At 64.6% G+C, this 49,616-nt stretch carries 44 protein-coding genes, 1 tRNA gene and 2 pseudogenes; 29 read left to right on the forward strand and 18 right to left on the reverse strand.

Annotated elements, in window-relative coordinates; all coding sequences use genetic code 11:
- Nucleotides 1-716: lysophospholipid transporter LplT (gene lplT, locus FUT87_RS07250; protein WP_147240581.1), on the reverse strand; the 716-nt coding region annotated here is incomplete at its 3' end.
- Nucleotides 717-935: 219 nt separating this feature from the next.
- Between lplT and alr the strand changes: the two genes are divergently transcribed.
- The 5 genes from alr to FUT87_RS30445 are packed head-to-tail and all read left to right on the forward strand — an operon-like array spanning nucleotide 936 to nucleotide 5,158.
- A complete protein-coding gene (gene alr / locus FUT87_RS07255; RefSeq protein WP_147240582.1) occupies nucleotides 936-2,039 on the forward strand; it encodes an alanine racemase in 1,104 nt (367 codons plus the stop codon).
- Between the two features lie 31 nt (nucleotides 2,040-2,070).
- Nucleotides 2,071-2,478: an alternative ribosome rescue aminoacyl-tRNA hydrolase ArfB gene (arfB, locus tag FUT87_RS07260; RefSeq protein ID WP_091729111.1), complete on the forward strand. Its 408-nt coding sequence runs from the start codon at nucleotides 2,071-2,073 to the stop codon at nucleotides 2,476-2,478.
- Between the two features lie 22 nt (nucleotides 2,479-2,500).
- A complete protein-coding gene (locus FUT87_RS07265; protein ID WP_147240583.1) occupies nucleotides 2,501-3,268 on the forward strand; it encodes a hypothetical protein in 768 nt (255 codons plus the stop codon).
- Nucleotides 3,265-4,236 (forward strand): PEPxxWA-CTERM sorting domain-containing protein, encoded by a 972-nt coding sequence (locus tag FUT87_RS07270; RefSeq protein WP_147240584.1) that lies wholly within the window; start codon nucleotides 3,265-3,267, stop codon nucleotides 4,234-4,236. Before FUT87_RS07265 ends, FUT87_RS07270 begins: the two co-directional genes overlap by 4 nt.
- A 49-nt stretch (nucleotides 4,237-4,285) precedes the next feature.
- A complete protein-coding gene (locus FUT87_RS30445; protein ID WP_255511717.1) occupies nucleotides 4,286-5,158 on the forward strand; it encodes a PEP-CTERM sorting domain-containing protein in 873 nt (290 codons plus the stop codon).
- 31 nt (nucleotides 5,159-5,189) lie between these two features.
- Here the strand turns inward: FUT87_RS30445 and FUT87_RS07280 are convergent, their stop codons facing one another.
- Nucleotides 5,190-6,074, reverse strand: a complete 885-nt coding sequence (locus tag FUT87_RS07280) for a DMT family transporter (protein ID WP_175538385.1) — start codon at nucleotides 6,072-6,074, stop codon at nucleotides 5,190-5,192.
- Nucleotides 6,075-6,239: 165 nt separating this feature from the next.
- Nucleotides 6,240-6,872, reverse strand: a complete 633-nt coding sequence (locus FUT87_RS07285) for a LysE family transporter (RefSeq protein ID WP_147240585.1) — start codon at nucleotides 6,870-6,872, stop codon at nucleotides 6,240-6,242.
- Between the two features lie 161 nt (nucleotides 6,873-7,033).
- On the opposite strand from FUT87_RS07285, the gene FUT87_RS07290 reads away from it, so the two are divergent.
- From FUT87_RS07290 to FUT87_RS07330, 9 genes are all read left to right on the forward strand, one after another.
- Entirely contained in the window at nucleotides 7,034-8,500 is a 1,467-nt protein-coding gene (locus tag FUT87_RS07290) for a sodium:solute symporter (protein WP_147240586.1), read from the forward strand.
- Between the two features lie 219 nt (nucleotides 8,501-8,719).
- Nucleotides 8,720-10,078: a DNA repair protein RadA gene (radA, locus tag FUT87_RS07295; protein WP_091729126.1), complete on the forward strand. Its 1,359-nt coding sequence runs from the start codon at nucleotides 8,720-8,722 to the stop codon at nucleotides 10,076-10,078.
- A 60-nt stretch (nucleotides 10,079-10,138) separates the two neighbouring features.
- The gene (locus FUT87_RS07300) at nucleotides 10,139-10,531 is read left to right on the forward strand and encodes an antibiotic biosynthesis monooxygenase (RefSeq protein ID WP_186830404.1); all 393 of its coding nucleotides are present in this window, start codon (nucleotides 10,139-10,141) and stop codon (nucleotides 10,529-10,531) included.
- A gap of 81 nt (nucleotides 10,532-10,612) precedes the next feature.
- Complete coding sequence (locus FUT87_RS07305) at nucleotides 10,613-11,026, forward strand: hypothetical protein (RefSeq protein ID WP_147240587.1); 414 nt, start codon at nucleotides 10,613-10,615, stop codon at nucleotides 11,024-11,026.
- Nucleotides 11,027-11,078: 52 nt separating this feature from the next.
- Nucleotides 11,079-12,002 (forward strand): branched-chain amino acid transaminase, encoded by a 924-nt coding sequence (locus tag FUT87_RS07310; protein ID WP_091729133.1) that lies wholly within the window; start codon nucleotides 11,079-11,081, stop codon nucleotides 12,000-12,002.
- Between the two features lie 54 nt (nucleotides 12,003-12,056).
- A complete protein-coding gene (locus FUT87_RS07315) occupies nucleotides 12,057-12,272 on the forward strand; it encodes a zinc-finger domain-containing protein (RefSeq protein WP_147240588.1) in 216 nt (71 codons plus the stop codon).
- 69 nt (nucleotides 12,273-12,341) lie between these two features.
- Complete coding sequence (locus tag FUT87_RS07320) at nucleotides 12,342-12,803, forward strand: nuclear transport factor 2 family protein (protein ID WP_091729141.1); 462 nt, start codon at nucleotides 12,342-12,344, stop codon at nucleotides 12,801-12,803.
- Between the two features lie 13 nt (nucleotides 12,804-12,816).
- On the forward strand, nucleotides 12,817-13,851 hold the full coding sequence (locus FUT87_RS07325; RefSeq protein WP_147240589.1) for a YheT family hydrolase: 1,035 nt from the start codon (nucleotides 12,817-12,819) through the stop codon (nucleotides 13,849-13,851).
- Nucleotides 13,852-13,882: 31 nt separating this feature from the next.
- Nucleotides 13,883-14,422 (forward strand): DUF2946 family protein, encoded by a 540-nt coding sequence (locus tag FUT87_RS07330; RefSeq protein ID WP_147240590.1) that lies wholly within the window; start codon nucleotides 13,883-13,885, stop codon nucleotides 14,420-14,422.
- 63 nt (nucleotides 14,423-14,485) lie between these two features.
- Here FUT87_RS07330 and FUT87_RS07335 read toward each other — a convergent pair whose 3' ends face one another.
- Nucleotides 14,486-15,085 (reverse strand): cytochrome c5 family protein, encoded by a 600-nt coding sequence (locus tag FUT87_RS07335; protein ID WP_147240591.1) that lies wholly within the window; start codon nucleotides 15,083-15,085, stop codon nucleotides 14,486-14,488.
- Nucleotides 15,086-15,371: 286 nt separating this feature from the next.
- On the opposite strand from FUT87_RS07335, the gene FUT87_RS07340 reads away from it, so the two are divergent.
- Nucleotides 15,372-15,446 (forward strand) — tRNA-Arg (locus tag FUT87_RS07340).
- A 191-nt stretch (nucleotides 15,447-15,637) separates the two neighbouring features.
- On the opposite strand, the gene FUT87_RS31625 is transcribed toward FUT87_RS07340, so the two are convergent.
- The 4 genes from FUT87_RS31625 to FUT87_RS07360 form a co-directional block, all read right to left on the reverse strand.
- Nucleotides 15,638-16,927, reverse strand: coding sequence for a TniQ family protein (locus tag FUT87_RS31625; protein ID WP_186830405.1), 1,290 nt, complete (start codon nucleotides 16,925-16,927; stop codon nucleotides 15,638-15,640).
- Nucleotides 16,917-17,993, reverse strand: a complete 1,077-nt coding sequence (locus tag FUT87_RS07350) for an ATP-binding protein (RefSeq protein WP_147240593.1) — start codon at nucleotides 17,991-17,993, stop codon at nucleotides 16,917-16,919. The genes FUT87_RS31625 and FUT87_RS07350 overlap by 11 nt, the downstream gene beginning before the upstream one ends.
- Nucleotides 17,994-18,057: 64 nt before the next feature.
- On the reverse strand, nucleotides 18,058-20,784 hold the full coding sequence (locus FUT87_RS07355) for a DDE-type integrase/transposase/recombinase (RefSeq protein WP_147240594.1): 2,727 nt from the start codon (nucleotides 20,782-20,784) through the stop codon (nucleotides 18,058-18,060).
- An 83-nt stretch (nucleotides 20,785-20,867) separates the two neighbouring features.
- Complete coding sequence (locus FUT87_RS07360) at nucleotides 20,868-21,182, reverse strand: hypothetical protein (protein ID WP_147240595.1); 315 nt, start codon at nucleotides 21,180-21,182, stop codon at nucleotides 20,868-20,870.
- A 586-nt stretch (nucleotides 21,183-21,768) separates the two neighbouring features.
- Here FUT87_RS07360 and FUT87_RS07365 point away from each other — a divergent pair.
- The 5 genes from FUT87_RS07365 (at nucleotide 21,769) to FUT87_RS07385 (ending at nucleotide 26,061) form a co-directional block, all read left to right on the forward strand.
- Nucleotides 21,769-22,548 carry a hypothetical protein gene (locus tag FUT87_RS07365; RefSeq protein ID WP_147240596.1) on the forward strand — a complete coding sequence of 260 codons (780 nt, stop codon included), beginning with the start codon at nucleotides 21,769-21,771 and terminating at the stop codon, nucleotides 22,546-22,548.
- A 252-nt stretch (nucleotides 22,549-22,800) separates the two neighbouring features.
- Complete coding sequence (locus FUT87_RS07370; protein ID WP_147240597.1) at nucleotides 22,801-23,379, forward strand: hypothetical protein; 579 nt, start codon at nucleotides 22,801-22,803, stop codon at nucleotides 23,377-23,379.
- 95 nt (nucleotides 23,380-23,474) lie between these two features.
- On the forward strand, nucleotides 23,475-24,359 hold the full coding sequence (locus tag FUT87_RS07375) for a hypothetical protein (protein WP_147240598.1): 885 nt from the start codon (nucleotides 23,475-23,477) through the stop codon (nucleotides 24,357-24,359).
- A gap of 234 nt (nucleotides 24,360-24,593) precedes the next feature.
- Complete coding sequence (locus tag FUT87_RS07380; RefSeq protein ID WP_147240599.1) at nucleotides 24,594-24,944, forward strand: hypothetical protein; 351 nt, start codon at nucleotides 24,594-24,596, stop codon at nucleotides 24,942-24,944.
- A gap of 67 nt (nucleotides 24,945-25,011) precedes the next feature.
- A complete protein-coding gene (locus FUT87_RS07385; RefSeq protein ID WP_147240600.1) occupies nucleotides 25,012-26,061 on the forward strand; it encodes a hypothetical protein in 1,050 nt (349 codons plus the stop codon).
- 224 nt (nucleotides 26,062-26,285) lie between these two features.
- Here FUT87_RS07385 and FUT87_RS28530 read toward each other — a convergent pair whose 3' ends face one another.
- Complete coding sequence (locus FUT87_RS28530; protein ID WP_186830406.1) at nucleotides 26,286-27,320, reverse strand: hypothetical protein; 1,035 nt, start codon at nucleotides 27,318-27,320, stop codon at nucleotides 26,286-26,288.
- 1,599 nt (nucleotides 27,321-28,919) lie between these two features.
- Here FUT87_RS28530 and FUT87_RS07400 point away from each other — a divergent pair.
- The 5 genes from FUT87_RS07400 (at nucleotide 28,920) to FUT87_RS07420 (ending at nucleotide 35,672) form a co-directional block, all read left to right on the forward strand.
- Nucleotides 28,920-29,630: a hypothetical protein gene (locus tag FUT87_RS07400; protein ID WP_147240603.1), complete on the forward strand. Its 711-nt coding sequence runs from the start codon at nucleotides 28,920-28,922 to the stop codon at nucleotides 29,628-29,630.
- A 308-nt stretch (nucleotides 29,631-29,938) separates the two neighbouring features.
- Nucleotides 29,939-31,294, forward strand: coding sequence for an alpha/beta hydrolase (locus FUT87_RS07405; RefSeq protein ID WP_147240604.1), 1,356 nt, complete (start codon nucleotides 29,939-29,941; stop codon nucleotides 31,292-31,294).
- 1 nt (nucleotide 31,295) lies between these two features.
- The gene (locus FUT87_RS07410) at nucleotides 31,296-32,843 is read left to right on the forward strand and encodes a hypothetical protein (RefSeq protein ID WP_147240605.1); all 1,548 of its coding nucleotides are present in this window, start codon (nucleotides 31,296-31,298) and stop codon (nucleotides 32,841-32,843) included.
- A complete protein-coding gene (locus FUT87_RS07415) occupies nucleotides 32,843-34,204 on the forward strand; it encodes a CHAT domain-containing protein (RefSeq protein ID WP_147240606.1) in 1,362 nt (453 codons plus the stop codon). Before FUT87_RS07410 ends, FUT87_RS07415 begins: the two co-directional genes overlap by 1 nt.
- Before the next feature lie 58 nt (nucleotides 34,205-34,262).
- Nucleotides 34,263-35,672: a hypothetical protein gene (locus FUT87_RS07420; protein ID WP_147240607.1), complete on the forward strand. Its 1,410-nt coding sequence runs from the start codon at nucleotides 34,263-34,265 to the stop codon at nucleotides 35,670-35,672.
- 32 nt (nucleotides 35,673-35,704) lie between these two features.
- On the opposite strand, the gene FUT87_RS07425 is transcribed toward FUT87_RS07420, so the two are convergent.
- Together FUT87_RS07425 and FUT87_RS07430 are read right to left on the reverse strand one after the other, a co-directional pair.
- Nucleotides 35,705-36,112 (reverse strand): hypothetical protein, encoded by a 408-nt coding sequence (locus tag FUT87_RS07425; protein WP_147240608.1) that lies wholly within the window; start codon nucleotides 36,110-36,112, stop codon nucleotides 35,705-35,707.
- A gap of 37 nt (nucleotides 36,113-36,149) precedes the next feature.
- Complete coding sequence (locus FUT87_RS07430; RefSeq protein WP_147240609.1) at nucleotides 36,150-36,668, reverse strand: hypothetical protein; 519 nt, start codon at nucleotides 36,666-36,668, stop codon at nucleotides 36,150-36,152.
- 652 nt (nucleotides 36,669-37,320) lie between these two features.
- Here FUT87_RS07430 and FUT87_RS07435 point away from each other — a divergent pair.
- Nucleotides 37,321-37,848 carry a hypothetical protein gene (locus FUT87_RS07435; RefSeq protein ID WP_147240610.1) on the forward strand — a complete coding sequence of 176 codons (528 nt, stop codon included), beginning with the start codon at nucleotides 37,321-37,323 and terminating at the stop codon, nucleotides 37,846-37,848.
- Nucleotides 37,849-37,915: 67 nt separating this feature from the next.
- Here FUT87_RS07435 and FUT87_RS07440 read toward each other — a convergent pair whose 3' ends face one another.
- The 3 genes from FUT87_RS07440 to FUT87_RS07450 all read right to left on the reverse strand — a co-directional run bounded on the left by FUT87_RS07440 (nucleotide 37,916) and on the right by FUT87_RS07450 (nucleotide 41,299).
- Nucleotides 37,916-39,574 carry a small multi-drug export protein gene (locus tag FUT87_RS07440; RefSeq protein ID WP_147240611.1) on the reverse strand — a complete coding sequence of 553 codons (1,659 nt, stop codon included), beginning with the start codon at nucleotides 39,572-39,574 and terminating at the stop codon, nucleotides 37,916-37,918.
- A complete protein-coding gene (locus FUT87_RS07445; protein WP_147240612.1) occupies nucleotides 39,571-40,347 on the reverse strand; it encodes a hypothetical protein in 777 nt (258 codons plus the stop codon). The genes FUT87_RS07440 and FUT87_RS07445 overlap by 4 nt, the downstream gene beginning before the upstream one ends.
- 415 nt (nucleotides 40,348-40,762) lie before the next feature.
- Nucleotides 40,763-41,299, reverse strand: a complete 537-nt coding sequence (locus tag FUT87_RS07450) for an HAD domain-containing protein (protein WP_147240613.1) — start codon at nucleotides 41,297-41,299, stop codon at nucleotides 40,763-40,765.
- Between the two features lie 737 nt (nucleotides 41,300-42,036).
- Here FUT87_RS07450 and FUT87_RS07455 point away from each other — a divergent pair.
- On the forward strand, nucleotides 42,037-42,351 hold the full coding sequence (locus FUT87_RS07455) for a hypothetical protein (protein WP_147240614.1): 315 nt from the start codon (nucleotides 42,037-42,039) through the stop codon (nucleotides 42,349-42,351).
- A gap of 163 nt (nucleotides 42,352-42,514) precedes the next feature.
- On the forward strand, nucleotides 42,515-42,805 hold the full coding sequence (locus FUT87_RS07460; RefSeq protein WP_147240615.1) for a DUF3892 domain-containing protein: 291 nt from the start codon (nucleotides 42,515-42,517) through the stop codon (nucleotides 42,803-42,805).
- Nucleotides 42,806-42,994: 189 nt separating this feature from the next.
- On the opposite strand, the gene FUT87_RS07465 is transcribed toward FUT87_RS07460, so the two are convergent.
- Both FUT87_RS07465 and FUT87_RS07470 read right to left on the reverse strand, forming a co-directional pair.
- On the reverse strand, nucleotides 42,995-43,681 hold the full coding sequence (locus tag FUT87_RS07465; RefSeq protein WP_147240616.1) for a hypothetical protein: 687 nt from the start codon (nucleotides 43,679-43,681) through the stop codon (nucleotides 42,995-42,997).
- 243 nt (nucleotides 43,682-43,924) lie between these two features.
- The gene (locus FUT87_RS07470; RefSeq protein ID WP_186830408.1) at nucleotides 43,925-45,295 is read right to left on the reverse strand and encodes a hypothetical protein; all 1,371 of its coding nucleotides are present in this window, start codon (nucleotides 45,293-45,295) and stop codon (nucleotides 43,925-43,927) included.
- A 491-nt stretch (nucleotides 45,296-45,786) separates the two neighbouring features.
- Between FUT87_RS07470 and FUT87_RS07475 the strand changes: the two genes are divergently transcribed.
- Nucleotides 45,787-46,773: an NAD-dependent epimerase/dehydratase family protein gene (locus FUT87_RS07475; RefSeq protein ID WP_147240618.1), complete on the forward strand. Its 987-nt coding sequence runs from the start codon at nucleotides 45,787-45,789 to the stop codon at nucleotides 46,771-46,773.
- Here FUT87_RS07475 and FUT87_RS28535 read toward each other — a convergent pair.
- Together FUT87_RS28535 and FUT87_RS07490 are read right to left on the reverse strand one after the other, a co-directional pair.
- A pseudogene (locus tag FUT87_RS28535) lies at nucleotides 46,760-48,311 on the reverse strand (methyl-accepting chemotaxis protein). The gene FUT87_RS07475 and the pseudogene FUT87_RS28535 overlap by 14 nt on opposite strands.
- Nucleotides 48,312-48,448: 137 nt before the next feature.
- Nucleotides 48,449-49,616, reverse strand: a pseudogene (locus FUT87_RS07490) (hypothetical protein); the annotation flags it as partial.

Raw genomic sequence — 49,616 nt, forward strand, 5'->3', positions numbered from 1 at the left:
CCCCAGAACAGCGTCGTCATGCCCAGCGAGATCTGGCCCAGCTTGTCCTGCCACAGCCGCGAGTTGCAGGCGGCGAACTCACGCACCAGGTCGGTCGCGCTGTGGGCGATGGGCTGGAGGGGGGCCTCCGTGCGGGGAATGCGCAGGTTGAAGAGCGCCGCGATGAAATACAGCACCACCATGAAGGCGATGGCGGCCTCCGGCGGGGTGTCGATGCCGGTGTCGATGAAGGGCACGTCGATCGCCAGCAGCACCGCCGAGGCCTTGGCGCCGATCAGCTGCCCGCCAAAGACGGCGCCCAGGATGATGGAGGCGATGGTCAGGCCTTCGATCCAGCCATTGGCCTTGACCAGCTGGGACGGCGGCAGGAGCTCGGTCAGGATGCCGTACTTGGCCGGCGAATAGGCGGCGGCGCCCAGGCCCACGATCGCGTAGGCGATCAGCGGATGGACGCCCACCAGCATGCTCAGACAGCCCAGCACCTTGATGGTGTTGGAGATGAACATGACCTTGCCCTTGGGGACCGCGTCGGCGAAGGCACCGACGAAGGGCGCGAGCACCACGTAGAACAGCGCGAACATCGGCACCAGCGCGGCGCGTTGCCATTCGGCGGCTCCACTGGTGCGGAGCAGTTCCACGGCGGCGACGAACAGCGCGTTATCAGCCAGCGAGCTGAAGAACTGCGCTGACATGATGGTGTAGAAGCCTTTTTTCATCGACCCGGCATACCTGGAACTGCGGTGATCACGCTGGGTCCACGGGGTGGGGAAAGGCAGCGCTGCGGCGGGTTTATAGCACGCGCTCGTTTTCGTAACAGACCTTCCCGGGACAGCGGCTCTGTGCTATTTCGCACCGCTTTTCCGACCCTTCCGACCTCTCCCCCCTCGCACCGCCACGGGGCGTGAAACCGTTCCTGCGCGGCACAATGCCGACCCATGCCGCGTCCGATCGAAGCCATCGTCCACCAGCCCGCGCTGGCCCACAACATCGCCTGTGCCCGCGCCCGCGCGCCGGACGCGCAGGTCTTCGCCGTCGTCAAGGCCAACGCCTACGGCCATGGGATCGAGCGCGTGTTCGACGCGCTGCGCTCCGCCGACGGCTTCGCGCTGCTCGACCTGGACGAGGCGCAGCGCCTGCGCGACCTGGGCTGGCGCGGCCCGATCCTGCTGCTGGAAGGCTGCTTCGAGACGCGCGACCTGGAGCTGTGCTCGCGGCTCAAGCTCTGGCACGCCGTCCATCACGAGCAGCAGGTGGACTGGCTGGCGATGCACAAGACGCACGAGCCGCACCGGGTGTTCCTCAAGCTCAACAGCGGCATGAACCGGCTGGGTTTCACGCCCAGCGCCTTCCGCGGCGCCTGGACGCGGCTGAACGCCCTGCCGCAGGTGGACGAGATCTCGCTGATGACGCATTTCTCGGACGCCGACGGCCCGCGCGGCATCGCGCACCAGACGGCGGTCTTCAAGGAGGCGACGGCCGACCTGCCCGGCGAGCGTTCTCTGAGCAACAGCGCCGCGATCCTGCGCCACAGCCAGGACCCGGCGGTGCGCGCCGACTGGGTGCGCTCGGGGATCATGACCTACGGCAGCGCGCCGGACTTCCCCGAGCACGACATCGCCCACTGGGGCCTGAAACCCACGATGACGCTGCGGGCCAAGGTGCTGGCGGTGCAGCAGCTGCGCGAGGGCGACAGCGTCGGCTACGGCAGCAGCTTCGTGGCGCAGCGCGCGATGCGCATCGGCACGGTGGCCTGCGGTTATGCCGACGGCTACCCGCGCCACGCGCCGCACGGCACGCCGGTGCTGGTCGGCGGCCAGCGCAGCACGACGATCGGGCGGGTATCGATGGACATGCTGGCGGTCGACCTGACCGACCTGCCGGCCGAAAGCATCGGCAGCGAGGTCACGCTGTGGGGCCAGGGCCCGCAGGGCGCGGTGCTGCCGATCGACGAGGTGGCCCGTGCCGCCGGCACCATCGGCTATGAGCTGATGTGCGCCTTGGCCCGGCGCGTGCCGGTGCACGTCGAGACCCTGGGCTGAGGCCCCGCGAGCGCCTGGTCGCGTCGGCGTCATGCACCTGGACTGGACGCCGGCCGACTGGGAGCTGGAGATCTCCGCGATCCGCGCCAGCGGGCCCGGCGGGCAGAACGTCAACAAGGTCAGCAGCGCCGTCCACCTGCGCTTCGACATCCGGCGCTCGACGCTGCCGGCGGTGATCAAGGAACGGCTGCTGGCGCTCAGCGACCAGCGCATCACCGCCGAGGGCATCGTCGTCATCAAGGCGCAGGAGTCGCGCAGCCAGGAGCAGAACCGCGCCGACGCGATCGCGCGGCTGGTCGCCCTGGCACAGAGCGTGGCCCACACGCCCAAGACCCGCCGGCCGACGCGCCCGACGCACGGCTCGCAGAAGCGCCGCCTGGAGGCCAAGTCCCAGCGCGGCGACATCAAGGCCGGGCGCGGCAAGGTGCGCGTCGACTGACGCCATTCACGAGGGAGAAGACATGTTCAAGGCACTCCGCATCCTGGTCCTGCTCGGGATCCTGGTGACGGTGGCGGGCACGACGCTGGTCGGCCGCTGGCAGGCGCAGTCGTGGAAGCGGCCGCAGGTGGTGACGCTCTATCCGATCAGCGCCGGCGGCGACGCCGAGACCGAGGCCTACCTGGGCCGGCTGGACGAGTCGGCCTTCGCGCGGCTGGAACCCTACTTCCAGGACGAGGCGCGGCGCTACGGCGTGCCGCTGGCGCAGCCGGTGCGGGTGGTGCTGGGCAAGCGCGTGCGGGTGGCCCCGCCGCCGGCGCCGGCCAGCGCCAATCCGCTGTCGGCGATCGCCTGGAGCCTGCGGATGCGCTGGTGGGCGTGGCGCCAGACGCCGGCGAGTTCGCCGGTGCCCGATGTGAAGCTGTTCCTGATGTACCACCCGCCGGACTACGCGGGCGCGCTGCCGCACTCGATCGGGCTGGAGAAGGGGCGGCTGGGGCTGGTGCATCTCTTCGCCGCGCGCGGCCAGCAGGCGCAGAACGAGGTGGTGATCGCGCACGAGGCGCTGCACACCTTCGGCGCGACGGACAAGTACGACCGCTCGACGCTGGCGCCGGTGTTTCCGGACGGCTATGCCGCGCCGCGGCAGGAGCCGCGCTACCCGCAATCCGCCGCGGAACTGATGGCCGGCCGCATCCCGGTGCGCGAGGGCGAGGCGCGCATTCCCTCGAATCTGGGCGAGACGGTCATCGGTCCGGCGACGGCGGCGGAGATCGGCTGGGCGAAGTGACGATCCGCGAGCAGCCCCTGCGAACGCGGGGGGTGGTCGGCGGCTTTGCAAAGCTGGCACGAAGAGAATCCCCCCGGTTCGGGAGGGACCTCATGCACAAGAAGATGGGCGAGCGGATGCTCGCCGTGGCGGCGCTGGCCGCCTCGATCGCCGCGCCCGCGCAGGCGGAGCGTTTCGAGCTCACGTACACCGGCACGCTGACGCGGATGCAGTCGTCGCTCGGCTGCCAGAATTTCGGCTCGATCGTGTGCGATGGCGGGCAGGCGCTGTCGCCGGTGGCGCCGATCAGCTTCACCCGCTCGGTCGTGTTCGAGATCGGCGGCCCGGCATTCGGGCTGACCTACACCTATGCGCTGGACTCGACGACCGATTGGTACGGCCGTCCGATGCGGTATGAGGTGTTCAACCAGTCGATGGGCGATTCCGCGCTCTCCGGGAGCCTGCACGGATCGGACCTCCCGGCCGCGATCCTGACGCAGGCGGGCCTGGCCACGCCGGGTGCCATTTCCGCCCCGTTCGTCAGCAGCTTCTTCACCCGCGAGATTGCCAGCTACCTGGACGTTCCCGGCACGGAGCGCCGCTCCGACATGTGGGGGATCTCCGAATACCTCAATTGGCGGACGGCCGAGGGCCACGACCTCGGCGTGATGTTCCAGCTCATGCAGGACAGGCCGGCGGCGATCACGCACCAGGACCTGAGCCAGCCGATCTCGGTGAGCCAGTTCATCGCGCGCATGAACCAGGACTTCTGGTGCGACGGCTGCACGCAGACCGTGCTCGCGACGGTGCGCGACCTGACGGGCCTCTACGGCCCCTACGACGATTACCTGTATCACGGCACCGTCGGCGCCTTCAGCCTGCGCCAACTCGATGCGGCGGTGGTGCCGGAGCCGGCGACCTACGCGCTGATGCTGGCCGGGGTCGCCGCGATCGGCGTGGCTGCCCGTCGGCGGCGCACATCGAATTGACGGCCGCCTGCTGCGCCCCGGCATCGATCACGACGACAGGAACGAACCCATGAAGAAGCATTGGATGGCCATCGCGCTCTGCGCCGGCCTGGGTCAGACGGCGGCGATGGCCACGACCTACAAGGTCGACTTCGAGGGCACGCTGAGGTCTGGCAACAAGATGGTGGATTGCCCGGCGGACTCCGTCGACTGCGCCGGCTTCCTGCAGGACCTCCCCCTCCAAGGCCAGTCTTTTTCGATGAGCCTGACCTTCGAGATCGGCGCGACACCCGGGCGATCGACCTTCTCCACCACCCATCAGGTGTCGACCGACTCCAGCTCCGGCCGCAGCTACGACTCCCGATCAGCGGTCGAGCGTTATGCCAACTGGGCGACGAACGACGCCACGGCAGCCCAGATCCCCTCGCTGCCCTCCGCGTCGACCAACACTTTCGACGGCGCCGCAGGCGTCACGCACCAGGTCTACACGTCGGCGACGCGGAGTCGGAACGTCCGCTCCTGGACCGACAACCAGCAGGTGCTTGGCGCTTCCGAAGGATGGGGCGTGGTCAGCACCGAGATCTGGCAGGACGCCTCCGGTGCGGGTTTCCAGAATTTCGTCGCGCTGAGCGGGCGGAGCGCCTTTTCCACGGCCTCGGCCGACAGCTACGACGACCGTGAGCCGCTCGCCTACTTCCTGGACATGCTCCAGCAGAGCACCCAGTGCCAGCAATGCGTCCAGCTGCAGTGGTTCGATTCGAGCCTGTCGCAGAACGGGCTGTACAACGGTGTCCGGGTCGATGGCGTAGGCCGCCTCGTGTCGATCACGGAGGTCGCCGCAGCCGTGCCCGAACCCTCGAGCTACGCGCTGATGCTGGCCGGCGTCGCCGCGATCGGCGTGGCGGTGCGCCGGCGCAAGGCGGGCGCCGCGCTCAAGGCCTGAGGTCCTCCAGCGGATCCTGCAGCGGCTGAACTCAGCGCTGCGGCCGCGTCGCCGCGTAGATGCTGCCCAGGCACAGCACCATGCCGGCCAGCGCCAGCAGCGTCGGCCGCCAGCCTTCGAAGATCGCGGAGATCCCCAGCGCGATCACCGGGATCACCACCCCGGTCAGCGCCGCGCGCGCCGTGCCCTGGCGCTGCGCCAGCTTGAAGTACAGGACGAAGGCGATCACCGAGCCGAACACTGCCAGGTACAGCAGGCTCAGCACATAGGAGGAGGTCCAGGCGAAGTTCAGGCCCTGCCCCGTCGCCACCGACGCCACCAGCAGGAAGACCGCGCCGTAGCCCATGCTCCAGGCGAGCACCGGCACCAGCGGCAGCCCGCGCCGGGTCAGGGTGAGCGTCAGCACGTTGCCGATGCAGGCGGCCAGCACCGCCGCCAGTCCGATCGCCAGGCCGTAGGCCGCCGTCGGGCGCGCGCCGGTCGAGGCGATCTCCGGCCAGAAGATCATCACCACGCCCGCGACCGCGCCGGCCGAGGCCGCCAGGAAGCGTCCCGTCACCCGCTGGCCGAAGAAGATCCGCCCGGACAGGGCATTGCCGAACACCATCAGGCAGAACAGCACCGCGACCAGGCCGCTGGGGATGTGGCGCTCCGCCTCATAGACGGAGAAGTAGTTGCCGCTGTACTGCACGATGCCGGTCGCCAGCATCAGCCCGTGCGCCGACAAGGGCAGCTTCAGCGACAGCTTCTGCCAGCGCGCGAAGCCCGCGAGCATCAGCGCCGCCAGCCCGAAGCGCCAGCCGACCGAGTTCAGGATCGGCACGCCCGAGCCCAGCTGGTAGAGGATCACGTGCCAGGTGCTGGCCCAGATCAGCGTCGGGCCCCAGAACAACCAGCGGTCGGAAACGGTGGACATGATGTGCGGCAGCGATCTGTACCGGCCGCCCGCGCGGGGACGCATTCAGCAGGCCGGGGAAAACAACAAGGCCGCCCTTTGGGGGCGGCCTTCGGTGGGAGGCGGTCCTGACGCGGACCGCCTGGGGGACGTCGGAAATCGTGCGGGATGGGGGCGCGTCGGCCCTCAGTCGGCGGCCTTCTTGAAGGTCGCCAGCAGCGCGCCGGCGCCGACGAACAAGGAGCCGAAGATCCGGTTCATCGCCTTCAGGTGGGACTCCGAGCGCAGCGCCCGCAGCACCCGCGCCGCCAGTAGCGTGTAGCCGGCCATCACGACGGCGTCGGTGAAGGCCAGCGTCGCGCCGATCACCGCGTACTGCTGCGTCAGGCTGTGATGCAGGTTCAGGAACTGCGGCACCACGGCCAGCAGGAAGACGGTGCCCTTGGGGTTCACCGCGTTGATGGCCCAGCCGCGCAGCACCAGGTCACGGCGCGAGACCTGCCTGGCCTCGGCCTGCTCCGCCACCAGCGGCCGGGCCGGCGAACGCCATTGCTGGATGCCGAGGTAGACCAGGTAAGCCACGCCCGCCCACTTCACCACGGCGAAGGCCTGCTCGGAGGCCGCGATCAGCGCGCCCAGGCCGGCGCCCACCACCACGATCTGGGTCAGGATGCCCAGGATCAGCCCGATGGTCATGAAGTAGCCGCGCTGGAAGCCGTGATTCAGTCCGGCACTCATCGCCGCGATGGCGCCCGCGCCCGGGGACAGGCTGATGGCCCAGGAGGCCGCGAAGAACCCCAGCCAGACTGACAACTCCATGATCGACTCCTTCGAAGGACCCGAGGTTGTAGCACGCCGCCCGCCAGCGGACGAAGGTCAGGGTTAACGCCAGGCGCGTCCGGATCGCCCTCTCCGGCCGGTTATGTCCTCCGTCCGATTCGGAATGCGTCCGTGGCGGCGCGCTCCAATAATCCCGCGCCATGCCCGCCACCGTGCTGCTCGTCGTCATCGCCGCCTACTTCGCGCTGCTGCTGGCCGTGGCGTGGTGGACCTCGCGCCGGGCCGACAACGACAGCTTCTTCATCGGCAACCGCAGCAGCCACTGGGGGCTGGTCGCCTTCGGCATGATCGGCACCTCCCTCTCCGGGGTGACCTTCATCAGCGTGCCGGGCTCGGTCGGCAGCGGCGCGTTCAGCTACTTCCAGATCATGCTGGGCCAGGTCGCCGGCTACGCGGTGGTGGCCTTCGTGCTGCTGCCGCTGTACTACCGGCTCCAGCTCAGCTCGATCTACCGCTACCTCGGCGCCCGCCTGGGCGTGGCGGCGCATCGCACCGGCGCGGGTTTCTTCATCCTGTCGCGCACGCTGGGCGCCACCGCGCGGCTCTACCTGGTCGTGCGCATCCTGCAGGACCTGGTGCTGGCCCAGTTCGGCATGCCGTTCTGGCTCAGCGCGCTGCTGGTGCTCGTGATGATCCTGCTCTACACGCTGGAGGGCGGCGTCAAGACCATCGTCTGGACCGACACGCTGCAGACCACCGGCATGCTCGGCGGCCTGGTGATCTGCGTGGTCTTCCTGCTGCACGCGCTGGACCTGGACCTGGCCGGCGGCTGGCAGGCGATGCGCGCCGCCGGGCTGGCCGAGGTCTTCGTCACCGACCCGATGAGCGCCGCCCACTGGGCCAAGCAGCTGCTGGCCGGCGCCGCGATCGCGGTGGCGATGACCGGCTTGGACCAGGAAATGATGCAGAAGAACATCTCGGTCCGGCGGCTGGCCGACGCCCAGAAGAACATGATGGTGATGGCGGCCATCATGACCGGCGTCGTGCTGCTGTTCCTGTTCCTGGGCGGGCTGCTGAGCCTGTACGCGCGCCAGCAGGGCCTCGCCGCGCAGGGCGACCGGCTGTTCCCCGCCGTGGTGATGGACCACCTGCCGGCGTGGGTGCAGCTGATCTTCGTCGTCGCGCTGATCTCCGCACTGTTCCCCAGTGCCGACGGCGCCATCACCGCACTGACCTCCAGCACCTGCATCGACCTGCTCGGCCTGCAGGAGCGGCACGACTGGAACGAGGCCCGCAAGCGCCGCGTCCGCAAGGCCGTCCACCTCGGGTACGCGGCGGTCTTCCTGCTGCTGACGCTGGGCTTCCGCTGGCTTGACGACCCCAGCATGGTCAACCTGATCCTGAAGCTGGCCGGCTATACCTATGGCCCGCTGCTGGGCCTGTTCGCCTTCGGCATCCTGAGCTCGCGCACCCTGCGCCCGGGCGTCCTGCCCTGGATCGCCCTGGCGGCCCCGGCGCTGTGCTGGATCGTCGACGCCCACCAGGCCACCCTCTTCGGGGACTACCGCATGGGGCTGGAACTGCTGCTGGTCAACGCCGCCCTGACCTTCGGGGGACTGTGGCTCGGCTCGCGCCCCGCTGCTTATCCCCAGCCGAAGGCCGCTTGAGCACAGGCTGGCCCCAGCCTGTCCACAGCTCCTCCCCCGCGGCGACGCCGCTTGCCCACCGCTTGCCCACAGGCGGGGGCCTGGTTGTCCCCCGCTCGCCCACACCTCACCCACATCCCGCCCACAGGCGGGTCACAGGCGGATCACAGCCGCCGCACAGCGAATTCACAGGCTTCTCAACAGGGTTGTCCACAGCGCGGGCGGCGACAATCGCGCCCCATGGCTGCTCCGAAATCCCATTACGTCTGCTCCGAATGCGGCGCCACCAGCGCCAAGTGGCTGGGCCGCTGCCCGTCCTGCAGCGCCTGGAACACCCTGGTCGAGACCGCCGCCGAGCCCACCGGCGGCAAGAACCGCTACCAGGCGCTGGCCCGCAGCCAGCCCGTGGCCACGCTGTCCGAGATCGAGGCCCGCGACTTCGACCGCACGCCGACCTCGCTCGAGGAGCTCGACCGGGTGCTGGGCGGCGGCATCGTCACCGGCGGCGTCGTGCTGATCGGCGGCGACCCGGGCATCGGCAAATCGACGCTGCTGCTGCAGGCGGTCGAGGCGCTGTCCAAGCAGATGAAGGTGCTGTACGTCACCGGCGAGGAGTCCGGCGCGCAGGTCGCCATGCGCGCGCGCCGGCTGGGGCTGGACGGCTCGCAGGTGCGCGTGCTGGCCGAGATCGGCCTGGAGAAGATCCTCGCCACGCTCGAGACCGAACGGCCCGACTTCTGCGTCATCGATTCGATCCAGACGCTCTATTCCGAGCAGCTGTCCTCGGCACCGGGCTCGGTCGCGCAGGTGCGCGAATGCGCCGCGCAGCTGACCCGCACCGCCAAGGCCACCGGCTGCGCGATGGTGCTGGTCGGCCACGTGACCAAGGAAGGCGCGCTGGCCGGCCCGCGGGTGCTGGAGCACATCGTCGACACCGTCCTGTACTTCGAGGGCGACACCCACAGCAGCTACCGCCTGGTGCGCGCGATCAAGAACCGCTTCGGCGCGGTCAACGAGATCGGCGTCTTCGCGATGACCGAGAAGGGCCTGAAGGGCGTGACCAACCCCAGCGCCATCTTCCTGTCCACCCACGGCGACCCGGTGCCGGGCTCCTGCGTGCTGGTCACGCTGGAGGGCACCCGGCCGATGCTGGTCGAGCTGCAGGCGCTGGTGGACGGCGGCGGGCCCAACCCGCGGCGGCTCTCGGTGGGCCTGGAGCGTGACCGGCTGGCGATGCTGCTGGCGGTGCTGCACCGTCATGCCGGCGTGGCCACGATGGACCAGGATGTCTTCGTCAACGCGGTCGGCGGCGTGCGCATCAGCGAACCCGCGGCCGACCTGGCGGTGCTGCTGGCGATCCAGAGCTCGCTGCGCGGCAAGCCGCTGCCCAAGGGCTTCATCGCCTTCGGCGAGGTCGGGCTCGCCGGCGAGGTGCGGCCCGCGCCCCGCGGCCAGGAACGCCTGAAGGAGGCGGCCAAGCTGGGCTTCTCGATCGCGGTCGTGCCGCAGGCCAACGCACCCAAGAAGCCGATCGACGGGCTGACGGTGCACGCGGTCGCGCGCATCGAGGACGCGATCGAGATCCTGCGCGGGATGTGACGCCGCATGGGGCGACGACAATGCGCGCTCCGCCTGACGCCCACCGCCACGGACCTCCCCATGAGCGCCACCGACCTCCTGCCGCCCGCCTCGCCGTCGATCCAGCCGCCGTACTACGCGGTGATCTTCTGCAGCCAGCGCACCGACGCCACGCCCGACGACGGCTACGGCGCGATGGCCGAACGCATGGCGGCGCTAGCCGCAACGCAACCGGGCTACCTCGGCGTGGAGAGCGCCCGCGGCGCGGACGGCCTGGGCATCACCGTCTCCTACTGGCGCAGCCTGGAGGACATCCGGGCCTGGCGCGCGGTCACCGAGCACACCGCCGCCCGCGACCAGGGCCGGCGCGACTGGTACCGCCATTACGAGCTGCGCATCGCCAAGGTCGAGCGCCATTACCACTGGGACGAATCCGCCGGGACCGACGATCCGGTGCCCGTCGCCCAGCGCTGAGGCGACACCGCGCCGCTCCTCCCGCTGCCCCCCGCTGTTCCCAACTTTCACCCCTTTCTTCCCCCTTCGGAGTTCCCTCGCATGAACCGCCTCGCCGGCATCCTCCTCGCCCTGGCCGCCATCGTCGCGGGCAGCGTCTTCTTCGGCTGGAAGGGCGCGATCCTGGGCCTGTCCTGCGTCGTCTTCTTCCTGCTGCTGCAGTTCTCCCAGCTGATGCGCGTCATGCGCACCGCCCAGAATGCGCCGCTGGGCCATGTCGCCAGCGCGGTGATGCTCCATTCGAAGCTGCATGCCGGCATGAAGCTGCTGGACCTGATCCGCATGTGCGGCTCGCTCGGCGTCAAGGTCGACCCGAACACCTACCGCTGGACCGACGCCGGCGGCGACGCGGTGGACGTGGTGCTGGAGCGGAGCCTGGTCACCCGCTGGACGCTGATCCGCGCGGCGGACGCGCAGGCGCACACGGGCGCCCCTGCCGACACCCCGGCCGCATAAAATCCACGACTTTTGCAGCACCCGGCCGATTCGCGGCCGAAAAGGAAGACCCATGTCTCTGGACGATCGCGACGGCAAGATCTGGATGGACGGCGAGCTGGTGGACTGGCGCGACGCCAAGATCCATGTCCTGACGCACACGCTGCACTACGGCTGCGGCGCCTTCGAGGGCGTGCGGGCCTACCAGACCGACAAGGGCACCGCGATCTTCCGGCTGCGCGAGCACACCGAGCGCCTGTTCAACAGCGCCAAGATCCTGCGCATGAAGCTGCCCTTCTCGATCGAGCAGGTCGAGGAAGCGCAGAAGGCGGTCGTCCGCGAAAACAAGCTGGCCAGCTGCTACCTGCGCCCGCTGACCTGGATCGGCAGCGAGAAGCTGGGCGTCAGCCCCAAGGGCAACAAGGTCCACCTGATGGTCGCGGCCTGGGCCTGGGGTGCCTACCTGGGCGAGGAAGGCCTCAAGCGCGGCATCCGCGTCAAGACCAGCAGCTACACCCGCCACCACGTCAACATCACGATGACGCAGGCCAAGACGGTGTCCAACTACACCAACTCGATCCTGGCCAACATGGAAGCGACCGAGGACGGCTACGACGAGGCGCTGCTGCTGGACGCCTCGGGCTTCGTCTCCGAGGGCGCGGGCGAGAACCTCTTCATCATCAAGAACGGCGTCGTCTACACGCCGGACCTGTCGGCGGGCGCGCTCAACGGCATCACCCGCAACACCATCTTCGCGATCTGTCAGGACCTGGGCCTGAAGCTCGTGGAGAAGCGCATCACCCGCGACGAGGTCTACATCAGCGACGAGGCCTTCTTCACCGGCACCGCCGCCGAGGTCACGCCGATCCGCGAGCTGGACCGCATCGAAATCGGCATCGGCAGCCGCGGCCCGATCACCGAGAAGATCCAGGCGGCCTTCTTCGATATCGTCAATGGCCGCAATCCCAAGTACGCCCACTGGCTGACGCTGGTCTGATCGGGATCCCCCGTCCGGACGCGCCCGCCTTCGCCAGCCCGCAAGAACAAGATCATGAGCACCACCACCACGCCCAAGGCCACCGTCGAAGTCACCGCGCAGGACCTGCAAGGTCCGGGCGTCGTCTTCTGCCCGAATCCCAAGATGCCGCTGTGGAGCAACCACCCGCGCGTCTACATCGACCTGAGCCACGGCGGCGAAGGCACCTGCGCCTACTGCGGCACGCTCTACAAGCTCAAGGCCGGCGAGCAGCTGCCCTCCGGCCACTGATCCCCCCGGCCGTCCCCCGACGTGGGGATCCGGTCATTGCCCCGCTCCCTTGAACAAGGAACGAGATCCATGGTGCGCAAGCCTCAGACCGCCCTGCTGCTGGCCTCTCCCGAGGACACCGAAGCGCAGTTCTACGAGGCCTTGCAGGCCGGTGACCTGGAACGCCTGATGGCCGTCTGGGGCGACGAGGACGAGGTCTGCTGCGTGCATCCGGGCGGACCGCGCGTCGTCGGCGCGGCGGCGATCCGGGCGAGCTTCGAGCAGATCTTCGCGCGCGGCGCGATCCCGGTGCATCCCGAGTGCCAGCGCCGGCTGGTCAACGGCGACACGGCGATCCACCAGGTGCTGGAGCGCGTCGAGATCACCGACGAGGACGGCACGCAGAGCGCCTGGGTCGTGGCCACGAATGTCTACCTGAAGACGGCGCTGGGCTGGCGCCTGGTGGCGCACCACGCCAGCCCCGGCACCTCGCAGGACGTGAAGCAGGAACTGTCGATCGTGTCCGTGGGCGCGCCGACCACCCTGCATTGAGAGAGGTCCGCTGATGCAGTACCAGGCGCCTCCCTGGTTGCCCGGAGGCCATGCCCAGACGATCTGGCCCGTGCTGTTCGCGCGGCGCTACGACGGCCCCGCGCCGCGCTTCCGACGCGAGCGGTGGCACACGCCGGATGGCGACTTCATCGACGTCGAGTGGCTGATCGATCCGGCCGCCCCCACCGATGCCCCCCCTCCCGCCGCCACGGCTGCCGCGGGCACGACCACTCCGCATGCCGCGGGACCGGAGCGGCCCTTGCTGGTGCTCTTCCACGGGCTGGAGGGCTCGGTCGACAGCCAGTACGTGCAGGCCTTCGCCGCCGTCGCGCAGCGCCGCGGCTGGGCCTTCGCGATGCCCTACTTCCGAGGGTGCTCGGGGGAACTCAACCTCGCCCCGCGGGCCTACCACTCGGGGGACTACGTCGAGATCGGCTGGATGCTGTCCCAGTTCCGCGCGGCCCACCGCGGGCCGATGATCGCCGCCGGTGTCTCGCTGGGCGGCAATGCGCTGCTGCGCTGGGCGCAGGAGGCCGGCGACACGGCCGCGGACACCGTCAAGGCGGTCAGCTCGATCTGCTCGCCGCTGGACCTGACCGCCGCCGGCCATGCGATCGGCAAGGGCTTCAACAAGCTGGTCTACACCCGCATGTTCCTGCGCACGATGATGCCCAAGGCCATGAGCAAGCTGAAGCAGCACCCGGGGCTGTTCGATGCGGAGCGGATGCGGCGGGTGCGCAACCTCTACGAGTTCGACAACCTCTTCACCGGGCCGCTGCACGGCTTCCGGGATGTCGACGATTACTGGCTGCGCGCCTCCGCCAAGCCGCACTTGGCGCGCATCCGCGTGCCGGCGCTGGTGCTGAACGCGCGCAACGACCCGTTCGTGCCGGCCCACAGCCTGCCGGCGCAGAGCCATGTGGGCGCGCACGTGACGCTGTGGCAACCCCGCGAGGGGGGCCATGTCGGATTCCCGTCAGGCCGCCCGCCGGGCCACGTGCGCACGATGCCCGAACGGGTCACCGACTGGCTGGCGATGCGGCTCTGAGCCGCCCCGCACAAGGACCGAAGGAGCGCCCATGGATGCGATCGTCGAGGCCGCGCTGAAGAAGTGGCCCAACGTGCCGCACTGCTACGGCTGGCTGGCGCTGGATGCGCGCGGCGACTGGTACATGCGCGACGAGCGCATCCAGGCGGCGGGCCCCTTCCCGGCCGTCAAGGGCAGCCGCATCGTGCATGACAAGCTGATCGGCTTCATCGACCGCAACTACGGCGTCGACGACGCGGGCGCGTGGTTCTTCCAGAACGGACCGCAGCGGGTCTACGTCCAATTGGAGGCGGCGCCTTGGATCTGGCGGCTGCAGCCCGACGGCCGCGTGCTGAGCCACACCGGCCGCGAGGCGCAGGTCACCGGCGCGGTTCTGGACGATGCGGACCGCCTGTTCCTCGAGACCGACCTCGGCCTGGGACTGGTCCACACGCAGGATATGGGGCCGGCGGCGGACGCGATCGAAGCCGGTCGCTGGTCGATGACGAACGCGACGCACACCGAGCTCGTCGCCCGTCATGGGGTGGTGCTGTCCCCCCTCGACCCGAAGGGGGCTGTCGCCCGGGGGTGAGGCCGGCGACGCACGTGAAAAAGCCGACCCGCGGGTCGGCTTTCCTATTGGCGCGAGTAGGGCTTACTGCGAGGCCGCGTTCGCCGGCGCCGAGGCGCCTGCATCGGCGCCGGAAGCGGCCGCGGCGGGCAGCTTGGGGTCGTCGAACTTGGCGCCGCCCTGGTTGGCCATGTAGACCACCGCGCGGGAAATCTCGAAGTCGCTGAAGTCGCCGCCGCCTTGCGGGCCCATGTTGCCCTTGCCCTTCAGGGCGGAGTGCACCAGGGTGTCGAAACCGGTCTTCACGCGCGGGCCCCAGGCGTCATGGTCGCCGAGCTTGGGCGCGCCGGCGGCGCCGGTGGCGTGGCAGGCGGCGCATTGCGCCTGGAAGACCTGCTCGCCGGACTTCATCGCGGCGGGGTTGGCCAGGTCCTTGAGTTCGATCGAGCCGACCGGCTGGATGCGGGCGGCGACGGCCTGCTCCTCGAGTCCGCTGCCGCCGGCGCCGGGCTTGATCTCGCTGGACACGTAGTTCGCGAGCATCACGATGATCACGATCGGGATCACGAACGCGAAGAAGACCGCGACGATCAACTGCTTGGGTGTCTTGATGGGCCCTTCGTGGGCGTCGTGACCGTCGGCGTGCGTGTCCTGGGCGTTGGCGTGGTCCTGGGTTCCGCTCATGAATTCCTCGTGAATCGAATCGACTACGGCAGAAGCGCGTCCGTGTTTCGCAGGGGTTTCGCGGCTTGATCGGCCCTCGGGAAACCCGGACGGGGGAACAGCAAATCGGCGCAGTATAGCCAGCCCCCTGGCGCCCCACCCTGGGGCTTTCGTCAAGGTCGGCACGGGGGCGGGCCAGGTGTTGCGCGAGGGTCGCGCAGCGGGTTCGCCCTGGTGCCGTTTCAACGACTTGAATCGGCTTGGGCCGAGCGGGGCCAGAACGAGGCTAGAATGCGCGCTTCCCATGGCGACCGTGGTGAAGTGGATATCATTGGGCCCTCCGAAGGCCTAGTCGCAAGTTCGATTCTTGCCGGTCGCACCAGAACACCGAGAAGCCGGTTGTCACACGTGTGGTTTAAACCATCGCTTTGCCATCTTTGCAACCGCATGCTTTAAAGCACTCGCGGCAAGTGGATGGTTGAACACTTGCGGCAACCGCTGCGCTCAACAGCTACTAACCAGCTAACGGGACCAATTGGTCCCGTTTTGCATTCCGGTGTCAGGACGATCGCCTCAACGGACGTGCCCCTCAACCCGCGCCAGAACTTCCTGAATCAAGCACGCCCTCGCCCCTCCCGCATATGCAATGAGCCCAGCTTGGGCTTGTAGCGTTCTGCTTGTTACCTGCTGCCCCGATCGCTCGAGCTCCAACGCTGCTGCCGCGTATGCAGCCAAATCCCTAGCGCGACGAGTCTTCACCGCCTCCTCACGGAAGCGCATTGAGGCCAACTTTAGTTCCTGCGTCTCCGCCGGACAGCGAAGCCGAGGGATGTCGAGGCCAAGCTCGAACTGGCGACAGAATTCGGCAATCGTGGGCGGTGCAGCCGACTGGGCCGCCTCAGAAAGCCTCTTCGCGAGCAGCTCAGACGAAATCGCCACCCGTTCATAGTTTCGAAGCTTCTCTAGGTTGCGAGGGCTCGGCTCCATGATTTGCTCGCATCGTCCCTGCAGGAGTTCTACGAGCCCCACACCCGCCAGCTGGCAAAGTCGCAGCAGTCCGGGGAGGGAGGGACTGAACGAGCCTTTCAACCACGAGCAGATTGCGCCGCGAGACAGGCCTGCGGCCAGAGCCGGCCTGACCACCTCGCCATTGAAATGCGTGTCCACCACCAAGCGGAGGCCGCGACGCATCGAGTCGGCAGAGATGCCGTGGCCAATTTCGCACGGCAGGGCCAATAGACGAGCAACCTGTTGGGCATCAGCCAGTGCACCCTTTCCAGCTCCATCCAGCTCCGTTGTGACGCAGCGATGCCCTACGCTCCCACACTTCCTACACACCCCAGAAAGTGAGGGCCGCGCAGTGGACCGAAGCTCCATCGTCGAAGGAGCACCACATTCATCGGAGGTGCGCAACATCACGCCATGCTTGTGGCACGCCTCCACGCACTGCACCTCCCAAAGCAGCCTCCCGTAGGGCAATTCGCCTTCATCACACTCAAGGACACACATCGGACAGTAGCGCTCGTCACGTCCGCCGCGAGTCAACTGCATCTGCGATACGACACCGCCAAAGCGTCCCATCGTCGAAATTTGCAGCTCCTGAAGAGTCGCCGCAGAAAGTCGTTCGACCAATTCGCTACCGACTGCGCAGGCCCCATGAATTTCCCAGTTAGCGGGAATGTGCTTCGGGTGGACTTTCGTAGCCGCGAAGGGGTGCCGCTCCACCAACCGCTCCAGAAGGGTCCGCGGGCGCAAGTGGTGAGCAAATGCGAGCCGCTGGACATAGCTGCGGAGGCTTTCGACCTCGGAGGTCCCCCCTCCGGCGAGCGGAAGCGAGTAAAAGAGCGTGCGATCAGACGGCATGGGTGGGCTCGATCTGATAAGCAATCTTCTCGAACGTCGCGTCGTTCCAGAACGAGTTGCCGTACACAGCGTCCCGGACCTTGAGTTCGCCCGCGTCAATCTCCTTGCGAATGATCTCCCGGAGACCATTCGACTTGGCCGCCTTCTTCAGGAAATCGGCCCGCCAGACCCCGCCGTTGCGGATCTGAAGATTGGCGGCATCGAGCAGAATCGTCTTCAGCAGGCCCACGCACCCGAGGCTGACGTCCATCAACGCATCCGAGACTGCGCTGAAGTCAGGCGTGCTATCGCAAGGCCACTTGCTCTGGAGCGCCCGCACAACCGTTTCGAACGCAACCTTGTCCTCAGCCTTTTCTCGGTGATAGCGCTCCATGTTGATGATGGTGGTCCGCCGCGCAATCTGCCCGCTGGTCGCAACCACATCGAGAAGGTCGAAGCTGCCAACTAACAGCCACTTGGTGTTGGTTGTGTTTGCCAAACTCTTGACAGTGTCCATCACGTCTTCGCCCTTGCCGAAACGCGCGAGATGGGCTGCCTCGTCGACGACGACGACGCGAGTCTTTCTCCGCACCAAAGCCTCTTCCATCGCTTCACGAAGGTCGTCGGCAGTTGCGCGACTGCGCGGGTGAAGCACGATTCGTCCATCGGCCTTCACACGCGGGACCTTGCTCCCCTTGCCAGGATCTTCCAGTCCATCGAGGACCTGCTGATAGAGGCGCCCGAAGCCGTTGCGGACGTTGCCGTTGCGGGTCGCTTCTGTGTACACGAGTGGGATGGCAGACGCATCCTCAGCGGTCACCGCGCCGAACTGTGCGATCAGCTGCTGCAACATCACCTTGGTAAGCGTCGACTTCCCGACGCCGGTGGCGCCTGTCACGACGATGACGTTGGTGTCGCTAACCGTACTCAGCAAAGGCATCAGGTCCTCGATGATCGTACGAAGCGCAGGGTGCTTCACGCGCACATCCTTGAACGCCTGCATGCGTTCGTGTTGATGCGGAGTGAGGTCCACCAAGCGAGCGGGGAGGGAGGCCTGGACGGACGGGGTTTGGTTGATTTTGGACATGGCTGGTCTTTCAGAGGATGTTGAGGACGGTCGCCGCTGCACTGAGCGTCGACCTAGGAGCTGGTTAGAAAAAGAGGTCGTCGGAAGGGGCGACCGCGGTAGACGCCGGCGCGATCACGGAGCTGGGCTGCAGCAGACCCGCCTCGAAGTGCCCGTCAAGCTCGTCATCTGGCCGCTCATCGGCCTCGCCGATGACCGACGAGAGCAGGCCGACGTCGTTGCCCTGGAAAAGGCCGAGATGCGCATCAAAGCCTTTGGGGTTGCGCGCGTCGTCGCTCACCTCGGCCATGCCCAGTTGCCTGGCGAGGTAATACTCTTCGGCGAGCTGTTCGCGAAGTCGGTCATCCCAGTTCTCCGGGACCCACAGCTTTGCGCGCTCCCGAGAGTGCTTCGCGGAACGACGGTCCTTGTCGGCTTCCGACTTGCTACGGCGGGTCTCCTCCCGACGCTGGTACTCCGCTTCCGGTCGGTAGCGCCCCTCGAGCCGGCCACCGTCGCGCGCTTGAGCGACGACCCACTTTCCGCGGAAGCAGGCGTAGACGACGCTCGCGTGCCAAATCTCCACGCGGACTTCGCACTGCTCCCCTACCTTGGCCAGCGCGAACATGTCGTTCCAGTAGTACAGGCCATCGACCTTCACGCCCTTACCGCGATCGACCACGCGCGTGGCCGAGCCGGAGTGCGGCGCCGTCAGAAGGCGCATCAGCGAGTCGTACCTGACCATGAGGTGCTCGCGAGCACCAGCCTCAAGGATGAGCCGACGTTCGTAATCGTTGGGCGTCATCCCAAAGCGCGGATGGATGCGATTCGGTTGAATCTCGAACAGCAGATGCTGCAGGCCGCCATGGATGGCCGGCAGAGTCCACTCGATGTGTTTCTGCGGCTGGTGGGAGCTGGAAACTTCGCGAGGGTCCTTCAGCGCGATGCTGTTGCCGCTCAGCTGTGCGATGAACTCCTGCTCGGTCAACCCGATCATTCGCTCGATCGGACTCGAGTCACGAGGCTGTGAGCGACGTCGCCAGCGAATCTCAATGCCGAAAGTGGAGCAGAACTGTTTGATAGCGGTGCTGTGAAATTCCTTGCCGTTGTCGAGCACCAGGACTCGAGGCAGCCTGTGATTTCGGCGCACATAGTCCCGAAGGCACATGAGCACGCTCACCGTCGAGGGAGCCCCATAGGAAACGAACAGAGCACGTGCCTTAGAGAGCGCACCATCACTCATCAAGGTGAGCGTTGGCTTGCCCAGGTCCGGAAGGTTCCTGCCTTTCAGGAACACGTTCATCACCGTGTGGTCGCAATACGCCACCTCGTGCGGGAGGACCCCGTGCACGGGGTGCTCATAGTCCCAAGTCAGTGGAATCGGCGCCTTCTGATACGCCTTGCGCCGGCCTTCCCGCAGTGCAATGTCCTCAACGCCACGAATCCACCGGTAGAAGCTCGTGTGCGACATTGGCTTCTTGCCCGCCTCATCGCACAGCGCCACATACCGGTTGTACGTAGCGAAGATGCTCGGACACGCAACGGTGTTGTGACTCTTAGCCGCCTCTGTCGCGAACTCAAGAGTATCGAGCGGCAGCTTTGCCTTCGTGTTGCCGGGGTTGTCGAACATCAGTGCCCGCAGCTGGTCTTGCGGTGACGTGAGTCCGGCCACCTTCTGCCTCCAGAACCTCAACGTGCGCTCCGACACGCCGCTCTCTGCAGGGTTGTTCATTGCTGCGAGCCGCTCGATCGCCGCTTGAAGCCGCTTTGCATGGAAGAGCTCGTCGCGGTCAAATTCCTGCTGAAGCACCTGCGGGCCCGCCGCGACAAGCTTGTCGCGCTCGAACAGGCCTTGCACCAACGTCAGCGGGAGATGGGTTGTCTTCCCAGTGGAATCCCGAGCGATTACCTCCTCGGTGCCCATCAGGACCACCTCATAGGGCTCCTTCTCGTAAAGAAACTTCGTGCCGACCGACACCACCAGCGCGCTGCCCGGAAGTGCGGCCATGTGCTGTTGGTTCAGAAGTGCGTCCGCCTGAGCGACAGTCTTGTCCTGATAGATGACAAGCTCGTCCGTTTTCCGGAGAAGCGTCTTGTCCAAGTCAACGTAAGCCGAGCCTTCCTCGATGGCCTTGAATACGTCGTCCGCACACACACCCTCGGCCACCACGAGTTCCAGATGCGGAATGCGCGACCGCTCCTGAAGCAGCGTTTTGATGCGACGTCGCACCGAGTCTTCAAGCGGAGGCGTTGTCTCAAGAGAGTAGTCCTCAAGGAACCGCAAGTTGCTGAGAAAGACGCGCGGAAGCTCATCAGCAGAGCGCAGCCGGTACTGGATGCCCATCGCCTCACAGTGCTTCTCGACCGGGGTGAAATGCCAGCGGCCGGCGTCGTCCTTGTAGAAGCGATCAGGATGCTTAGCGGCAAGCCGCAAGAGGCGCTCTTCCTCCCGCCATTCTTCGATGACAAACCCGGTGTCGTCGATGAGGAAGAGGTCCGGCATGTGTTGCACACGCGTACTGCCGCCGCGGGAGCCCTCAAGCGTCAAATCAAACTCACACGGCTGCGGCCAGATCTCCTCGGTAACACGGTCGCGCTCCCGCAAATAGATTGCGGGGTATTCAACCGTGCGACTTTCGGCGTACAGGGCCCGATCCATCTTGCGACTGGCAATACGGGTACGCACACAGTCGTTGCGATTTTGAAGATTGCGAACGGGACCCTGGTCCCGAATCTGGCGGACAAGGGCGCGACCGGCGCGGCTAATGTTGAATTCCGAGAACTTGCGCTCGAGCTCGATGTCGGTGAGCATATTTACTCCTTGATTTATATGACTCGCTCAGGTCACCAAAAATCGGCAACCCTCACGGATGTGGTCCACACGCCCAAATACCTTCAAGTATTCGGTGTGCGTAGATCAAGTACCGCGCGAATCCTCATCCGCCGCCAAGGAGTCGCGGACCTTCGGGCCGAAGCGCGAGCCGCAAACTCCTCATGAGACAAAAACAAGTAAGGCACCTCACAGAAAATGGTGCTGTCGCGGCTATAGCAAATGCGAATGTCCGCTCGCTCGGAGCGCTCCAATTTCGACTTGGCAAAGTGACGCTCGGCGATCTGGTAGCCAAGCAAAAGAACTGCGTTCGAAGGCGCTTTGTGCAATGCGCCAGCGAAACCGGCGAACCGGTGGTCAAGGTAGGTACTGATGGACATGCTTGCTCCTGAACTGGGACAACCCGGTATAGGTATGCGTCCTACGAAAAAATTACGCATCCGTCCAATACGTCGTTTATCCGTCCAAATGGACGACTTCAGTCGATTTGGATCGCCTAGAGTTATGTTTCACCGACAAATCTATTAGGCCGCCTATGTCGAAGGGCAACGACACATCGTCCCATTCTTCGGAGACTGAAGTCCGAAACGAACGCACTCCGTTCAACGACTATGCGTCCACCCTAATTCGCCAGCTAACGATCAATGAGTCCTATGAAGATATTGGACGTCTTCTACTCAACCACACAGGCCGACATTACTCAGCCGACTCAATCGGCACCCGGTTTCGACGCGGCACCTTTACCCTTGCTTGGTTTATTGAACTTCTTCAAGCCAAAGGAATAGATAAGCTTGAATTAGACCTCTCCAAGGTGCCCAAGGAAAAAAGCAAAGCCAAGTAGCGTAGTCGCCTCCTCAGCGGCGATGTGATGCTATGCCTACCGGCAGCGAATGAAAAAGCCCCATGACGAATGCATGGTCTTGGAGGCAGGGGCCATCTGGTCAGCCCCGTTCGTAATTGTTAAGTTTGACCGGCACACAAAAATCTGTGAGCAATTCAAAAAAGAAGGTTGAGCGCTACTACCTAGATCGCTTTTCGGCCTTACTTAACAATTTTCCTGCAGGGACCGTTGAGGAATCTGAAGAACCGGATTTCCTAATTAACGGGGATCGAGTAGTCGGAATCGAATTCACAGAACTGCATCGGGAGAATTGCGGCGAGGAGGTGCCAGGCCAAGCTCGCGAAGCTATGCGCGAGCGCGTCATGGCCCGGGCCGGACAACTCTTCGACGAAACCGGACTTCCGCGGGTGCGCTGCAACGCGATCCTGACCGACGAGCCCATCGCCAAAGGCAGCGTGGAGGAAAGGGCTCAGCTCGTCGCCGAACTGGCCGTGCGGTATCTGCCCAGTCAGCCAGGCGGCGCGTCCATCGGCCGGCCGTCTTGGGAAAACCTCGACGAGTTCCCCGACTGGATCAGCTACATCAGCGTGATGCGTCTGGACGGCGCAGGGGCGAGCTCTTTCCACGCCAGCGGTTCGACCTGGGTCGAGCGTCTCGAAGCGAAGCACCTTGAGCAGCCTCTGGTCGCGAAAGAGAAAAAGCTGCAGGCGTACCGCAGCCGCTGCGACGAAGCCTGGCTGGTGATCGTCGTGGACGCACACCGCATGTCAACCTGGTTCTCTTACGATGAGGAGCTGTTACCCGCGACGGTGACCTCAGGCTTCGATCGAGTCTTCGTGCTGCGCCTTTTCGGCGGGGGCCGCGTTACAGAGCTGCACCCGACAAGACCTGACCCTGCCTCTTGACGCTAACCGGCTCTGCGGCAGCGGAAGAACATAGTCCGGGCGAATCCGAACCCGCTCGCCTCACTCACGGGAAGCAGTCAAGGCAAGGGCCGCAGGAGTCAGTTTGTGGGTCGCGGCTGCGCGTGCGTATTCAACAAGATGCACTCGCGGGGCTATGGCTGTTGCGCGCCGGCGCCATCTTCAACACTGCCCACCGCCCGTTCTCCATACACTCCGTAACAAGCCTGCTGATGACGGGCACGGGAGGGTCGGATGAACTATCGCGCCAAGATTGCAACGACGCTGGCCGCGGCCATGACGGCGCTCTTCGCCAATGCGCAGAGCCTTGAGAAGGCTGTGGTCCGAGCGGAGCCGCTTCAGTACACGAAGGACGGGAAGTTTCGCGGCTGCGGACTCAATCTCAAGCTGCTCGAAGACGGCACGACACCCACGCTCGACTACATCACCGTCTCTGTGAACTTTTGGCTCGAGAGGCCGGGCTTCGCCTTGGTGAAGACACAGTTGAAGAAGGCCACGATGTCTGCCGGCACGGTCAAGCCCGCAGGTCTGGATCGGAGCTGGGCACGAATTGCAGGCCAAGATCCGCTCAACCAACAGAACCTCATGGCCGGCGAAGAGCTCGCCATCCTGTCCACGGTCGAGATCAACGCGGGCATGGACTTCATCGCGGAAGTCATGCGGAGCCAGAAAGAGGTCCAGGTCGGCTTCTTTTCTAAGGGCTCAAAGCTTGAGCGAACCTTTCGCGGCATTCCCGCGTGGGATGCCGACGGGCGCGCCGCCTTGTCTGCGTGCTTCACCGAGTTCACGACGCGGCTTCAAGCAACGCCCTGAGTCGACTCCAGGCCCTCTGTCAAATCAGGTAGGACCCACCTGCCGAGATCACCCCTTCCAAAACCGCTCCAAAACATCCTAGGGAGGAAATGAGCATGTCCGTACTGCGAAAAGTCGAAGAGGCTTACCTCGGCGTTCTGCGCCTAGTCATCATCTTGGTTGCAACTCTCATGCTGTTGGCAAGCGTCATCTTCTTGGCGCTAGCGGGTGGAAATTGGAAAGAAGTGAAGCCTTCGGCGGAAGACACCTCAGTGACCGTCAAGCCGGAGGAGATCACCCAACAGGTTCTCGCGCACCGGGCTGAGAAGGCCCCGGTGGCCACTCCGGACGCTCAAGTGCCGGCGAAAGCCCTAGGCGAGGACACGCCCAACAAGGCCGAACTTGATCGCGCGGCTGCGGCGATCGTGACCTTCTTCAAGAAGGCCGGCCCAGAGTTCCAAAGCATCTCTCACGACCGCGTCATCACGGTGCTGAAGAACAAAGCCGAGCCGTACGCAAAGACCGACGATGCGAAGCCCTTCGCGACCGGGCTAGCCACTGCGATGGAAACGACCCTTGCCGACCCCGCAGTGGTGAAGCTGATCGAACCGCAAGCAGCGGTTGCACCAGTCGCGCCGGCAGTTGCCGCGTCCGTTGCGGAAGGCGAGCAGGAAGAGCCAGCGCCGGAGCCCGCACCCCGCGCGACGGTTCGAAAGGTTTCCCCCGTCGACGTCGTCAACGATGCGCTCGCTACCTATGAGGCAGCTTTCGAGAAGCGCGTGAAGGACCGCGGCCAAGCGCAGATTGACGCCGCAGCGGAAGAGGCCAGAAACAAGGCTACCGCGATGACGCAGCTGTATATGGCAGGCGCCGTCTTCGGCTCCTTCTTGTTCCTGGTGTTCATCTCGTTGCTCGTCAAGATCGAGCGCAACCTTCGCGCACTGACCGTCGCTCCGATCGTGGTTCGCGCTGCAGAGCGCGTCGAACCGGTCAAAGACTGACCTTTGTCGGCACGGGGTGCTTTCCCGGCGCGGCACCCTGTTCTTCGCTTTTCCGGTCGAGAAACCCTCCGGGTTGGCTCGACGGGGCGCCCGTCGAAAAAAACTTCGCTCGAAAAATACCTGGAACGCCAAGGCGTTCTTGCAGCGCGAGGCGATGTCGCCGTTCACATGGAAAGTTCGACGCACCTATACCAGTCCTGACCCCTCGCGGGGCCGTCTTCCCTCAGGACTGCAATGAATCTCTCCTTCTCCCAACTCCAGCGTGCTGTTTACCGACTCGTCGAGGACCTCGATGATGAGGACTTTGAAGTGATGCTCAGGCGCGGGGCCCGCCTTTATCTGAACGTCGATACCCGCGCTGTTCAGTTGAGCTTCGGCGATCCGCACGACACCGCGGCGCACGTGTCGGCAGACCTTGAAGCAAAGGCGGGACGTTGGGTTCACGTGCCGGTCTATCGAGCACCGAACAGTCTTCCTGACCGACACGACTGGATGGCCTGGGTTCGGCTACATGAAGCGTTTGAGGAGCAGCCTGCTACGGACCTCGCGTATGCAATCTGGGATGCCGCTAGGGCTCTGTCCTGACGGTGCCCGAACGATCGCATCGTTGGGAGTCGTGTCTGTCCCCCTGCCAATCCACAGAAAGTCCCCGATGTTCGACGTTGACGTCGCCCAGCAGATTCTCACAAGCGGCGCGCTCCGAGTGGTTCGGCGCATGCTATTCACGGGCACGAAGCTACCTGGTGAGGCACAAAGCGCGTTCGACTTCGAGTCCTTCTATCAGCACGGCTCCGCGATCGTCTTAGAGAGTCAGGGCCGAATCTATCTCTTGACGCCGAGCCATGTCATCCGGAACGCCACCGGCAATCAGTACACGAACGACTCCCCTTTCTGGACCACGATTCGGCATGAGCCGCCAGCCGAGCTCATGGACTTCCTGATGCCAGTCCGGATGCACGACATGGCACCCGGCGGATTCGCTGAATTTGATGCTGCCATTGTTGAAATGAACCCCATGGTTCTCTTCGGACTGCCGGATGTGCTGAACTGGGACGACCACACGTTGTTCTGTGGGCCCGACGAGGTCGTGAATGGAGCGACGGCCGTAGTTGCTGGCTACCCAGAGCAGACGAACGCGTACGAACATCCCGAGCAGGAGGACGGGTCGATCCAGCAGATGGCAACGATCCGCCTCACCACCTTCCAGGGCATGATCTCAGTGGGGGACGACGGGCAGCCCGTGTTCGTCAACTTCATGCACGAGGATGGATACGAGTACGCTGGTCTCAGTGGTGGGGTCGTAGTGTGCGGTGTGGGTGGTCGTGTGAAGTACCTGGGGATCGTCATTAGCAGCGGGCTGGGCGGCCGGCGCTTCAAAGTTGTCACGTTCGCCAAGCTTCGCGCTGCGCTAGGCGTTCTCCATCGACTCCCATGGGAGCTACTGGACGAGGCCTACTTTCTTGGTCATCCGACTCACTCGACAATGACCTTCCGGGATTTCGTCGGGGCCCTTCACGAACGTCGCCGATTTGTCCAGCGACGTAGCAACGACTACCTGGAGCAGCTCCTACGCACCATTGCTACTGGCTCGCGCCCGCATTGGGTATGCGAACTGGAGCCGATGCGTGACGAACTAAAGCAGCGCCTGTGCTGGCACCTTGTAACTGCTCTAGAAGCCGTCGCTAGCCAACGTGTAGGTTGATGGACGGCGCTGTAGGTTTATAGACCTTGTCGAGAGAATGCGCCTCAACTTGGCGCATGAGCACCAGTAAATCGTTGATTCATAAGGCTCTCCACCGAAGTCGCGGAGATTCGCGCACATCCGGTGGAAAAGCTGCCGCAGCGAAGCGCGGGATGGTGACGTCGTGGACGTGAAGGCGGCGCTCGTGCTGTAACCCTCACAGCAGGAACCATTTAGGGCTCTTTCTATTCGACGCATGTCTTCCTTTCGCCAGCCGCCTGTGGCATCCGGCGATTGAGCTGCGTCGCTTGCGCACGATCGCACCGCCATAAGCTTGCCTGTAGCGAAGGATGCGCGAATGCGCCCCACCCACCATTGCCGCCGGCGCTGAGCGCGGAGATGCCCGAGCCCGTCGACGAGATTGATGCCGGCGCCTGCGTGCTGTCCGGGTTGAATGCGTCCACCGTGATGGAGCCGCCCGTACCACCGGTGCCGCCAGGGTTCCCGCTGGCGTGATCGACTGTCGTGCGTGCCGTGTCGTTGTGCGTCCCACCACCATCGCCACCGATGCTGCGAATGGACACTGCCGCTGCGTTGAGCGCCGTGCCCGTGTAGGTCGCATCGTTGTGGATGCTGCCCGACAGCGTGGCTTGCACCGTGCCACCATCGCCGCCGAGGCCGCCTTGTCCACTCTTGCCAGCGTCGTTGTTCGGCGTGCCGCCGTTGCCGCCTGCACCACCATTTGCGCTCAAAGCCACCGTGGGGGATGTTCCGGCGCTGGACACGTCCGATCCGGCGTCCAAGTTCAGATAGATCGGGCCGGCATTGGACCCGAAAGCTGCGGCACCACCGTTGCCGTAGCCCGAAGTGCTGTGCGCGTTGCCGCCATCGCCCCCACGGCCACCATTGGACTGAAGCGCCAACGCGGGTTGCGTAGCACCGCCTTGGACAACGCTGCCGCCCGCGACCTCAAGGTTCCATCCCGCTGCAGCAGCCACCGCCGGAGCCGTGTGGCCATTGGGACTGATCTCGGAGCTGCCGCCAGCGCCTGGTGTCCCCGCGGCTACCGAGTTGTCGTAGCTCACAAGGGCAAACTGCCCCGCGATGATCGTCAGCGGTGGGAGATCGTCGACTGCCAGGGTCTTGATCCGCGGTGGCGTGGCTGCGGCGGCCCGTGTTGACTTGACCGCCTGGGTCGTCGCCGACGTGGTCGCGCTTGCGGGATCGACATGACCGAACACCAGCAAGCTCGTGGATGCGGAGAGCGCCAGCCCTTGCATGATTAGCCGCGGCAGACGCCGCCGGGGAAATCGGTGGGCGGGCTCATCAGCGAAGGGGGGACGGCGCGAGGCGAAGGCGCGGCTGCTGGTTTGACGTGTCATTGGAGGGCTCCCGGAGCAAGGTTTGGATGGACTTCGAAACAGTCCCGAACTCTGGGGCGTCACCGCAGCAGCGTGAATGCGAGGCAGTCTCGCGATTGGCGCCAGCGTCTCAATCGGCAGACTCACTCCAAAGAAGTTTGCCGAGGGATCTCAGAAGTCCTCCCCGCCTCCCTTCTGTCCGCCTTGAACACGGATCCGAGCGACGGCGAAGTCCACTAATGACGGCACGGGGCCAGACTGCCGGACTGCCGGCGTAGCCGGTTCAAGGAGCACCTCAAGACCCAACGCGGCCGCGAGGGTCACCAAAAGCTCGACATCACAGTGAGCTGGATCCACGACTGCAGCGGATACGCGCTCCACTGATACTTCTGCTCGGCGGGCAAGAGCGTACAGGTCGAGACCTGCCTCATCCATAGCTTGGAGAAGGCGCTGAAGAGGTTGTTGCTGAGTCATCGCGCAGGATCCCTTGGCAGTCGTGCCATGGAAGCTTATTGCCAACATGGCTCACAAGGTGAGCCATGGCCGCTGGCTAGGCAGCGTCCTGCGGACGTGTCAATGCCGCGTTGGCCAAAACTCGCCAACGCAAAAGGTCCCATCGCGGTGCGCTTGGCGATCAGAGAAGCTGGTCAGCACGGAAGAGGTGCAGCGGCGCACGCCTGTCGATAGGTCGGCCTGCGTCGGCGCCGCTCCTGGTCGGCTCCGATCTCAACACCATCTGGCGAGGAGAGGCGTTTGGTCCGGACTGACTATCAGTTTTGCGACTTACCAGGGCGTGCGCCTAGCCGCACGCGATCGCGTTCAATCAACGAGCCAAGTGCTCTTCACCAGGCTAATGGGCAAGGGATTCTTTTGGGCGTGGGTGCTCGCTGCCCTTCCGGTCTCCTTCTCACTCCCCAGCCGCGTGCAACGCTTTCTCTTGCGACGGATGATGTTTATCTATTACCTATTAGGGAGCCGTCTGCACGCGCCGTTGACCGCGAAATCTTCCCCAAAATAGTTGCCGTTGTCCGCCGCCACCGAACTGAACTCAGGGAGAATCTACGCGATACCACATGCTGTTTTACGCTATAGGACATGTCAACCTACGCTATAGGACATGTCCTTTTACGCTATAGGACATGCCCTTCGCTCTTCCATCCACTGGCTCCTCGGCTTTCGAGGCTGATGAGAATGACCAGCTCAAATAGGCTCAACGCCGCGTCTGCCTCCCAGCTCCTGACGGATGTGGCAGAGAACAGTCTTCTACCGACCCTGCACAAGAATGCGGTCGCCTCCGCAGCGGCGAAAGCCCGCCGAGCAGAACGGGCACAGCAAGAGCTGGTTGGGGAGCTTCCCGACAATGCTTCGGCCGAACAGGTCGAAAACGAAAGACGGCGGAGGTCGGTGACGGTCGGGAAACGGATCTACCTTCCTATGGCTGCTCACGGCAGCGTGGCGCTGCCGCTAGTCCTCGTACGTGGTCCCCTGTTTTCGCCGGAACGGTCCACAGTTGGCCGTATGCAGCTGGACAAGGATCTGCAGCCACCGCTGTCGTGGCGCCATGGAGAGACATATGCAGAATCTGTTGGCCCTAGGCTTGGAGCGTTCGATCGCCGCGTCTACGCTGCCAGTGTCGAACTCTTCAGGCATATGCCCGTAGAAACGGACGGCACGCAGGTGCGACTGGCGACAACGGTGCACAACCTGGTCGGTCGCCTAGTGGGCCGCGAGTCCGGTGTTCAGTACAACGCTGCCAGCCGTGATGCAGTTAGAGAGAGCCTTCAACGCCTGCGAGGTACGTCTGTGAGGCTCGTCTCTGTCGCTGTCAGCGTCGAAGTTCCCCGCCTCCTGGATTGGGAGGAGACCTCGCAGGGATTGGCAATCGCCCTGCCTCGCCCAACGCATCTTTTGTTTGGCTTGAAGAGCTGGTGGGGCATACCTGACCAAGCGCTCAGCGCTCGTGTCTCCGGATTGAAGGCTTGGCTGGTGGCGTTCTACTCCACCCACAGCGAACCCTATCCCATTCAAGTCGAGACGCTCCATCGCCTCAGCGGCTTTCCCGGCTCATTGCCGCGGTTCCGCGACAAGCTCGGGTTAGCGCTGAAGGGACTCTCTGATGAAGCCGTGCCGGTGGAGATTCGCGTTAGGGCTTATGCGCCGGAGTCGTTGGGGGGAGCGAAGACCGTCACCGTCGTCATGGCCGCCTGGAAGCAGGCTACGAAGCGCTAGGGACGGCAATCGCTGAAGAATGTGCCCTCCACTCCGGGCCACCATTAACGACTCTCCGTCGTCTGGCAGCTTCCAAACACGGGGCCAAGCCGACGTGAGTCGGCCGCGCAATCGGCCCAGACTCGGCGAGGGTGCGAAGCCACGTAGCGACCCTACGTCGGTGCGTAGCTGACATATAGGATTTGTCGGCCACCCCGTTGCAGGAGGCGATCTTGTTGGTCAATCGTCCTGCGAATTGATGATGCGATCCTCGGCAGGCCCGCGCACTATTCGAGCTTTGACTATTACCTACGTCAAGGAGTAGCGCCATGTCCATGAATCCTGGTTCCATTTCACTAGAAGGAGTCAGGATGCCGGCTTGGCTGGTCCGCTATGACAAGAAGGGAATCTGCACATCGCCGAAGACGCGCGACGCCCTGCTGGCTGCGGTGTCTGCGAATCCCCAGGCCCCTGTCATCTTGTTCTCCCATGGCTGGAACAACGAGTACGAAGAAGCGACCCAGCGTTACGCCGGGCTGCTGAGGCACCTGGAGGCGCACCGTACGACGTATCCGGGAAGCGGCACTGAACCGATTTTCGTCGGCATCCTGTGGCCGAGCACCTGGCTCTCGTTCGACAAGGGGCCGGATATGGCAACAACCAGCGTCGCAGGGAGCCGATCCGACCCGTTCGAACGCTTCGAACAGGAACTCGCGGAACAACTGGAAGGCGACGAGCGCGCTCGCTTCTACGCGCTCGTCGAGCAGGATCGACTTGATGCGACTCAGACCAAGGAACTGGTTGAACTGACCGCACGTGCAGTGAAGAACGACGCTGGCAGCCCTGACAGCAGGGAGGGTAACGAGCGGAAGAGCCCGCAGCCCGCGGACATGTACCGCGGTATGGACGCACTTCAACGCCTTGCGGGGCCGGTGCCCGATGACAGCGACGAGCTTCAGGAAGGCGGAACCCTCGGCCAGGGACCGCAAGGCGCCGTGCAAGATGCCGGTTTCCTGTCATTCCTCGACCCACGAAATGCCTTGCGTGTGGCTTCGGTCTATCAGATGAAGGACCGTGCCGGCACCGTGGGTTGGAACGGTGTTGCGGCGCTGCTGAGTGACCTGCTCGCGCGGTCACCGGCGCCGGTACACGTGGTTGGCCACTCCTACGGTGCCAAGGTCGTCTTGTCGGCTATCGCGTCCAAGGACCTCCCCCGACAGGTGACAAGCGTACTGCTGCTGCAGCCGGCAGTTTCGCACCTGTGCTTCGCGGCGGAGGTGCCGGGACGTGAAGGAGCGGGCGGCTATGTGGCGGTTCCCCAGCGCGTGAAGAACGGGCTAGCCATGACTTGCAGCGCCTGGGACTTTCCGCTGCACACCGTATTCCACAAGGCGCTGCGGCGCGACGATGACCTCGGCGAGCTGCAAGTGGGCGCACAGCACGCGGGCGAGGCAGTGGAAGCGGGCGATCCGCCCAGCAAGTACGCCGCGCTGGGCGGCTACGGCCCGCGCAAAGCGAGAGAGACGATGGTCAACGAAATGCCCGCGCCCGGCACGCCGCTGCCCCAACTGCGCGCCCCGGGGCTGATCGCCTTCGATGGCACCAAAGGCAAGCGCGTGTCGTCGCACGGTGACGTATCGACGCAGTACACGGCCTGGCTGCTGCATCAGCAAATGGTGGCCTGATATGGCGGCACCAGACTTCAGCGGACTTCTACAAACCAGCCTCGACGTGGTCGGCGGATTGTCGAAGAAGCTGCTGAAGCCGCCGCGTAAGCTGGTGGTGTTGAGCGTCGGACTGGTGTTCCGGAAGGACGGGCCGATCGTGCATTTCGAACTCGACGCGGCGAATGCCGGCGCCGAGGCCGCGCCATCGGCGGAGCTTCCTAACTTGCGAGCGCCCTGGGATGTGCCGTACGACGCTTTCGACCCGTCCGGCCGCGGTGAGCTCGACGTGCCTCCCGGCGTGCTAGAAGACCTCCGATTCCGCTTGGCTGCATGCGACATGGATCCGGCGGAGCCGCTCTGGCTGCGCTTGCTGCGCCCGTATGGTTGGCTCGGAACCGCGCCCTGGGAGATGCGTCTTAGCGACTCGCTGCGTCGGCCGGTTCTGCGGCTGCCAGATTTCCCGGATCGTCCGGTGGAGCGCGCGGACGTGCTGCAGGCAGCGGTGATCGTAGATGTACCCGCCACGGAGGACACCGAAGCGGTCCTCCACCGCGTGCGCGTGATCGCGGATGCGGTGCTACAGGCGTCTGGCCGCATCAAGACGCAGGTCCACGTGTTCACCACGACGGCGTGGCGCTCGAGACTGCGGGGACTGGCGCGCGATGTCGACGTGCTCGTGCATGAGCCCCTCCCGCCCCCTCTCGCAACCGATGCACTGGTGCCTCCGACCTCCAGTCCCTTGACCATCGCCGCCGCTTGGACGACGTGGATGCTCGAAGCACTCCATGGCGACAGCGTCGATGCGCTGTTTGTGCTGGCACGAGCGCGCGCCTCCGAGACGTCGTCGCACTTGGTGTTCACCGACTCCGCTGCCACCTCCGACGTGCCTGGCGCTTGCGAGGACGAAGAGTCGTGGATACCGGATGCCATGGTCGGATTGGCGGAACTCGAACTGCTGCTAAACCGCATCGGCGCGTGTGCAGCCACTTTCGTCCCCGCCATGGAGGGCGATCGGAAGGGAATGCTCGCCTTTGCCGACGCGCTGGCGCGTCGGCGCCCAGGCGCGGTGCTGTGCCATCCCGTGGCCACGGGGTCGACAGTCGAAGCCTTCAACGTGGCTTGCCGCTTGCTGCTAGGCGGCGTGCCGGCACCCGCGCCCGTGCTGGGCGATGGCCTGCTGTATTGCCATCCTTCCTTCGTAGAGGGCTTTGCGCAACTGGGCATGGCGCATTCGGACGACTTTGGCGCGGCTGCGGCACAGTTGCTGGCTAGGCGTGCGCCGTTCAAGGATCGCCTACTACGCTATGTGACCGGCGCATTGCCGGTGATCCGCGCGACGGAAGTCAATGCGCCACCTAGCTGGGTTGCTTCCACGCAGAGGTTCCTGGAGTCGGCACGCTTCGAGGAGTTCCGCCGCTTGTCCAAGGACGTACTGCTGTCGACGTCCTCGTTGGAAGAGCGGCTGCGCCGCAGGGAACGCAAGGTCGACGAGCAGGTCGACGAGATTCGCAAGGAAATTCAGCGAGTGGTCTCCGAGTTCGCCAGCAAGCGGGGGATGAAGAAGTGATGCGTGAAGCCACCATTGAGATCGCCGACCAACACGACGGGACGATGCTGTTCCGCTTGCTGCGTACGCGGCCGGCAGTGACCTATCCGAAAATGCATCAGTACCGGCCGTTGCAGGTTCCAGCAGGATTGCCGCCGCTCAGCACTGCCACCATCGTCACGCAATACGGCGAGGAACTTCGCAGAGCATTGGCCACGCACACGGCCGTTACCGCAGAACTGGAGCAAATTTTCGGCACGCCTGCACCGGGCCTCACGACCCTCGAGTTCACGCTGAGCGCTGACGCGGATTGCCCCGACGTACGCTGGGAGACCTTGTACGGGGACCCGCCCGCCGGCTTCCTGGCGGTCAACGGTCGCTGCAGCGTCAAGCGTCTGGTCTCCTCCGTGTCCGCCACGTCGACGCTGCCGGTGCGGCTGTTCTCTGCACCTCTAAAACTCGCGGCCTATCTGTCGCCCGCTAACGTGACGGCGAAGAAGGAGTTCGATGAGATCGCCAACGCTGTGGGCGCGGCGCGGCAGGACGGACTCGACATCGTTGCCAGCATCTACCTGGGCGAACAGGAGCTGCTAGACACAGCACAGGAGGAAGCTGCGGCCGGCAAGTTGCCCGGCATCAAGCTGCAACAGATGCCATCGGATGCGGTGTCGATCGAGAAGTCGATCATTGCGGAGTCTGCGCAGATCCTGCATTTTTTCTGCCACGGCCACAGCAAGGCTGGTCTGCAGTTGCTCGAGTTCGCGTCGATCAACGACCACGACATCGAAGAGCCCACCGGATCCATCCTGTTGTCGATCGAAAGACTGACTGAGGTCCTGGTCAGCTCCGGCAGCACATGGATGACTATCCTGAATAGCTGTTCTGGCGCGCAGAGCGCTCCCAAGATGTTCTCGATGGCTCGCGCGCTGGCTGCGACCGCGAGTCCAGTCGCGATCGGCATGGCCGAACCGATCCGAGATGTGGACGCAACGCTGTTCGCGTCGGCGTTTTACGCGAAGGCTTTCAGTGCAATCCGCCAAGCCGTGAACTCGCTGAGCAACGGCGCTACCGCTACGATCGACCTCGGCCCTTCGGTCGCTCATGCGCGCTCACGTCTGCATGCGGAGGCGCAACTTGGTCCGGACGACACCTTTGGCCGTTGGTCCTTGCCGATCCTGTATCAGCAGGATCGCGGCCTAAAAGTCTGTAGGGTTGAGAACGCAGCCGATATGGTCAGGCGTATCGACCAGGTCGCGACGACGCTACGGGCCGTCGCGTCGAGCGGCTCGTCCGACCTCGCCGACGCGGTGCTGGCCATTCTCGACAAGGAACCCGCCGTGCCAATGCATCTGCGGCCCGACCGCGGTGGCAACTTCGCATGAGCCGCTGGGCCAATCGAAGGCTCTGGGCCTCGCAGCGCGTTGCGCGGAAGGGGGTTAAATGAGCCCGATCGAGCGACCTGCGGAAGTGCAGATCAACGCCTGGGCGGGCGACACGCCCAACCGCGACCCACTGCCCCGGCGCACACCTTGGGCGCAGAGGGAAGTGAGCCGCAAGCCATCGACGTGGCTCGCGCCGGCAGCGCCCGTAGACGCGCGGGACTGGAGCCACCCCGAGGTGGGCTGGGGACTGGTGCTCCATGAGAAACCGGGACTCTCGCACGAAGAACTTGCTCGGGCCGACGACGCGCCCGAGGCGATCCGCAGATTGCTGGCGGCACGCCCCGGGTCACCGGTGTTGCGCTGGAACCCGGAGCTGCAACAAGGCTATCTGCGACGCTATTACCCGGGGACCAACAAGGCACAGGACCTTGCCACGGCGGCGCCGCGACCTGGTACTAGTGAAGGCCGGATCCCCCGCTATCTCCTGATCTACGGCACGCCAGAGCAGATCCCGTGGCCGGTGCAGTACGCGCTAAACATGTCCACCTTTGTCGGCCGGCTCGACCTGCCACCGGGACCAGGGCTGGACAACTACGTCAACGCCCTTATCGAAGACTGGCCAGGCGAGAAGAGCAATCCGCTTGCGCCGCTGATATGGAACGTCGATCACGGCTCCGACGACATCACCTGGCTGATGGCGCGTGGCATTGGTGGACGGCTGTGGGAGCTGTTCGAGAAGGACAAGGACCTAGTGGGCCGACGGCGGCTGACCGGCGTTGACGCCACAGCCGCGAAGCTCGTTACGGGGCTTCAGGAGCACAAGCCGGGCCTGGTGGTAACGACGAGCCACGGCATGACGGGGCCGCTCGACGATTCGGATGCGATCCGTGCCTCGCTGGGCCTTCCGGTGGATCTCAATCATCAGCCACTGGCGCTGGACCACATCGCCAAATGGAGGCCCGCCGGGGCCATCTGGTACGCGCACGCCTGCTGCTCGGCAGGATCGGACCGGGTGTCGCGCTACGAGCAGTTGATGGGGGAAGACGCCTCAATTGGGAAGATCCTGCGCGGAGTCGCCAGCGCAGCGCAAGCGATGGTCGCGCCGCTGCCGCGACAGCTGCTCGGGGCTGTGAATCCCTTGCGCGCCTTCGTCGGGCACGTGGAACCGACTTTCGACTGGACCTTGCGTGACCCGGCCACCGGCCAATTGCTGACGCATGTGCTGCTCCAGGCGTTGTACAGCAGGCTGTACCAGACGGACCGACGCACGCCGATCGGCTTCGCGCTGCACGAGGTGTTCGTAGAAGCTGGCGCGTTCTACGGGCAATGGCAGGACGCCATCGTCGCCATTAACCATAACCAACCCGGCGCCCGCGACTGGGCGCTCTACCGCCAGCTTGTGGCGATGGACCGACAGACACTCGTGATCCTCGGCGATCCGACCGTTTCGCTACCCGCGCCGGGCTGACGGGGCAGGCCTTTCGGCAGCCCCGCGAAGCCTCAGTCGTTGAGCATGCGCGTGATGACGGTGTCGAAAGGGATGACCCATCCGTCCATCGCCTCATAGTTCGTCGCGCCAAGGTCCGAGTTCAACACGCACAGCCAGCCCTCGTGCTTGCAAGGAAAGCCCGGCTCGGACTGGACGTACTCAATGCCGGCGCTCCAAAGGGCGAGCGCGACCTCCGCCATCTCCTTGGCCTGCGCTTGCGCAGCACTGGGGTCCTCACCCAGGAGCCGAACGTGGTGGTTCAACGCCACCCACGCATCTTGGATAGTCAGGGTGCTGCCGAGCAGCTGGATGCTGAGCAGGTCCTGGCGCATGGCAGCGTCAAGTTCGGTGGGCGTGGTGAGTTCGGTCATCGACAGAGGCGCGGCGATGTGATGATTGGTGTGGTTGATGGTGGTCATGTCGGAATGCAGGGAGCAGGTTGGGAGGGAGGAGTTCTCAGCGCATTTCGTGGCGGCGGCAGCGGATGAGCGTGAACAGACGGTTTTCGCCGTCCCACGGCACAAGCGTCGGAAAGCGCGACGCGAGTCGCTGCGGATTGATGACCTGCAGCACGCCTTGGAGGGCTCCAAGGTCCCAGGCTTCGCGAGCGGACACATAACTGAGGCCCACCTGATGCAGCAGTTCGGTGAGTTCACGCTCGCGCTTATGGTCGTCTTGGCTCAGCTCGCCGTAGAGCCGGCGCTTCAAGCTCAGCTCCTCGAGGCCACCCCAAGCTCCGTCGATAGTGAGCATCGGCTCCAGGACTTGGTCGAGCACGAGCACCCGGAAATGCCGCCGAAACATGCTGAAGGCGTAGGGAACAGGCTCGAGGTCTTCGAATTCGGCGTGGGAGAAGAGCGCCTTCATGGAGCGGGCAGCGCGGCAGGCTTGCTCCTGCGTCTCGGGTTCGGAATGGGTGGTGGTTTGCGTCACTTTTGAAGATGCAGTTGTTAGCGTGACCAGGGTGGCCACCAACGGTGTAGTGTTCTGACGTCCCCATGTCGCACCGGCGATGCTCAATTTCTCCTTCCCGCCTTCAATCCACCGCGAAAACTGCCTGCAAATTCAGCCGATTTGAATATGTAACAGTTGGAAACAGGCACCGTGTATCTGCCCTGGGTCGCTGGCGGCGTCCACTGCTGGGTTGCATAGAGGCACGGGAAGCAACGTGTACGCGCCTGCTGGTGCTGCCGGATGGGCAGTTCACGCTAATGGCACATGCTCGCTTGGCTTCTCGATGGGATTCGAATTGGCGCCGGTCATCGCGCGATGAACACGACGGGGATCCCCGGTAAGAAATTTCAGCCGTGACTGCCGCTGGCCGTTCACGCTGACGCGCTTCGCGTTCCTACGGAGTTTGGGGTCGGCTGGATGAGCCCCCTTGGCTGGGGAGCGTGAGACGCCATTCGGGATCAACTCCTCCGGTTTGCGGAGCCGCGTGCCATCTGAGACCGGAAGCGGGGCGCATGCAGGCGAAACTTTTTTGTTTGAGGAAATGCCTTGCCATGCAAGGCGTTCCTGCTGCGGACGTTGCCGCGCGCCTGACATGCCCGGATTGCAACGCTACACCGTCTGGTGGCACCCGCAATAGCTGGTGGACTCCTCTTCAACACCTCATCTCAATCGCATGACCCTCTCTATCCACGCGCACCCCGCCGATCGCATCTTCAACCTGCTCACGGACACCGCCGAACCGTTGAGCCTCGACGACGGCCGCGCGCTTTGCAAGATGACGCCCCCCGGCGACCACCTCGTCGCCGTCCTCGCTGAGCTGAAGGGCGACCTCACGAGTCAGGCGTTCCTGCGTCTGCTCGGTGAGCAACTTCCGCGCACCGGTCGCACGAGCGCAAATACGAACGGAGTCCAAAGTCTGCTGCTCGACGTCGAGGAGGACGACCTGTGTGACGTCATGTCCACCGAGGAGCAACGCATCCACCGCGGCCTGGACGAGGCGATCGACTTGTACACCTGCCCCTCCAGCTATGGCATCGAAACGTGGTGGTATCTCACGCAAGAGGAGGCGCTCCTGGCGCAGCCCGGTGGGAGGCAGGTTCTGAAGGCTCGCGCACCGCGCGCGAACTGCATCGTCCAGCTGTATGCCGGGGGCTTTTGCATCGTGCCGACGCTCTTCCTGGAAGAGGCTGTCGACGCCTAACCGCGGGCCGCGACCAGACGTCGCACCTAGGAGCGGCAGGCGCCGACGCAGCCCATCCGGCGTATTCCTAGCGCGCTGTTGACTCAGCCTCGGCGAGCGCATCATCGAAGCGCCGCACATCCCCGCGCAGGACGTGGTCCTGCCGATCGAAGAAGTAACGGAGCAGCGCTAGGTATCGCGCGTCCCCCCGGAACCCGTGGGGAGTAATCACATTGCGGCACATCGCGCCAGCGAGCTCGGCGAGGCGCTTGGGCCCTTGCACCCTCTTGAGAGAGTTCAGGACCACCTCAAGCAACTCGCTCTTGAGCCGGTCCGGTACTCGGTCGGAGAGTATGATCGGCTCAAGCACCGCACCCAGGGCTGTCGTCGCTTCAAAGGAGATGTAGACGTGTCTTCCCTCCTGCACGTCATCCTGGATCACGTCCCCTTCCTGAGTAAGCACCATGGCGTCTTCAATCCAGTCGCACGCAACGTCGACCAAGCAGTACAACAGATAGGCCAGCGGCGTCGGGAACTCGTGGATCTCGTCACTCGGCTGGACGGGGCGGGCACGGGACAACAACTTCTCGGCGAAGTGATGCGCGTAATGCAGCCACAGATGGTCGTTCGAGCGCTGGTGAAGCCCCTCGAGAACCATGATGCGGAAGAAATAGATGGACGTGTAGATTGGGCACCGATGGCAGCCGACCTCTTGATACCTGAACAAGGGGCCGTTTAGGCGCCCCATCAGCACATCATCAACTTCGATCCGCGCCAGTGCCGCCTCGCCAATCGAGCGGAAGACACCCAGGTTGCCAGCCACGGAGACATCGCTAAGGTAGAACCGGAGCAACCGGTTCTCCTCGGGGAGATCCAGCCTGTGACCTTGCTGCCCTGCGAGCTGCTCACTGTTCTTGATCTCCGCATACAGCACGCTGCCTTCATCCTCAAGGAATGCGACGAAGCACTCGTCTTGGAAGTCTTCCACATGCCTGGTGACCCGCTGCATGATGCGAAGACACAAGTAAGGATGGGCTAGGGCAAGGTAGGCAGCAAACTTCCGCGACGAGAGCAGACTTGTCAAGATTCCTTGTGCCCGGCCACGAACCTTCTCCGAAGGCTCCATGGCGTGGGCCGCCCTGTCCCGTGCTGCCCGCCACAGCTTGGCGAGACGAGACATCGGAGCATCCACCGTGCAAATGTTTCCGTTCGCGCCACGGGTGAACATCGGCAGCACTAGGGTTGGACGCAGCCAATTCGCAAGACGGCGCCGAATGCCTTCGCGGCAGGCAAGTTCCAGTACCGAGTCGAGATGACGATCGAGAAGCCCAGCCAGCTCTTCGAAGCGCCGCCCATGCAGAAGCGCCATTGCAAGCTTCTCAAAGAGCGGCAGCTTCCAGCGACTCACTTCTGTGCGGCGCGACCTGATGTAGACGAAGCCAACCAGCGCGAGGAAAAGCGAATACTGCAGGACGCTCTTGTCGAAGCCCCACTTCCAGGGTCCGAGCACCGGGAAGAGATGTAGCCATCGGAGAACGGGCTCAAAGAAGAAGACGTGGATCAGCCCCAACAAGGACCAAATGATGGCCCAGTCGAGCCATGACAGGCCCAGCCGGAAGCTGAGCTTCGTAGTCGCGGGAACGACAGACCAGACGGCTGCGATGAGCCCCGCCATGGTCAGCATTGCGCTGGTGTCGATCCCTGCGGGAATTGCCGGAAGTGCCGGACAGGACGCGCAGACGCTCATGGCTTCGGCAACAGCAGCAGGAATGGCGTGACAACTGCAGAGACCGACACACCGATCGCTGCCGCGTCCTCAACGCCCTTTTTCACCTTCGACAGGTTGTCGGCCAACTTGGCCAGCTTGTCCACCGTGGTAGCGATCCGGGAGATTGCGCTTTTCGCAGGCGTTGTTCCCGATTCCAGGTTCTGCTTGAGGACCTGGTCCTTCACCATGAACTCGCCAGCAACAGTTGCCAACGCTTCCTGGATGGGCGCCACGCCCCTCACCCGGTACATCCGTAGCGCACTTCGGATGGTCTTGATTTGCCTGTCGATGAACGCGCGGAGATGACCCGGCACGCTGGCGTCCGCGAGCGCGTTCTCCAGATCCTTCAGCTCGTCTACGAGGGCGCTCATGGCCTCGGCCTCCATGTCCGCTTCAGCTTCTTCCCGGAGCGCCCAGGTTACCCAGCTGAATATCTTCCGGCACTCAGGAGGTGTGAGGTTTCCTCGATGGCTTCGCCATGGAGTGAGGAACTGTGTAGGCGAGGCGACATCATGCAGTCGGCCACACGCTGGCTGTGTGAGGTCGGCCGGCACACCCAACAGGTCAAGTCGTTCCCTGGCCAGAGCGATCTCTCGTCTCAATCCGAGAACCAAGAAGGACATCTCCTCTTCGAGGTGCGGCGTGTCCGTCTCGACCTCGAACACCGCCGCCCAAGCGTGCAGCATCTGCTGGTCGTCGGACTGCCGCATCAGCGAGTCGTAGATGTGCAGCAGCCTATCTCCAACGTTCATGATTCCTCCCTCATTTTCCGATAGCGTATCCGGCCTCATGCCTCCCGACGCGCCACAGGCCGCAGCTTCTCTTGCTCATCGTCCGTGCGCGGCGATAAACCTCGAACGGAGGGCGATGGCGTCCGCGAGGGCGTGATGCCGTCCCAGACTGCGGCCGCGCCGCAGTTCGTCGAAGCAGCGCTCAGCCACAGCGTCCAGCTCCGGTTGGGCATTGAGGTACCCCACATGGCACGGCTCCATAGCCGGTACCGGCGAACGGTCGACCAGGGTCAGGACTCGTTCGAGCAGGTCGTAGTCGACGTGGAAGTCGTAGCAAACCTTAAGAGCTCCGCAGCCGCGGCTCGACAACCAAAGGGCCAAGACACACGTGGGGAGGCGGTCGGTAGGGGCGAGCGGTGGTCATCTTCGCCAAGCGCTAGCCAGATCGCTGCGCCTGGCCGAAGTTGTGGTGCAGCACTGTGCGGAGCCGGTCGATTGCCGCTGGGCAACTCAGACCGCTGCATCCGCTCGTCAGGACCAAGCGGTCGTTCGCAACGTCGTAGGGCCACCGGATGTCGTCGTCGTCGATCACGATCCAGCGCGCCGGACGGAACCACCGTACGTGTAGGTCGACGATCTGGCTCTTGGACAGGCGCCAGTAGTCCTCCGCCCAGAGCGGACGGCCCCGACGGCCTACCGGCGCCTTCTCGGTGAGGTCCTGAAACGTGTAGCCCAGTACCCTAGGCGCGAGATCCCCCAGATGCGTCAGCACTTCTGGGAGGCCCTTGCTCCATGGTTGCGTGGAGGTGAGCATGATGGCCGCATCCGGCCAGCCCTTCAGGACTTCAACGAGGTCGGAAACAGACTGGTATTTGGAATGGCCGTCCACCTCCGGTGCGTGTCCGTGAACGTAGGCGTAGAACGACCACGACGGGTGCAGCACCCCGCTGATACCCAGGTAAATGAGGTCCATGCCGAGCTCCTTAGCCGCTAGATAGCGCTAGAGCTGGACGATAGACGTTTGCTAGCTCATTAGATGAGCCACCTGGCGAAAGCACCCGTTCAAGCAAAACGCGGACGGGCAGAGCTGCGCCTGAATTCACTTCGACTGAAGCAGCTTCGCCTCCGCCTTGTGGCCCTTCTTACTCAGGTAGTCGTGCAACGCGCGCTCGATGAGGCACTCGAGCGTGACGTCTTCCGACAGCGCCACGCGCTTCACAGCCCTGTGAGCTGGCTGATCTACATACAAGACGAGCGCCTTCTTGCCCTGTCGTCCAGGTTGGACGTACGCCTCTGCTCGGTGCCCCACTCCGTTCGATAGCGAACTTTTGACCATGCCCGGAACCATAAACGAAGTCTCAGCAGTTAACTAGCTAACTGATGGACCATGGCTACAGCCAAAAATTCTGACCACCGACGAGTTGCGCCCCAAGTTCCGAGGTTCTTGCTTTTGCAGATTCAACATTGAGTCGTTGAAATCATTTGCAAAAGCTGATGACGCACGAATTCAACCAACATGCTGAGAAAAAAGTGATTTCAGCAACACAAGCAATCGCTTAGCAGTTGACACAACTGTCAACTCCGAAAAACAAGCATCTCGCTACATTCGCCTAAGCAGCCAACAAAAAGATGTCCTAGGACAATCCTGAAAATGACGAGGCGGAAGCCTGGGGGTTGCGCAGGGAAATCAGTTGGTGCATAGTTCCGACCATGAACCCCGAATTACCCAAGGACTTGGGCCGGCGGCTTGGCGATCTCAGCGATCTGCCCGAGGCGCTGCTCAAGCAAATCAACGCGGTCAAGCTGGACGATCTGGAGGAACAGATCGTCACGTTGCTGCGCGAAAAGTTCGGAGGGGTGGCGAACGTCGACGAGCTGATCGTCGGCCTTTATCGCGATTACAACTACATCACCGAGGACCGGCGGAAGCTGGGCTCGAAGCTCTACCGAATGCAGCAGAGCGATTTGATCGAGAGCGTCCCGAAGCGAAAAGGCGTTTATCGCCTTAAGGAGAGGGATGCATAAAAGCAAAAAGCCAGTCGCTCACTGAGCGACTGGCTTGATGCAAGCAATGAGGCCGGAGCCCGCAGAGCTTAAGGTGCAACTGAAGTCTAAGCGGGGCCCTCAAACAACGTCAAGCGCGCTTCTCCGGGCGTGTGCGACATCGTTCCTTTGAAAGGGTACCCCTATGACCTCGCGTCATGAAGTGAAGTGCATCAACAAGTCGGACCGTCAGAACCCCCACGAGCGCATCAAAGCGATCGGCGGAGTTAATCCGAACGGAACGAACTGGAAGCTCTCGCAAGAAGAGGCCATCCGAGACATCGAAGCCAAGAAGTACAGCTTCTTCGTCAAGAATGGCCAGCACCAGGTTGATGTCATCGTTGCGGTGAGCCGCTTCGGCAACAAGTACCTCAAGACCGTTTCGGATGGAGAGCATCCGAACAACCTCTTGTCGTTGTACGAGTGCGTCGCCTGACGCTCCAGTCGAAGTAGTTCCAACAACTGAGTTCAGCCCGGCTTCGGCCGGGCTTTTTCGTTTGAGGTCGAGAACTCAGTCCGCGCAAAGTCATTCATTTCGTCATCAATTTAGTCGCGAATTTCGTCATCTTCTTGACCAAGTGGTTCGCCCTAGAATTCCTCTCCACACTATGTGGACGACAGCATTTCACCCTGGCACCGCAGTGAGCCGGACATCAATCGCTTCCTGGCAGGCATTCCTCTCAAGCACCAACTGGTCGGAACCCCAGTCGATATCGCACTGGTCCTCCACATAGGTTCTGAGAACAACAAGCTCCTTGTGTCCGCGAGTGCTACGGCGCAAGAACAGCCGATCCTTAAACGGCTGGGAGCGAAACACGGGAAACGTTGCCCGAGCCAGAAGTGGCGGCACGAACTCCAACATGCTCTTGCCGTTAGCATTCCACCGGAAGGACTCGGTTACCGGCCGAAGTCCAGCCTGCTTGAGCCGCCGAGCAGCGAGGGCCACTTCGCGACCCGGTTCGGAAAGGCGCCCACTGCGGGCTGCGGCTTCAACCGAGTGCCACGCCATGCTCAAGCGTTTGGCGTACGTCGCGCCCATCGAGGTAAATGCGGCAAGCCGCTTCCACCCCTCAAGGTACTCGACGCTTCCGCCCCATCCGCGGCCGCGCACGACCACGTAGTCGTGCAGCGCGTTCAAGTGATCTCGGATCACCTCGCCGTACATCCGATGACTGAGCGGCAACACTTCGATCCGCGACACCGAAGTCCGCTGAAGTTCATGGGCTTTGCGCAGCTGCATTTGCGGCGAGCGACCGTCGCGCGTCAGGCGGTCGATGTCGACGTGGTCGAGCCGAAGAGAGGTTTGGGTCACGTTTGAAACTTGGATCGTCCAGCCGATTGAAGAAGTGGGTTGACTGGCACCCCTTCGCCTGGACGGTCTCGCGTAGGGCACCAGGACCGTATAGGTCGGTGATGCCAGTACCGCGAGCGGGAAGACTCTTCGCTGCAAAATCTCCCCGCGATCGAGCCCCGTTATCGGCTAAAAAATTCTGCCGCTTTCCAGAACCGGCGGACTGTGACTAGGCCGGCAGGGGGGCGCCGACGCGTGCCGCGTTCATTCACCAGCGCTAGGCGGTGCGCCAGGGGTACCAAGCGTGGCATCGACGCGCAAGGGAGCTGCAGAGGGGTCTCGAGAAAGCTCGAAGACCAGGAGGTCGTCGTCCTTATCTAGGCCTCCGGACTCGATGGTCACCTGCGAGAGGATGTCTCCTTGCTTCAAGCGGTGATCGAAGATGTTGGCGGAAGTCGGCGTCTGTTTGAGCCCGGTGACTTCGTGGAATCGCTCCAGAGTCATGCGGCCAGCGAGAAGTTCTAGGACAGCCCGCGACGATAGTTTTACAGTCATTGACGACCCTCGTGATTGCATTCCTGTGCCCAAGTACCAGCCGCGGGAATCGTGGCGGTAGAGGGCCTGCTGGTGTAGAGATCGGGCTTGGTAGCCTTCGAATCGGGGAACGGGAAGGCAGGAGGCCAGGCGCTGGGCAACTGCGGTGTCAAGGCGAAGCCCTGGTCGCAGGAACAGCGAACTCCGCCACTCAGATCGGCGCGAGCCGGTAAACCACAAGCCGGTGTCTCGAAATGGCGAGAGCGTGAGCACCACGTCTACGCCCACATCCGAACTGCGCAGGAAGTATTCGATGACTTGCCGCCCGGTTACCGAACGCTGCATGCCGAAGACAGCGTCGAGTCGCCGGATCAATGTCGAGCCAGCATCAGCGACAACGATGCATCTGACCCCTGTGAACTCCGGACTTGCCAGTTGCCTGCGTTTTTCGTCCAACGCGTCGAACAGCGGGTTGTCTTCTAATGAGTAGGCCTCCGCCGGCATCGAACAGAAGACGTTGCTGTGAGGATGCCGCGGAACCTCATGCCATTGCACGGTCACGTGCGTGGCGCCCTGAAGTAGCACCAGCGGCTCGCGCACCCCATCTTGCATGAGCCAGCCACGCAGCAGATCCACAGTCCCAGCCGACGGCTCGAAGTCCGCGTCTACCTTTCGGCGCCGGAAGTAGGCGGAGCCCTCATAGCCTTGCTCGACATGGATCTGGAACGAGAGGTGCTTGCCGCGACCTCGGCGGATCCTGTTGGCGGCTTCCTTCAGCTTTGTCCCAACTCGCGCAAGCTCCGGCTCCTGCGCCATCCGGCCGTCGGAGACCGCAGTCACTTCGACGACACAAGGTTGGCCCGGGAACAGTTGCTCCGTATAGATGTCTGGACGCCGATCGCCGAACCACTCCGGCTCCGTCTCAATTTCACCAAGTCGCGCGAGCGCCCAGACCACTGCGAGCTCCATTTCCGCGGGCAGTGCTTGGTCGACGCGCTTGTTCTCGAGCCTGGCTCGCACGTCGGTGAGCTTCTGCGCGTCGCCTCTTCGAGCGAGGTCGTCGAGCATCGCTTGCAGGCGTCGTCGGGTGAAGATGGGCATTCGTTCGCTGCGTTGTGCCTAGCGTAGTGGTGTAGAACCGCACTGATGCTAGTTCGGCTTAACCTCACGGCATGTGCTGCATGCTATCTGTCGCGCGGCGAGCGTCGGACCAGCTGCGGCGCTTCGCATTTGCGCCTGTGAGCCCCCAAACCCTAGTTCCTTTTGAAGGATGTGCCTTAAATTTAGGCGCTCCTTTAAACGGCTGTCCGCGCACTAGAAAACCATATACAGAACAACAAGTTAGCCATCCGAGAACGCGCGGCAGTGCGATGGTCTCGTTTTGCACTCGCGGCAACGGGATGTCTCGAAAGACAGCTGACCAAAGCTGAAAAAGCCCGAAACGCGGCAATCCGGTGCGACAAAACGCGGCAAGTTTTGAGTTGAAGCCACAACACGCGTGGCAACCGGCTTTTTCATTGCCGCTCGTCGTTGCGGATGCGTGCTGCCGACGGCGGATACTGCGCCCTGTCCCATCGCGACGCGAGCTCCCCATGCGACTGCTCATCCTCGGCGGCACTGTCTTCCTCGGGCGCCACGTCATCGACGCCGCGCTCGCGCGAGGCCATGCGGTCACGATGCTGAACCGCGGCCGCCACGGCCGCGGGCTGTTCCCCGAAGTGGAGCGCCTCGTTGGCGATCGCGACGGCGACATGAGCGCCCTGCGCGGCCGCGCGTTCGACGCCGTCATCGACTGCACCGCCTTCAATCCCGCGCAGGTCGAGCGCGGCCTCGCCGCGCTCGACACCGGCGCACCGCATGTGGTCCTGGTCTCGTCGATCTCGGCCTACGGCGTATTCCCGCCGCACCGGGTCTTCGACGAATCGGCGCCGCTCGCGCCGGGCCACGAGGGCTACGGCCCGCTCAAGGCCCGCGCGGAAGAGGCGCTCACGCACGCCCTGCCCGGTCGTCACGCCATCGTCCGGCCCGGGCTGATCGTCGGCCCGCATGACCCGACCGGCCGCTTCACCTACTGGCCGACGCGCGTCGCGCGCGGCGGCGAGATCCTCGCGCCCGGCCGGCCGGAACGTCCGGTCCAGGTCATCGATGTCCGCGACCTCGCGGCGTTCTGCCTGACCCTCGCCGAATCGCGCGTCACCGGCAGCTTCAATGCCGTCGGGCCGCGGATGCCGATGCACGCACTGCTCGACGCCTGCGTCCAGGCCGCGCCGGAGGCCGGCGCGCGCTTCACCTGGCTGCCGGACGACCTGCTGCTGGTGCTGGGCATGGCGCCCTGGACGCAGCTCCCGCTCTGGCTGCCCGAGAACGACCCGACCCATGGCGGCATGCTGCTCGGTGACGCCACCCGCGCGGCGGCCGCGGGCCTGACCTGCCGCGCCATCGAGGACACCGCCGCGGACACGTTGGGCTGGGCGCTGGCGCCGCGCGAGCCGGACTGGGATGCCAGCAAGCTCGTCGCCACGCTGACCCCGGCGCGCGAGGCCGAGTGCCTCGGCGCCCGCCCGGTCACGCCAGCCTGAACACCGCGATCGCGGCCGACAGCCGCTTCGACTGGTCCTTGAGGCTCTCCGCCGCCGAGGCGGCCTGCTCCACCAGCGCCGCGTTCTGCTGCGTCATCTGGTCCAGGTGGCCCACCGCGGCGTTCACCTGGTTGATGCCGTCGCTCTGCTCCTGCGAGGCCGCGCGGATCTCGGCAATGATGTCGGTCACCCGCTGAACGCTGGTCACGATGTCGGTCATCGTCGTGCCCGCGTCGGTCACCAGGCGCGAGCCCGATTCCACGCGGTCCACGCTGGTCGCGATCAGCGACTTGATCTCCTTGGCCGCTTCCGCGCTGCGCTGCGCGAGCGAGCGCACCTCGCCCGCCACCACCGCGAAGCCGCGCCCCTGTTCACCCGCGCGCGCCGCCTCCACCGCCGCGTTCAGCGCCAGGATGTTGGTCTGGAAGGCGATCCCGTCGATCACGCCGATGATGTCGGCGATGCGCCGCGAGCTGTCGCTGATCTCGCCCATCGTCGTGACCACCTGCCCCATCACCGAGCCGCCGCGCTGCGCCGTCTCCGCGGCCGAGCTCGCCAGCTGGTTGGCCGTCAGCGCCGCATCCGCCGTCTGCCGCACCGTGCCCGTCAGCTGCGTCAGCGAGCGCCGCCTGCTGCAGGTTGGACGCCGTCTGCTCGGTGCGCGCCGACAGGTCCATGTTGCCGCTGGCGATCTCGGCGCTGGCGGTGCCGATGCTGTCCGTCGAGCCGCGCACCTCGCCGATCAGCCGCAGCAGGGATCCCTGCATCGCATCCAGCGCGCGCAGCAGCTGCGCGGTCTCGTCGCTGCCGCGGGTCTCGATGCGTCCGGTCAGGTCGAAGCGCGCGATCGCGTCGGCCACCTGCGCCGCCTGGCCCAGCGGCCGGGTGATCGAACGCGTCAGCCACACCGCGAGCGCGCCGCCCGCTGCGAGCGCCACCAGCCCGAACACCACCAGCGCGATCCGGGCGCGTTCGTTGGTCGCGGCCAGCGCCTGGATCGCCTGGTCCAGCTGGTCGCGCTGCTGCTGCGCCACGGCGCGGATGCCGTCCAGGTAGGCGCTCGACGCCTTCTGGAACTGCTCGTCGAAGATCTGCTTGGCCTGCGCCATGTCGCCCTGCTTCTTCGCCGCGGTGATGGCGTCCCGCACCGTCAGGTAGGTCTTGCGCAGCTCAGCCACCTTGTCGAAGGTGGCGCGTTCCTCGGGCTTCGTCAGCAGCTTGTCGAGCCGCTGCTGCAGCTCGGTCGAGACCTTGGTCGCCTCGGCGGCGGCCTGGGTGAAGAAGGTCGCCAGGCCCGGGTCCGCGCTGACCGCGATCGCCGTGGTGCGCGTCGTGCCGTTGAACACGTTGCGGTACCAGTCGGACGCGGCGCGCTCGGTGACGATCGCGTCGGTGTACATCGCGGCGGTCTGCTCCGCGACGCGGTTCAAGCCCCAGTACCCCAGCGCCGATCCGATCAGCGCGATCACCAGGACGCCGGTCTGGACCATTCCCAGACGACGACCGATGGACCCCCGGGCGTTCGTGTTGGACATCATGTGGTTCTCCTCGGACGCGGCCCGAAGGGAGATCGGACCTCGACGCGGCACGATGTGGCACGCGCAACCGTACTCCGATCTCCGGCCGGCGTTAAGGGGCCGGCCCCCCGATCCCGGCGGACCGGGGCGGCTGTCACTCAGACGCGTGGCACGAGGCGCACCTGCGGGATCGGCTTGAGCGAGCCGACCTCCAGCGTGCGCGGTTGTCCCGACTGCTTCAGCGGCACGGCCGCGCCCAGGCCCTGCAGCCCGGTGAGGAACCGGGTCGCCTCCGCCCGCATCGCCGACGAGCGCCGATACCGCGGATCGTCCTTGAGCAGCGCCAGCCAGTCCGCCGGCGCGCCGGCCGCCACCACCTCGAGCGTGGCCGGCTGCATCACGCCCAGGAAGGTCGTGAGCCGCGCGCGGCGATGGTCGTCCCAGCCCGCGCCGCCTTCCGCGCCCAGCGGATGGAAACGCGCGATCAGGCGCTGCGCCGCCAGGCCGCCCGCATCCGCCAGGGCCGCGATCGTGCCGGAGGCCATGGTCAGGTTGAGCCCGCCCTCGTCGGGCTTCTGGCTGATCTGCACGATGCGGTCGCGGAAGCCGGGCGTCGGGAACAGGATCTCGTCGCGCCAGTTCTGCATCGTCCCGACGATGCTCCAGAGGAAACCCGCCAGCCCCGCCAGCGGCGTCTTCTCGCGCGCGGCCGCCTCGCGCTCCTCCCAGTCGGGGACCAGGTCGGGCTCCGGCCAATAGCGCAACCGGCCGCCGCGATCGTCCTCGGGCAGGTAGACGCGGCCGCCCTCGTTGCCCGCGACGGCGGGCTGGATGCCATGGTCCGGATGCGGCGGCTTCAGGCTGACCGCGAAGGTCGGGTGCCGCGGCAGCATCGCGTCGAAGAGGTGCAGCGGCATGTTGCTGCCGATGCCGCCGTCGGAGAACCAGATCCGCGTGGCCCGCAGGCGCAGCTGGCGCCGGGCCTCGGCCGTCTCCGCGGCGCGCACCTGGGCCTGCGCGCGCTGGTTCGCGGTGCGCGACCAGTCCACCGCGTACAGCGGCACCGCCGACAGCAGCAGCGGGAAGCTCAGGCTCATCCGGACCGCGACGACGACCGGCAACTCGCCATGCCGCGGCAGCGGTCTCAACTCGCGCCCCTGCGCGTTCTCGATCACCGGCCCGTCGTTGCCGCCGGCGAAGGGCGCCGCCAGCGCGGCCATCACCGCGGGCGGGAACAGCCTCGACCACTCCTGGGGGTCGTAATAGAACATCGGCGTTCCCGGCCGGAACGGGATGCTGTAGACCATCTGCTGGCTCACCGCGCTG

It is taken from the genome of Mitsuaria sp. TWR114, from assembly GCF_007997345.1.

Bases quoted from the DNA above. Each gene is read 5' to 3' on its own strand.
- FUT87_RS07440 (WP_147240611.1), bottom strand. From the start codon at position 39,574: ATGAGCGTCTGCGCGTCCTGTCCGGCACTTCCGGCAATTCCCGCAGGG.
- FUT87_RS07415 (WP_147240606.1), top strand. From the start codon at position 32,843: ATGCGTGAAGCCACCATTGAGATCGCCGACCAACACGACGGGACGATG.
- FUT87_RS07445 (WP_147240612.1), bottom strand. From the start codon at position 40,347: ATGAACGTTGGAGATAGGCTGCTGCACATCTACGACTCGCTGATGCGG.
- FUT87_RS07355 (WP_147240594.1), bottom strand. From the start codon at position 20,784: ATGCTCACCGACATCGAGCTCGAGCGCAAGTTCTCGGAATTCAACATT.
- FUT87_RS07425 (WP_147240608.1), bottom strand. From the start codon at position 36,112: ATGACCACCATCAACCACACCAATCATCACATCGCCGCGCCTCTGTCG.
- FUT87_RS31625 (WP_186830405.1), bottom strand. From the start codon at position 16,927: ATGCCGTCTGATCGCACGCTCTTTTACTCGCTTCCGCTCGCCGGAGGG.
- FUT87_RS07370 (WP_147240597.1), top strand. From the start codon at position 22,801: ATGAACTATCGCGCCAAGATTGCAACGACGCTGGCCGCGGCCATGACG.
- FUT87_RS07385 (WP_147240600.1), top strand. From the start codon at position 25,012: ATGTTCGACGTTGACGTCGCCCAGCAGATTCTCACAAGCGGCGCGCTC.
- FUT87_RS07320 (WP_091729141.1), top strand. From the start codon at position 12,342: ATGGTGCGCAAGCCTCAGACCGCCCTGCTGCTGGCCTCTCCCGAGGAC.
- FUT87_RS07350 (WP_147240593.1), bottom strand. From the start codon at position 17,993: ATGTCCAAAATCAACCAAACCCCGTCCGTCCAGGCCTCCCTCCCCGCT.
- FUT87_RS07300 (WP_186830404.1), top strand. From the start codon at position 10,139: ATGAGCGCCACCGACCTCCTGCCGCCCGCCTCGCCGTCGATCCAGCCG.
- FUT87_RS07375 (WP_147240598.1), top strand. From the start codon at position 23,475: ATGTCCGTACTGCGAAAAGTCGAAGAGGCTTACCTCGGCGTTCTGCGC.
- FUT87_RS07410 (WP_147240605.1), top strand. From the start codon at position 31,296: ATGGCGGCACCAGACTTCAGCGGACTTCTACAAACCAGCCTCGACGTG.
- FUT87_RS07435 (WP_147240610.1), top strand. From the start codon at position 37,321: ATGACCCTCTCTATCCACGCGCACCCCGCCGATCGCATCTTCAACCTG.
- FUT87_RS07315 (WP_147240588.1), top strand. From the start codon at position 12,057: ATGAGCACCACCACCACGCCCAAGGCCACCGTCGAAGTCACCGCGCAG.
- arfB (WP_091729111.1), top strand. From the start codon at position 2,071: ATGCACCTGGACTGGACGCCGGCCGACTGGGAGCTGGAGATCTCCGCG.
- FUT87_RS07460 (WP_147240615.1), top strand. From the start codon at position 42,515: ATGACCTCGCGTCATGAAGTGAAGTGCATCAACAAGTCGGACCGTCAG.
- FUT87_RS07380 (WP_147240599.1), top strand. From the start codon at position 24,594: ATGAATCTCTCCTTCTCCCAACTCCAGCGTGCTGTTTACCGACTCGTC.
- radA (WP_091729126.1), top strand. From the start codon at position 8,720: ATGGCTGCTCCGAAATCCCATTACGTCTGCTCCGAATGCGGCGCCACC.
- FUT87_RS07360 (WP_147240595.1), bottom strand. From the start codon at position 21,182: ATGTCCATCAGTACCTACCTTGACCACCGGTTCGCCGGTTTCGCTGGC.
- FUT87_RS07310 (WP_091729133.1), top strand. From the start codon at position 11,079: ATGTCTCTGGACGATCGCGACGGCAAGATCTGGATGGACGGCGAGCTG.
- FUT87_RS07265 (WP_147240583.1), top strand. From the start codon at position 2,501: ATGTTCAAGGCACTCCGCATCCTGGTCCTGCTCGGGATCCTGGTGACG.
- FUT87_RS07305 (WP_147240587.1), top strand. From the start codon at position 10,613: ATGAACCGCCTCGCCGGCATCCTCCTCGCCCTGGCCGCCATCGTCGCG.
- FUT87_RS07470 (WP_186830408.1), bottom strand. From the start codon at position 45,295: ATGCCCATCTTCACCCGACGACGCCTGCAAGCGATGCTCGACGACCTC.
- FUT87_RS07290 (WP_147240586.1), top strand. From the start codon at position 7,034: ATGCCCGCCACCGTGCTGCTCGTCGTCATCGCCGCCTACTTCGCGCTG.
- FUT87_RS07400 (WP_147240603.1), top strand. From the start codon at position 28,920: ATGCAGCTGGACAAGGATCTGCAGCCACCGCTGTCGTGGCGCCATGGA.
- FUT87_RS07455 (WP_147240614.1), top strand. From the start codon at position 42,037: ATGAACCCCGAATTACCCAAGGACTTGGGCCGGCGGCTTGGCGATCTC.
- FUT87_RS07405 (WP_147240604.1), top strand. From the start codon at position 29,939: ATGTCCATGAATCCTGGTTCCATTTCACTAGAAGGAGTCAGGATGCCG.
- FUT87_RS07330 (WP_147240590.1), top strand. From the start codon at position 13,883: ATGGATGCGATCGTCGAGGCCGCGCTGAAGAAGTGGCCCAACGTGCCG.
- FUT87_RS07285 (WP_147240585.1), bottom strand. From the start codon at position 6,872: ATGGAGTTGTCAGTCTGGCTGGGGTTCTTCGCGGCCTCCTGGGCCATC.
- FUT87_RS07420 (WP_147240607.1), top strand. From the start codon at position 34,263: ATGAGCCCGATCGAGCGACCTGCGGAAGTGCAGATCAACGCCTGGGCG.
- FUT87_RS28530 (WP_186830406.1), bottom strand. From the start codon at position 27,320: ATGCAAGGGCTGGCGCTCTCCGCATCCACGAGCTTGCTGGTGTTCGGT.
- alr (WP_147240582.1), top strand. From the start codon at position 936: ATGCCGCGTCCGATCGAAGCCATCGTCCACCAGCCCGCGCTGGCCCAC.
- FUT87_RS07325 (WP_147240589.1), top strand. From the start codon at position 12,817: ATGCAGTACCAGGCGCCTCCCTGGTTGCCCGGAGGCCATGCCCAGACG.
- FUT87_RS07335 (WP_147240591.1), bottom strand. From the start codon at position 15,085: ATGAGCGGAACCCAGGACCACGCCAACGCCCAGGACACGCACGCCGAC.
- FUT87_RS30445 (WP_255511717.1), top strand. From the start codon at position 4,286: ATGAAGAAGCATTGGATGGCCATCGCGCTCTGCGCCGGCCTGGGTCAG.
- FUT87_RS07475 (WP_147240618.1), top strand. From the start codon at position 45,787: ATGCGACTGCTCATCCTCGGCGGCACTGTCTTCCTCGGGCGCCACGTC.
- FUT87_RS07280 (WP_175538385.1), bottom strand. From the start codon at position 6,074: ATGTCCACCGTTTCCGACCGCTGGTTGTTCTGGGGCCCGACGCTGATC.
- FUT87_RS07450 (WP_147240613.1), bottom strand. From the start codon at position 41,299: ATGGACCTCATTTACCTGGGTATCAGCGGGGTGCTGCACCCGTCGTGG.